Genomic DNA, 56,607 nt, shown 5'->3' on the forward strand with positions numbered 1-56,607 from the left:
CACGGCCGAGCTGGGCGATACGGATCAGCTTGGTGACCATGGCGTCGCGTCGCTTCTCGTCGTCGCGGCTCGCGGCGAGGAAGAGTTCGGCGACCTCGTCGACGACGACCACGACCGGCACCGGCCGCACTGAGTCCGGCAGCCCCCACACGTCCGAGGTGAGCACGGCGTCCGGGCCCGCAGCGGACGAGAGACCGATGAGACGGAACCGTGCCTCCATCTCTTTCAGCAGGACGTCGAGGAGTTCGTTCGCCCGGTCCGGGGTGTCGGCGAGCGCGGACAACCGGGGTGCGAAGGGGGCGAGTTCGACGCCCCATTTGCAGTCGACTCCGACGAGGACGACCCGTTGACGGGCCAGGCCGCACACCAGGTTCCGCAGGTACACGGACTTGCCGGACTGCGTTGCGCCGAGGATGAGTTCATGCGGCACGGCGCGGAAGTCCCGTACGTGCCACCGTCCGTCATCCCGAAGCGCCAGCGGAAGGGTGAGCGGCCCGCGCTGCTTCCACCGCCGTGCTGGCTGCACGTCGGAGAGCACGTCCCAGCCGATCAGGCGCAATTCGAGCCAGCCCGGCTTGGTCGGACGGATGTGCACGGCGTGCGCGGCCCAGGCGTGGCGCAGCCGGTCAGCCGAGGCCAAGAAGTCCTCGGGTGCCTGCCCGGTCGCCATGCGCAGCCGCATCACGAGCCCGGACCCGGTCGGCCACGGCAGCGACCGCCGAGGCGGGACGGGGGCAGCTTCCCGCCCAATCATCCGGGCCGTGGCCCGACGGACGGCCGAGGCCGGGACTGTCAGGCCACACGCGTCCATCGTGGCCCGGTAGGTGGTGAGCACGCGCAGCGCCGCGAACGGATAGCCGACCAGCCACCAGAACGCGACCGGTGCACGGCGACGCAGGACCAGCAGGGCGACGAGTGCCAGCAGGCACAGGGTCAGCGTCCAGACGGTGTCGGTCATGGCGTTCAGCCCTGCGCCGGAGCCGGCGCGTTGACCATGACCGCGTCCGCGCGGTAGGCGATGCCGTGACGCATCCGCCCGCCGAACTCGCTCTCCCACGGCCGGGCGATGAGGCCGGGCAGGATGACGGGAGCTCCCATCACCAGGCCTTCACCGATGCCCTTCTCGGGAACGGTGACCTTGATCATGTCCGAACCGCCCGCTGCGATGAACACCAGCTCCAGCACCATGAGCCGGTCGTTGGTCACCGGGTCGATGGCGATCTCACCGGTCTGACGGTCCTTCACCTTGACTTCGGGCAGCTTGGTGACGAGGAGCGTCGCGGACGAGACGTCTACGGGGATGACACGCATTTCGTGAACCTCACCTGGTTGGCGACGCCTTGTCAGCGTCGCATCGAATTGAGTACCCCCCTAGACAGTGCAGGGAGTGGCCCACCTCAGCCGTCTAGAGGGGTTGACGGAGACGATAGCCCGACGGAGTGTCAACTGTCTAGGGGGGTATACGTGCGAGTCTCGATACCCGAGGACCCCTCGGGACGGCGTTTCGGTCGCGCGCCACCCCAGGAGAGCCAGGTCCGCTATTGGGACCAACCGCCCGCGCCGATGCGCCGAAATGCTCTCGGCTTTCCCCAGGATGAACCTATGCAGCCGCCAGGTGGTGACCAGGAATCTTCCCCGCTCGACGACGTCCAGGCCAGAGTCGGCAAGCGCCTCGACGATGTCGCCAAGATCCTTGCTGGCGCCCTGGTCACCGTGGCCGGCGTCATGACTGCACTGGGGTTGACGAGCGATGTCGTGTTCGTCGCGCTCAACAACGAGTGGTGGCCCATCTACGTGGCCGCTCTCAGTGCCATTGTCGCCATCGTCTGCAGCATCGTCGTTCAACTCTCCTGACAGCGAGAGGCAGACAGGGGCCGGGCTTGAGACGTCGTTTCCTTTCGCCTCCTCAACTCCCGTTCAGTAACTGGTGGTCGAACGCTGCCGCGCCCTGCCCGACAACCGCTGGTTCGCGGCAGCCGCCCTCGCACTCATCCTCCCCAAAAGCCCCCCGTCACCTCCCATCCCCTTCCGGTAACCTGCTGATCCGCGCCGGGGTTCCGTACATCCACCGATGAGACAGCCGCCCGGTGGCGCGGACGGCGGCCGTCAGAGGTATGTAGTGCGTAGCACAACGGGGAAGATTCTCACGCTGGCCACCATGGCGGCACTGGCGCTCGGCGTCAGCGTCTCGCCGGCCTCCGCGGCGACGACGGACAAGACGATCCGCAAGGTCAACGGCGTCTACGGGACGAGCGGCGAGTACTGGTACACCAACGGCAAGTCCTGGCGTGCCCTGAACTCGGTCGGCGCCCACAAGTCCGACATCACGGGCACGAGGAAGCCGACGCTGTACGCCCGCTTCCTCTACAAGAAGCCCGGCGGCACGTACAAGGCCGCCAGTGGCTGGAAGAAGGCCAACGTCTACAAGATCCGCGGCAAATGGGAGGCCCACGCCGGCTGGGGCAAGAACGGCTCCCACACGGGCGCGAAGTACCCCAAGAACACGCTGATCTGCACCCAGTTCAAGGGCAGCACCGTGAAGACCTGCGCCCCCCTGAAGTAACGACTCACCAGTGACCGGCCGGAGGCGGCACACCGCACCGCCTCCGGCACGGCCTCTCCGTAGGCGGAACACCTCTCGCTGGGAGCCGCTCTGAAGTCGGCTCCCAGGTGGCTCCCAAAGCCCGGCACGGAGATGTCGACGTCCCTGCTCCGTGTGACAGGTCGTCCACCAGGAGGTCGAGCGTCACCTCTTCATGGAGCGCGACGCCGAGGGCGGTCATGGCGTGGGCGCTCGCAGCCAGACTGAGGGCATCCCTCAACTGGCGCTCGACGGCCTGCTGGTCAACGCGCGGGGCGACTGAACAAGTCAGCTCACCGTGTGCTCTCAGACCTTAATAAGACGCCAAGGGCGGTTACGGCAGCACCCAATGCAGAGCGGTCGCGTCGTCGTGCGACTTGCCCCTTGGCCAACGCCGCCCCTCAGGGTCGCCGGCCTCGAGCTCTCGAACGCGGCGGAGCAGCTCGCTCGGGCCGGACGAGGTGAGTACATCCAACGTCTCTTGCCACGTGTCGACTCCGAAGCAGTCGACGGGCCGCGTTGCGCCGTCGCTCATCAGCGTCACGGACGTCAGCGGCTCCAGTGGCACGGACCCGGTGAGGGCGTGTTCAGCAGCTTGTGGGTCGGGGCCGGCGATCCAGAAGCCGCCCGGCCGGTTACGCAGCTTCGTCAGGGCGTCGCGGTAATCGGCCAGGGCGGAAGCGTGCTCGGGTGTGCCGGTGGGAAGTGCGTCGAGCGGGCCGCGAAGTCGCTTGCCGACGTCGTCCAGGCGCCGATCGGTGAGGGCAGCCGTCTTGCTGTCCCGGTCAGCGAGGAGAAGGGTCGAGTCACCCAGTACGAGGTATTCCAATGCCCCCGCGTCAGCCCGGATGGCGACGACCGTACTGGTAGGGCTGGCCGGATACGACAGGTCGCAACTGTCCTCGTGCAGTGACCGGACAACGCGGAGCGAATCGGCCAGGCACTCGGCGAGCGGTCGGGCGGGGTGCGCGGTGACCGCGCTCAGCAGCAGCCCGCCCAACGTCGAGGAGAACCAGGCGATTCCGTGCGTGCATCCGGTCTCGGCCCCGGCGACGCCGGCCCCGTCCAGGAGAACGGCCGCCCTGACAGCGGCGGCCGCGAAGTCCTCGTTCGCCTGGCCGGGTTCGGCAGGCAGTGAGGCGAGGGCGACATTCACGCCGTCGACTCCTCGTCGTGCCGGTAGAGCGGGGTGAGTAGTTCTACGGACTGCGGTTCGTCCGTCTCAGGGTCGTACTCGACGCTCACGAGCGTGGAGAAGTGGTGCTCTCCCACCTGGCCCCAGAGCGTGTTCAGATCGGAGGCGAGCAGCTGGACGACGCCGAGGGAGCCCGCGGTATGGATACCAGCGATCGCGAGTACGGAGCCGTTTCCGTCCGGGCGGGGCAGCCGGCCGAGGTATCCGACGTCATGCGGACGGTGCGGGTCGGTGTCCGCTCCCGCGCGGTAGGCCGTTCCGGTACGTCGGTCCAGCAGCGCCCACGGCTCGTCTTCGGGGTGTTCCCAGCTGAGTACGGGATCCTGCGCGTAGAGGTCGCTCATGGTCTGGGACATCCCCGGCCCGCAGACGACGACCAGGCCGTCACGGTTGAGGTCAACCTCGCCGCTCACCAGCACATGGCCGGAGCTGACGTCGAGCCCGTACGACTTGGCCAGCTCTTCCAGCCGCCTGCCGGAGTTCACGTCCGCCATGGCCACGACCGGGCGCTTCTTCTCGTCGTCCCACCGCAGCGGCGTCACGACCGTGACGGCGCCCGCACCGAGGAACGCACCCTCGGGAGCCGGGCCCGTGTGACGGATCTGGTGAATACGCCCGCGGCTCAGGCCGGCCTTCTCGGCGATCTGCGCGTAGGACAACCCCTGCGAGTGGAGGTCCTGAACGACACGACGGCGGAGCCGGGCGAGTTCGGTCACCTCCTGCTGCGCGTCGGCCAACCGCGTCGTGACCTCACGCAGGAGCAGGTACGGATCATCCATCGCCATGATCCGCTGCAACTCGTCCGACATGACCACACCTCCTAGAAGTAACCAGGAGTCTAGGGCCCTAGACGGAATGGGCGGGAGTCGCCTGCCCGAATGAGCTCCGATCACGTAGAAGCCGGCCCGACGCCCAGGCACTCCCCGAGGGCTCACCCCCCACTGCCCGGAAGGCCACCGCACATCACCGCCGGAAAGCCGCCCATCACGAGCCGGTCCGCACCAGCTCGGCCCAGACGCAGCGCGCACCCGAGGGCCGGTCCTTCACACCCCAGTTCTTGGCGCAGGCCGCAATCAGCATCAGCCCGCGTCCGTCCTCTTCCACGTGCCTGGTCACGCTGCGAACCATGGGTTCCTCGTCGCCGCCCTGGTCGACGACCTCGATGCGGACCAGGTCATCCGTGAAGTGGACGAGCACGAGGAACCATCCTCGGTACCAGCCGCTCCGTGTGTGCTTGACGGCGTTGGCCGCCAGCTCGCCGACGACCAGGACGGCGTCGTCGACCAGCAGTGCGGTCTCGTCCTCCAGCAACGCGGCGACGAAGTGACGGGCCTGGGCAACCTGCCAGGTCAGGCCGGGGAACATCCGGCACCAGCTTTTGGGCATGAGAAACACTCCTCCTCGTCTAGGGGGCTAGACGACACGGTGAGCAGAGTATTCCCATGCATGACCAGCAGGCCAGGCATCCTGAGGAATTATTCCTCTATCGGGTGGTGGAGTCCTCCAACTCCTGAAACTCCCGCATCACACGAACCAGGAGCTCGCGCGCCTCGCGGCCGAAGATCGCCGCCTCTTCGAAGCGCCGGAAGGTCTCCTCGTACGCGGCAACTTCGTCGGAGTCGTCGACGACCCTCTCACCGCGGAAGGCTTCCACCACGACCGCCCTCTGGTCGCACAAGGTGAACCCGTGTCTGGGCATGACGGGCACCGCACGACGCCACGGGATCAACCCAAGGCGCACAGTGCTCAGACTCTCGACAGCCAGCAGCCGGTCGAACTGGGCGAGCATGAGCGAGGGATCCCCCGGCCAGGTACGCAACACCGCTTCGGTCAGCACGAACACCGATTCCCGGCCCGGCTCGTACAAGAGGCTCTGCCGCTCGACACGAGCAGCGACAGCGCGACCGACGGCTTCCGGCGTCGAGTTCGGCGCACTCGCGAAGACATGCCTGGCGTACTCGGCGCTCTGGAGCATGGCCGGCAGAACGACGCACTGGAACGAACGGACCAGCCGGGCAGACCGCACCGCGTCGTCGAGGACAGTCCCAGCGGGAACCTCCTCGTTGGTCTCGACCGTGCCAGGCGCAGCTTCCACGGCTACCAAGAGCTCGCGCACTTCGCGAGTCGCCGACTCATCGAGATCGAGAGCGAGCAACAACCGCCCCAGGACGTCGAGGCTGGGGACCATGCGTCCGTTCTCCACCTTGGACACGGTCGGTTGCCCCACGCCCGCACGCTGCGCCAGAACAGCACCCGTCAGACCGGCCTCTGTGCGAAGCCCTCGAAGACGTGCCCCAAGCGCCTTCATCAGCTCCCGTCGCTCACTCCCCATACCGAGGGTTCTACACCACGGGACGACGAGAGCCGGATCCGCAAGCGATGACGGTCACGACCAAGCGCCCGGGTCATGATTCAAAGTTTCTCTACTGGTTCAAGGGCCCGCGCAAGCGCGGGCCGCGCGCCGCCTCTGCGGCGCGGCCTGCCTCCTGTCTGCGCCCCGGCTGGCCGCGCCCGGCGGCGCGCTGCGTGCATGCGGGCAAGAGTGGGAGATCATCCGCGGGCACAAGATGGTGCCTCCGGCGGGGGATCGGCCGGCACCGGGATGGAGGGAGCGCCGTCGCGGACTGCGGGCCTGTAGTGGCGTGCGTGGGGCTCCCATCCCGTCCGCCGTCGACCCAGCCAGAGCCGAGCAGACGCGGCCCATGGCGTCCAGGTCGTTCGTGCAGTGGCGCGCTCCACCTGGACGCCATGAACCACGCCTGCTCCACGGTGTGTGGGTCGACGGCGGACGGGATGGGAGCTGGGGAGGGCTGAGGTAGTCAGAAGCCACCAAACTTCCGGATTTCCGAGCTTACCCACCACTACAATCACCGCTATGCAGCTACTGACAAGAATGCGCGTGACTACCGCTCGCCTTTCAAAGCCCTTCAAAGCTAGGCGAACGCGAGACGCAGGGCGACACGCACCGAAAATGCCGAGCTTCCCGCTAACCCTTTTCTTGACTTTCGCCGCTGCCACAATAACCGCCTGGTTCATATTTGTGGGGCTAGCAGAGCTAACGGGTTCGCACATTGGAGTCATTCCCAACTCAAACTCCAAACTTCCGAAGGAAAGGCTTTTCGACCTCACAAGGAGTACCGTTACGGCAGCTGGTCTGCTGGCAGGAGTTTTTGCGATTGTTTACGCTTACAGGAAACAGCGAATAGAAGAAGCAGCCAGTGTTCGCGCAGATTCAGAGACCCTAGGCGGTCGGTATCAGACGGCTGCCGAGCAACTGGGCCACGAGAGAGCGGCAGTTAGACTGGCCGGAGTTTACGCCCTCTCAAGGTTGGCGGATGACGATAGCTCCCAGCGAGAGACCATCTGTCGTCTACTCTGCGCCTACTTGCGAATCCCGTACGATCCCAGCAAGCCACAGCCTGGAGAGCGAGAAGTAAGACTGACCGTCGTGAAGGTGATATCTGAGCACCTTCAAGATCCATCGCATGTGGAGACCTGGTGCGGCTTCGATCTTGACTTCAGTGGCGCAAAGTTCGATGGTGGATCTTTTGCGGGCGCTCACTTCACGTCCGGTGTCGTGAACTTCTCCGCCTGTGAATTCGCCAGCGGAACCTTCTCTTTCGACGGTGCAAAATTTTCAGGAGCCGACGTTAACTTCGGGAGCGGAGAGGATGTTCCAGCGATTTTCACAGGAGCACAGGTACTCTTCACCGGCGCCCATTTTCAGGGCGGCATCATTTCATTCATTTTCTCTGAATTTAGGGCCGGTGAAATCGCTTTCGGGGCGGCCTTCTTCGGTGGAAGTAGAGTCTCCTTCGGTAGCTGCGTTCTTGGGGACGCGGACCTCTCCTTCGGTGGGCCCATATGGCTTGGATCAAAGTTCGCCGGAGGTAGCGTGACCTTCTCTGGGGCCGAGCTCCAAGCTGGAATATTGAGCTTCATGGGGGCGGACTTCTGTGGTTCCGAAATCAGATTTGATGTGACATTGACGGGTTCCCTCGTACTGTTCGACGAGGCAGATTTCATTTCCGGCTCAATTCTCATGGATGAGGCGGAGATAAAAGGCGGATCATTCTCTTTCGAGGGAAGTCACTCTCCGGAAAAGTTGATTAACCCTTGGCCTATTCCAAAGGCGACGAAAACCCCAAAGACGAAGAAGGTGGTTAGGAAGAAAACGTCGTCTCGAAGGGCGAATGTCAAGAAGAAGGCAACAGAGTCGGGCAAGGTACCCGCTAGTGGCGACGCTGGTGAATAGCCCCCGGCTGTCAACCGGGGCACCTCCCGCCGAACCCAGCTGCTCTGTCGTCTGACATCCATAGTCAACATCAACGGGAACGAACGATAGTGGCGTCGGCCGGCCTCGGGCGCCCGTACAGCCGTCGAAGCGGCTTGGCACTTAACGTCATAGATCGAACTCTCAAGCGGTGCTCACACACGAGCCTCCTCCCGGGCCGTCCCTGGTCGGGTTCACCGCCGCCGGCACACCGAGCTGCTGCCGCTTCCGAGCCTGTCCCGAGCCCTGCGGCACGAGCACCACATCGTCCGCCTGGCCGTCGTCCACGGCCGTCCGCTCCACCGGCAACAACCGGGCCGGGACCACGGGCAGAGGAGCAGCAGGGGCGAAAGCGGCCGGACCGGAACCGAGCAAGCGACGTGCAGTCATGAGGCAGAGTCTCCCGCCATCTGAACACCCCTCCGCACGCCCTGCGGTTGGGGTACGGCGATGTCGGCTGTTGTTCGGAAAACCGAGGCGGTCCACCAGCCCGCGCTGCCATGATCAGCGCATGCTCATATCACCCCGTCCGGGCGCAGATCGGCTCAACATTCGCAAGGTCCTCGGCGGCGTGCACGCCACGGCGCAGAACCTCCAAGGGCACTACGACAACGCCTTCGAGGGGCTGATGGCGTACCTGGAGTGGGCCACCGATTCAGCCCGGCTGCTGCGCTCCCAGGTCAGTGACAGGGACCTCGAACAGCTCGTGTTCACCCCCCGGTACAAGGTGCTGCTGGCCAGCTGCGGCACGCTCGCCGGCCCCGCCCAGACCCGTCTGGTGAACGGACTGGTGCAACTTGAAGTGGTCGAACGCATCGAAGCCTTCGCGGCGGCTGTGGACGCGCTGGACATGCAGATCAGCCGGTGGAACATGCGGGAGGCCTTCGTCGTTGCCGACTCCAGCTTCTACATCCAGAACGACGTGAAGCTGGCCGACGTCGACCTGCACGCGATCCTCGACGTACAGCCCTGGGAGTTCGTCCGCCTGCTGTTCCCGATCGTGGTGGTCGACGAACTGGACGACCTCAAGGACACCAGCAAGCAGCGGGGCCGCTGGCGTGCAGCCCACACGCTCGGTCGCCTCGACGAGGTCCTCGACGGCCACACGCACGGGTTCCTGCACGAGGGCGTGTACACCCCCAAGGACGGCGAGACCCGCGGCAGGGTCAACGTAGAGATCGTCCTCGATCCCCCCGGCCACGTGCGCCTAGACCGTAACGATGACGAGATCATCGACCGAACCGTGGCCATTCAAGGCCTGGCCGGCCGCGACGTCCGCTTCCTGACGTGCGACACGAGCCAGCACACCCGGGCCCGAACCGCCGGACTGAAGGTCATCAAGGTGGCGACGAAGGACCCCGGGCCCGAACCGGACTGGTCGGCCCAGGACAAGCCCGGCACCGGCACGCGCGCGCAGCGGCGCGCCCGACAGGCCGAAGGCGAGCCTCCAACGACCGGCTGAGGCCTGGACAGGCGAGGGGCCCAGCAACGCCTCACGGCGGGCCGGGCCCCACATGTTCTCGCCGACAGCGACCCGGTGCGCTGGATCGGCGACGGCCGGCTGCGGATCGACCGGGCTGACATCAACGCTGACGGACGGGGGCAGACAGTGACCGTCCCCTGCGGCTAGGGTCGCAGGCCGGTGACCCTGCTCACCTGCGTGTCCTTCACCGTTATGAGAATGGGCCGATGTCATCGAATCGGCCCCTGAGACGTAGCACTGACATCCCCAACTCTGGCGGGCCCGCAGCGGTGCCGCCGCACCACAAGCGCACCAGATCGAGCGGGGAACAGCGGGGAACCTCGGTGAAAGCAGCCCAGCCGAACAAGGCCACGGTCCACCCGTTTACCCAGGTCAGCGCCTGCACGAGCCGTGAATGATCGCAGCTTCCCAAGCTGAGAGCGCGAGTTCGATTCTCGTCACCCGCTCCATGATGAAACCCCAGGTCAGTGACCTGGGGTTTGTTTGTTGTCTAGTCCAATGTGGGGGTTGTGTGCCCTCTGCGTGCCCCAAGTCGGGGTCGAGCGGCCATCCCCAGGGCCTCCGGGCATCACTGTGCGCCACTCGGCCCTCGCTCGTCTCAAATGGCGAGACGCATTTCATGTGACCCGCGCCGCAAGGAGAGCTGGGGGACGGTGAGCAGGAGACGCTATGTGGCCAGAGGGGTGCCGGGCGGCTACCGCATCTGGGACAACCGAGGCCGTCGATGGTGGGGCGATCTCTACGAGTTGTGCCCCGACGACCTCTTGGCCGAGCTCAATGGTCAGGCGGACCCAGCTCGGATCACCGCGCTGATGAAGCGCTACCGGGCACAGAAGCGATAGGCACCACCTGCGAAGTCGCTTACGCAAAGCAGCAGTTCATGATGGACTGACGAACAGGTAGCGGCTGTCAAGCACGGGGCTGCACGCCGAGGTCGCCGAGCAGGCCGCGGATGCGGTGCTCGATCTCGTCGCGGATGGGGCGTACGGCGTCGACACCCTGCCCTGCGGGGTCGTCCAACTTCCAGTCCAGGTACGTCTTGCCGGGGAAGACGGGACACGTGTCGCCGCAGCCCATGGTGATCACGACGTCCGACGCCTGCACCGCCTCGACGGTCAGGATCTTCGGAGTCTCGGCGGAGATGTCGATGCCGGCCTCGCTCATCGCCTCGACGACAGCCGGGTTGACCGTGTCGGCAGGGGCCGAGCCGGCCGAGCGGACCTCCACCGCGTCGCCGGCGAGGTGCGTGAGGAAAGCCGCGGCCATCTGGGAGCGGCCGGCGTTGTGGACGCAGACGAAGAGAACCGAGGGCCGGTCGGCGGCGGGAGTGCTGTTCATGGTGGCGTCTTCCTGGGCGGCGGGTCAGGGAAGGGTGGGGGCGGCGAGTTCGGGCTCGGCGTGCATGGCGGGGGTATCGGCCTGTGCGGGAGCCGGACGCCCGAAGACCACCGTCACGAGCGCCAGTCCGAGTACGGCACCGATCACCTGGGCCGCCACGAAGGGGGCGACCGATCCAGGTGCGATGCCGGCGAATGTGTCCGTGAAGGCACGGCCGATCGTCACCGCCGGGTTCGCGAACGACGTTGAGGACGTGAACCAGTACGCCGCCCCGATGTACGACGCCACGGCGACCGGGGCGAAATGGGCACGGCCGACGCGGGCCAGCCCGAAGATCAGGAGGACGAGGCCGGCAGTGGCCACGATCTCGCCCAGCAGGAGGTGGCCGGCCGAGCGGTCGTGCGCCGACCACCGCACCAGCGGCTTGCCGAACATCGCGTCGGCCAGGACCGCACCCACTGTCGCTCCCGTGATCTGAGCCGGGACGTACGCGGCCACGTCCCGGGCCGTGAGCCCTTCACCATCGCGGCGGCCGGTGAACCAGGCCGCAAGGGTGACGACAGGGTTGAAGTGAGCCCCGGAGACAGGCCCGAGCAGCACGATGAGCACGCCCAGGCCGAACACGGTGGCCAGCGAGTTGGCGAGCAATTGGACGCCGACGTCCCGGGACAGTTCGGTGGCCTGGATACCGGAGCCGACCACCACCGCGACCAGTGCTGCCGAGCCCACGGACTCGGCCAGGGCACGGCGTCCCAGCGAGGCGCTCACGCGAGCGCCTCGGCCGCGGTCGGGGCCTTCAGGAACACGGCGAGCCGGTCGAGAGCCGCCGGCAGCACCCAGTAGTACACCCACGTGCCACGGCGCTCGCAGTCGATGAGACCGGCCTGGCGCAGGAGCTTGAGGTGGTGGGAGATCGTCGGCTGGGACAGGTCGAAGGCGGGGGTCAGCTCGCAGACGCAGACCTCGCCGCCCTCGCCGCGTGAGGCGATCATCGACAACAGGCGCAGCCGGACCGGGTCACCCAGAGCCTTGAACGCCTTCGCCAGCTCGGCCGCCTGGTCCTCGTCCAGCGGCGCGGATGCCAGCCCCGGGCAGCAGGCGGCGTCCTGGCCGATCACCTCAAGCACTTGTTTCGACATGCCTCTATGTTGACGTTTTTCGATCCAAGGCGCAAGGTTGCATCAATAAACTTCAATACAGGCCGTTCCGGGCACCGCCATGCCCAGTCACCCAGGAGTGAAGTGATGAACGAGCAGTCCACCGACCTGCGCGAAACCGTCCGCCAGCGCTACGCCGCCGCGGCCGTGAAGGTCAGTGAGGGCAACGCCGCCTGTTGCGGGCCCGAGCCGGTCGAGGTCGACGAGAACTTCGGCTCAACCCTGTACGCCGCCGACGAGCGCAACGTCCTGCCTGCCGAAGCGGTCGCCGCCTCCCTCGGCTGCGGCAACCCGACCGCCGTAGCAGAACTGCGCGAGGGCGAGCGCGTCCTCGACCTCGGCTCCGGTGGCGGCATCGACGTCCTGCTCTCCGCCCGCCGCGTCGGCCCGACCGGCAAGGCATACGGGCTCGACATGACCGACGAGATGCTCGCCCTGGCCCTGGCCAACACCGAGAAGGCGGGAGCCACCAATGTCGAGTTCCTCAAGGGCACCATCGAGGCCATCCCCCTCCCCGTCGACACGATCGACGTCGTCATCTCCAACTGCGTGATCAACCTGTCCGTCGACAAGCCCGCCGTCTTCGCCGAGACCTTCCGCGTCCTCAAGCCCGGCGGCCGTATCGGCGTCTCCGACGTCGTATCCGACGACACCCTCACCCCGGAACAGCGGGCCGAGCGCGGGGACCACGTCGGCTGCATCGCCGGTGCCCTGTCATTCGCGGAGTACCGCACCGGCCTGGAAGCCGCCGGATTCACCGGCATCGAGATCACCCCGACGCACGCGGTCGCGGACGGCATGCACTCCGCCGTCGTCCGCGCGGTCAAGCCTGCGAGCGCCCATGAGCCGGGGAACTCCGCTGCCACGGCCGACGCCTGCTGCGGAGTCACCGCTTGCTCCAGCCCGCAGGAACATGCAGCCAACCCGTCGACCACCGTGGCGGAGGCCAAGGCCGCTTCGGGGTGCGGCTGCCAGAGCTGATCCGCATGGCTCCCGGGCGCCCTCGGATCAGGCTGGGGTGGCCGGCCGCCGTCCTCGATCGATGGGTGGTGGCGGCCTGCCGACCGGCCCGATCATGAAGGGTCCACCGACGTCATACCTATGGCAGCCCCATCGGCTACGGCTGGGCAGCGAACTCCCTTCGGACCAGCACAAGAGCAACCCAACCCACCAGCATCGCGAGGGTGCCCACCGCGGACCGCTGGCCACCGATCAGAACGCCGAATGCTGCCAAGGAAACACCGAGCATGGCTATGGCAGCAGCGGCCGACTCTGCTCGGAGACGGCGAGTTGAACGCTTGCTCGTCGAGGGCCTGACGAGGAGACGGCCTAGGAGGATCTGGAGAGCGTTGATTGCGGCCAGGAGGGCCGCGCGAACACCGAGGATGCCGAGAACGGTGGGCATGGCGTGAAGTTACACATGCAGAAGTCGACGGAGGGTGTCGGGGCAATCCCTCACGGGTTCGCATCTCGCCCAGGCACGATGTCGAAGGGCCCACCGCAAGCCATGGGCCCTTCGACATCGTGCAGCTCGGTAGCCGACTCACCTGCTCTTGGGGGGCACCTGCGGGGACGCGGGCTCGGTGGCGAGCGTGGTGTCTGTCCGCCCTGCGGGGAGTACGGCTCGATGCTTCGAGCCGAGCACGCCGGGCCTGCCTTGCGCAGGTACCGTTCCGGCTCCTACCGCTTGTCCAGGTGCCGCATGCCGTCCATCCGTCCGCCGCATCGCGCGTCGGCAGAGGTGGGGCAGGTAGGCGTAAAAGCGGTCGGGCAGGAACGCGGCGTCCGCGACGATCATCGCGCCGGAGAACAGAGGCAGCCCCATGAGTGCGGCGATGCCGATGTGCATGCCCAGCAGCATCGCGAGAACGGGGTACTTGAGCCTGCCGAAGAGGACGAACGGGAAGGCCACTTGCAAGAGCACGGTCATGTAGCCGGCGATGGCGACCATGAGCGTGTGCTCGTCCACGAAGTGGGAGAGCGCGGGCCATGGCCGGAAGAGTTCGAGGTTGAGGACGTAGTGGAGTGCGGTGCCGCTGCTCCAGGAAGGTCCCTGAACCTTGTACAGACCGGCTGATCCGTAGAGGAAGCAGACCTGTGCCGCGATGAGGAACAGACCGCAGTTGTGCACCACTGTGATCAAGGTGGTTCGGGTGTCGCGGAGTTGCCGCGCGAAGGGACTTCTCGCCGATTCCGTCGCGGTCCCCGCGCGAACCGTCTTCAGTCGGTTTCTGCGCGCGTCCAGGGACCAGCGCCGGCCGCAGGCCGTGAGGACGAGGTAGAGGGCCATCAGCAGAATCAGGTTGTCGCCCCCGTCCGTCATGAAGATCGCCCGCGCATGGAACGAGGTCACCATGACGGCGAAGAGGACGGACAGGACGCGGGTCCGCCAGCCCAGCATGAACAGCGCGGATGTGACGAGGGCCAGCACATAGCAGAGCTCGAAGTAGGTACGGCTGTCGGACAGGGTCAGGATGCTGAACCAGCCCGTCTGCTCGAAAAGCTGGCGTGCCAAGGCGGGCGTCCATGCGGAACCGGGACCCCAGATCTCGGCACGGTGCGGGAACTCGCGCAGCAGAAAGAGCAGGTAGAGCAGTCCGTAGCCCATGCGCAGCACCGATGCGGCGTACAGGGAGACCGGGCGGCCGGTCAGGAGGTCCCATGCGGCTTTGATCCGGGCGGCGAGCCACCCGTCGGCGCCGGCGGGCGTGGTCCTCTGCGCCTCATTTTCCATGGCGGGTCACCTTCCACCAGGGCAGGAGCCGGTTGTCGACCGGCGTCGGCGGGCGCTTGCCGGCGGCGGGGCCGGGCGCGTCGATGGACAGTGTGACAACGCGGAGCTGAATGAAGTCGAAGGCGCCGCTGTTGTGTGCGGCGACGCGGTCCGCGGCGATGTTGGTCAGGTACTTCTGCATCATCAGGGCGCGTTCCGTGCGCGCCTTGTCGTCTCCTCCGTGCGTGTCCACGTAGCCGGTCCAGGCACGGCGCAGCATGTTCTGCGCTGTGTGGCTGGGGAACGGCTGGTGTTCAACTGCGGAACTGTCCACGGCCGTCAGGTCGAACCAAGGGCCTACCTGAACCGATCCGTCGGAGCCGGTGTGTGCGGTTCTCGCCAGAATCTGCCGGTTGATGGATTCGGGATCCGGCGCGAAGAGCCGCCAGTTCTGTTCGAAAAAGGGATACACCCATGCATTGATCAGCGGACTGTAACGCTTGGAGACGGTGTTCTCCGGTGCTACTTGAAGGAACACGAAAATCACGTGGACGACACTCGCCGCCAAGCACAGGACCACGGTGGCGCGCAGTCCGGATTTCAGCGCCCGGGCACCCCTCGGCGACTTGTACGGCGCGTCCAGGGCGTCAGTACATTCCTGCGCGGCCGGATTGGAGTCGGACTGCTGGATTTCCTCCACGTCCGCTGAGTCAATTCCGCTCGACACCGCCTACCTGTCTTTCTCTATCAGCTGCTCGCGGGGCTTATTCACTGACTGCCACCGACGGCGCGCGGCGGATTCGGTGAGAATCCGCCGCGCGCCGTCATCCGGTGAGCGGACTGACCGCAGTATGCGGTCTAGCCCTCGTAGCTCTTGGAGTGGTCGTCGTCCTCGTGACCCTTGGGCATCTCGTCGTAACCGTAGTTCTCGTCTGGCGCGCCGTACTCGTACTTGCCGTGGTCGGGCTTGCCGTGCTGCGGGAAGTCGTTGCCGCCGTGGTCGGGCTTGCCGTGCTGCGGGAAGTCGTTGCCGCCGTGGTCGGGCTTTCCGTGCTGGCCGCCGTGGTCGGGCTTTCCGTGCTGGCCGCCGTGGTCGGGCTTTCCGTGCTGGCCGTGGTTCGGTCGGCCCGGCCCGTGATCGTGCCCGCCGCCATTACCGCCAGAGGTGTTCCCGGCCGTGTTGCCCATGGTGCTCCCGGAAGTGGTGTTCCCGGCGGTGTTGCCCGCGCTGTTCCCGGAGGTGTTACCAGCGGTGTTCCCCGAGGTCGCGCCGGGCGAGAGGATGGGGCCGCCCAGGAGGCCGCCGCTGACGAGGCCGCCGCTGACGAGGCCGCCGCCGAGGAGTCCCCCAGTGGTGGTGCCGGTCGTGGTGCCGGTCGTCGTCCCACTGGTCGTCCCAGTGGTGGTGCCGGTGGTGGTGCCGGTCGTGGTGGTGCCGGTCCCGCAAGTCGGCCGGGTGATCGTGTTGGTAATCATCGACACGATTCCGGACTCGGCCACAGCGCCAGCCAGCACCCGGCCCTCGACCACCGCCCTGTTCTCCATGGTGATCGAGGTGTGGGCCATGAAGGTGCCCACGGAGAAGGAGTCGCTGCCGAAACTGGCGGAGCTCCCGATCTGCCAGAAGACATTGCATGCCGTAGCGCCGCCGGTGAATTCCATTCGGCTGCCGGATGCCAGCGTCAGTCCGGAGGGGACCTGGAACACCCAGACGGCGTCGGGGCCGCCGTTCAGCGTGAGAACACCCGAGTTCGTGACCACACCAGGCACGAAGTTGTACAAGCCCGGACCCAGCCCCGTCGGGCCGCCTGCGCCACTGAGCTCCGAGTTGAGGGTGCCATCAACGGGACCCCGGGCTGCGGCGACCAGGTACGCATTCTGCAGTGCGGCATGCGCAGAGTTGGCCGGCCCGTCCGTCACGTGGACGGTCCCGTTGATCACATTGGCACATGGCGGAGATGCGGGGATCCCCGGCGGCGGCGGGTTACAGAATCCAGTGATCGAAGTTCCTGGTGACACCCCGACGTCTCCGCTGATCAGGGAAGAACCGGTGTTGGTGACCGCCTCGCCGCCCAGCACCGCGAAGCTGCTGGCAGCACCAAGGGGAACGGGCGTTGTAATGGCACTTGCCTGCGTCGGCACCATTACCACTGCGGTAGCAGCGATCAACGCCGTGATGACCGACGCGATCCAGGCGGGCATTGCGCGCCGTTGATACGCACCAGAGATGTTCTGCGTCATCGAGGGGACTGCTCCTCTAGAGGAATGTGGTGAATGTTCTTTGCTGCCCTTGTCGAGTTGCCGCGAGCCGTGACCTCTTGTCGCCGACAAGCGCCACGGGATTTCAATGGCCTGCTCGGCGATGCCTGGGAACGAGGTTTGATTCAGATTAACTGGCGAGGAACCGCAGAGAGCGTTAATACGCGATGCATTTGGGTGACTTCATCGGACGGTCAGACTCGAATCGGAATATCACATAAGGCTATGGGTATAGCGCGGCCCATCCACACAGCTAGAGGTCGCAGGTCGTGAACGCGTGGGAGGGCGAGCGCCCTGCGGACGGCAAAGCGGCGTTGCTGCCCGTCATGATCAGTGGTCTCGTGCCAGATTCGTGGCAGGTACTTGATCGTCGGGCTCGGTAGTCCCCTCTTCCGGCATGGCCGCAGCTTCCTGGCGTGCCTTGTGGGTGGCTGGGGTCCGAAGCCTGTGCCTCTCGCGTGCCCGATCGATGGCGGGGTGGTGGCCACGCGGGCGGCGCTTTCCGCGTCCAAGCAGAAAAAAGTTCTGTGGATCTTCGCGGCAACCTTTTCGGCCTCTCTGGCCACTCAGTGGGTGTCCGGCCAAGTGGTGCGGTCACATGCAACAGTTGAAAGAGAGCACAGGCATGTCCCTGGAACGAGAGCGCAGACATGTCCCCGGTCCACCCACGCCATCGGTGGCGTCCCGCGTCGACGGGCACCGCGCCGGCGACGGCGTGCGCGGTGGTCGTCCGAAGCATCGTGGTCGTCGGTTGCTCGCGCGTCGGGGTCTGTGGGCGGGTCTCGCCATGGTGGTCGTGGCCGGCTCGGCTGTCGTGGTCAGCCAGGCTTCGGCGGAGCAGAAGACCCTGGATCTGAAGAAGTGGTACGTGCTGGTCAACCGCAACAGCGGCAAGGTGCTGGACGACCGCGGCTCCGCCAAGAACGACGGCGCGGCGGTGGTGCAGTGGGCGCGCCACGGTGGGGCCAACCAGCAGTGGCAGTTCATCGACGCGGGTGACGGGTACTACCGGCTGAAGAACCGGACCTCGGGCAAGGTGCTGGACGACCTCGGCTGGTCGAAGACCGCCGGCTCCGCCGTCGTGCAGTGGAAAGACGTGAACGGCACCAACCAGCAGTTCAAACTGGCCAAGTCGTCCAACGGCTACGTGCGTCTGGTCAATCGCTTCAGTGGCATGGCTGTCGGTGTCCGCAGCGCCGCCAAGGCCGACGGGGGCGGCGTCGTCCAGAACCGCGACCGGGGCGGCGCCGATCAGCAGTGGCAACTCGTCCCGGCCGGGAGTGTCGGCGGCGGCGCCGGTACGCCCACTGCGCCGGCCGGCGGCGTTCCCGCAAGCCCGACTCCGAGCGACACGCGACCGTCGCCTTCGTCTTCGTCTTCGTCGCCCGCGGCTGGTGGCAGCAGCTCGGCGAAGCGGTTCATGGGCAGTGACACGGTGCTCATCGGCGGCTCGATGTCCGACGCCTCGGCGGCCGCCGCGCCGTTCGACGGGCGCTACGCCTATGTGCACAGCCAGCCCGCGCCCTCGTCGGACTACTACACGGCAGCGAAATGCCAGGACGGGTGGTCGGGCTGGTGGGGCTGCTGGAACGGCAGCACCACGGCGCCCGGCACTTACGTGACCTGGCGGGACGACGTGGCGGCCCACGCGACGTACAAGGGCAGCTCGCGTCCGCAGAAGATGCTCTGGACCTGGTACTCGTTGCGTGACCTCGGGGATGCGGCAGGCCAGGGCGACGGTCCGGGCGAGGTCAAGGCCATCAACCGGCTCGACCTGCTCACCCGGTACCTGAACGACTACCGTTTCTTCCTCCAGAAGATCGGCACGTCGCACGACGCGATCGATCTCGAGCCCGACTTCTGGGGCTACGTCCGGTCGCTCGGCGATCCGCACCAGGTTCCCGCACAGGTCTCGGGCGCGAATCCGAAGGATTGCGGTTCGCAGGAGAACAGCGCCACCGGACTCGCCCAGTGCCTGATCTCGATGGCGCACAAGTACGCGCCGAACACCGCCGTGGGGATGCACCTTTCCTGCTTCGACTGGGAGACCGACACACAGGCTTGCGTCAAGGACTACGCGAGCCTCGGGGCGAAGAACGCCGACTTCCTGGCCACCGATGTGTCGGACCGCGACGCAGGCTGGTACGCGCAGCCGGCCCACGGCGGCAGTGACCACTTCTGGACCGGCCAGAAGGCTTCCGCCACGCTGAAGTTCTACAAGACGATGGCCGAGTCCGTGGGCAAGCCGGTGGTCCTGTGGCAGATCCCCGTGGGCAACATGGCGCAGAACAACACCCTCAACCATTACAAGGACGACAAGGTGGACTGGTTCTTCGCCCACATGGACCAGGTCGCGAACGCCCACGTCGCCGGCCTGTTCTTCGGTCCGGGGCAGCAGGAACAGACCACGGTCGAGTCCGACGGCGGAAACCTGATCAACAAGACGATCGCCTATCACAACTCGGGCGGCACAGCGCTCAAGTAGCGGTGCAGCACTCCAGTAGGTGAAAGATGACGAAAGGCGCCCCCATCTCTCCGGTGGGGGCGCCTTTCGTCATCTTCGTCGGGCTGGGGGCTTCTCCAGGAGGCGGGTCAGCGCTTCACGGTGAGGATGCCGGGGCGGTACGGCAGGTTGTCGTAGGAGGTGTTCGGCAGGGCGTTGGGGGACTTGCCCTGGTAGAGCAACTGTAGGTTGCAGGGGTCGATGGTCATGGTCTGGTCGGGGTTGTTGCGGACCAGGTCGCCGTGGCTGATGTCGTTGGTCCAGGTGGCACCGCTGTTGGCCTTGCCCGCGAAGGGGTTGGACTCGGTGGCGGCCTGCGGGGTCCACGAACCGTTCAGGCTGGTGGCGGTGAAGGAGCGGAAGTAGCGCTGCTCGCTCGCACCGCGAGCCTCGACGATCATCAGGTACTGGTTCTGGCCCTGGACCTTGTAGACCTGCGCGCCATCGAGCCGTAGGCCGATCCCGAGTAGTTCGACCCGTAGACCAGGTGCTTGCCGGCGTTCACCGGGTCGGGACGAACCCTCCCCGGACCGACGCGGAGCCGCCCGGACCCTGTGCGTCGACGCGGTAGCCGTCGCCCGCAGCACTGCGCACGCCGGCGCCGTTGTTGAACTGCACGGCGAACTCATGGTTCCCGGTCGGCACGGTCAGGCCCGGCTTGAGGACCCAGCGGTAGACCAGCGCGCCGCCGGCCTCCTGGACGGTGACGGTGAAGTCACCACTCGGCAGGGTCTGCCAGGTGCCGGTGTTCTTCGCCCCGCCGGTCTGCACGATCCGGATCTCGACCGTGAGCGAGGTGAGCGGCTGGGTCGTCCTGAGGACGAGGTTGCTCTGCGTCCAGTAGACGGTGCTCTTCGGATCCAGCGAGCCGGCCGACCACAGCGGCCCGTCCTGGTTCTCGTCGGCGGTCGGCGAAGGACTGGTGGCAGACGGAGTCGGGCGCGAGCTGCCCGGGGTGGTGACCGGGGCCGGCGCGACAGGGGTGGGGCGGGCCGGTGTCGGGTGCGGGGAGCTGACGGTCGGGGACGGGGTGGCCGGCGTGGTCACGGTGGGCGGCGGCGACGGGGTCGCGACGATGGCGGCGACGGCGAGGCCGCCGGTCGTCAGGATGCCGCCGGCGGCGAGCCCGGCGAGGGCGACCCTGGTCCCGGACCTCGCGAACGGCCGCGCGCGGTGACGGACGGCGGGGCCGGCCATGCCGCGTTCCACCCGGGCCAGCATGCGCGCGCGGTCGGGCCGGTGGGCCTCGGCGGCCTCGCGCAGCCGACGGTCGATTTGCTCGTTCACCGGTTCCTCCTCCCTGGCACCAGGTCCCCGGCCGCTCGTGCGCCCAGTATCCTTTCCAGCTCGGCCATTCCCTTCGAGGTCTGGCTTTTCACTGTTCCGACCGATATGCCCAGCGCTGCCGCCGTGTCCTTCTCCGACAGGTCGAGGCCGTGTCGCAGCACCACGCAGGCACGCTTGCGGAACGGCAGCCGGGCGAGCGCCGCGCGGACGTCCAGCACGGCCGCCATGTCCGGCCCCTCCACCTTCTCGGGGCTGCGGGACCAGAACAGCGTGATCCGACGTCGTTCCCGCACCGTGCTGCGGATCCGCCCCCGCGCCATGTTGGTCACCACACCGCGGGCGTAGGCGAGGGGGTGGTCGGCCTGCCGCAACCGGTCCCAGCGCTGCCACAGGGCGACCAGGGCATCCGCCGCGAGGTCGTCCGCCGCATCGGTCTCGCCGGTCAGGAGGTGTGCCAGACGGGCGAGCTCGGCATAGTGGCGTTCGAAGAATTCGTGGAACTCCGCGGACGCGTCATCGAGGACCATCCCCCGGTCGCCCTCTCCTTGCCATGATGCGCGATTTGGTTGCGCGTTTAACAACAACGGGGGGCGCAGCCTAACAGCGCTTGGCCCGGGATTCGAACGGCTGTCGTGCATGGTTGCGGGGCGGTAAAGGCTGACCGGCGGGCGGGTCAATGCCGGGCGAACCGGACGCCGGTCGGCTGCGCGACGTCCGGCTGCACGGCGGCGCCGTGACCGGTCCGCGCCTGCGCCACGGTTGCGGCGCGGCGTGCTTCGTTGCCCTCATGCCCGTCCATCCGGCTGGTTCGACTCGGCCTTCCGGCTCCCAGTTGCCGCGGAGGACGAGAAGGTTGCCGCCCCGGCGCTGTTGTCTCGGCGACCGGTGCACGGTACGAAAGGCTGCTTGTTCACGTGCCAGCCCGGCTCGCAGAGCGGCACGCCGGTCCTTGGCTTCACGGCGCTGAGTCCAGGCCGTCGACCAGGGTGTGACCGGTGGGACGAAGGTCGTAGAAGCGGAAGCTCTCCGGCAACCCCACCGCTTGGCGAGCCGACGGTGACGGCGACAATCCCGGCGTCGTCGAGGTGAAAGAGTTCCCGGCTCGCGGCAACCCTTTGCGGGGCCTGTGACCACAAGGGATCGGATCCGGCCAGTTTCGGTGCCTGGATCCGGGCCTCGGTGAACGGCATGCAAGGAGAACGTCTTCCCCATGAACAACCCCACGAACGGCGGGCGCCGCGGGCGTCACCGCCGTCGCTGGACCGCCACTGCTCTGCTGCTCGGCGTACCCCTCGCCGTCGTGCCGTATCTCCTGTTCGCCCAGGAGGATTCGCAGGCCGCGACGGTCGACGGTGATGCCTACTACAGACTGGTCTCCGTGCGCAGCGGCAAGGTGATGGACGTCAACGGCTTCTCCACCGCCGACGGCACCCGTATCCAGCAGTGGACCGACCAGAACACCGCCAACCAGCAGTGGAAGCTGAAGCCCGCCGGGGACGGCTACTACGAACTGGTGAACCGCAACAGCGGCAAGGTGCTCGGCATAGCGGGCGGTTCGACCGCCCGGGCGGCCGCCGCCGAGCAGCAGACCGACAGCTCCTCCACCTCCCAGGAGTGGCGGATCGACGATGTGAGCGGTTCCGACGCCGTCACCTTCACCTCCCGCAGGAGCGGCCAGGTCCTGGACGTCTCCGGAGGCTCCACGGCCCAGGGCGCGCCGATCATCCAATATCCCGGCAGAGGCAGCACCAACCAGCAGTGGAAGCTGGTGAAGACGGCCGAGACCCAGGCGACCGGGACCGGCGGTGCGCAGACCACGGCCGCGGCCGGACCGTATGTGTGGAAGAACGCCCAGGTGGTGGGCGGCGGTTACGTCACCGGGCTGGTGTTCAACCAGAAGGAGAAGGGCCTGCTGTACGCGCGCACCGACATGGGCGGCGCCTACCGCTGGGACACCGCGGCCGAGCAGTGGATCCCGCTGACCGACTGGCTCGGTGAGAAGGACTGGAACCTGCTGGGCATCGACGCGCTGGCCACCGACCCCGTCGCCCCCGACCGGCTCTACCTCGCGACGGGCACCTACACCAACGAGTGGGCCGGCAACGGGGCGATCCTGCGCTCCACCGACCGGGGCCGCACCTTCCAGCGCACCGATCTGCCGTTCAAGCTGGGCGGCAACGAACCCGGCCGCGGGGCGGGCGAACGGCTCGTGATCGACCCCTCGGACCACGGCACCCTGCTGCTGGGCACCCGCAAGAACGGCCTGTGGCGCAGCACCGACTCCGGCGCGACATGGACGCAGGTCTCCTCGTTCCCCGTCAAGGACGGGGCGAGCAGCGGCGCGGGCATCTCCTTCGTGACGTACGGCCCGGCCGGCAGCAACACGGTCTACGTCGGCGTCAACGACAAGGACACCTCCCTGTACCGCTCCACCGACGGCGGCAGCAGCTGGCAGGCCGTTTCCGGGCGGCCCACCGGCCAGATGCCGCAGCACGGTGTCGTCTCCGGTGACGGTTCGCTGTACCTGACGTACAGCAACGACATCGGCCCCAACGACGCGACGGCGGGCTCGGTGTGGAAGTACACGCCGTCCGGCGGCACGTGGAAGAACATCTCCCCGTCCCAGGGCAGTTACGGGTTCTCCGGTCTGGCCGTCGACCCGCAGAAGCCGTCCACGGTGATGGTCACCACCCTCGACCGCTGGTGGCCCGAGGACGAGGTCTACCGGACCACCGACGGCGGCGCGACCTGGAAGGCACTGGCCGACAAGTCGCAGCGCGACGCCTCCGCCGCTCCATACATCGGTACCGGCATCGGGCACTGGATGACCGCGCTGGCCATCGATCCCTTCGACTCCGGGCACGTGCTGTACGGCACCGGCAACGGCATCTGGCGCAGCAAGGACGCGGGCGCCTCCGACAGCGGCGGTACCAGCCACTGGACCGCCGGGGCCCGGGGGCTGGAGGAGACCTCGCTGGCGGACGCGATCGCCCCTCCCGGCGGCGCCACCGTCATCACCTCCATGGGCGACCAGGGCGGCTTCCGCCACGACTCCCTGACCGAGGTGCCCGCCGGACGGCTGAAGAACCCGCTGATGAGCAGCAGCACCGACATCGATTTCGCCCAGTCGGCCCCCGCGGTGATGGTCCGCGTCGGCACCGGCGGCGCGCAGGACGGCGCCTACTCCACCGACGGCGGCAGCAGCTGGAACGGCTTCACGGCAGAGCCGGTGGGCAGCGCGAACAGCGGCCATGTCGCGCTCGCGGCGGACGGCTCCACCATCGTGTGGACCGAGGACGGCCAGGCCCCGTACCGCTCGACCGACAAGGGAGCGAGCTGGTCGAAGGTCGGCGGCCTGGGCACCGACGCCGTGGTCGTCGCCGACCGCTCCTCGGCCAACACCTTCTACTCACTCACGGGCGGCACGCTCCACGCCAGCACCGACGGCGGCGCGACCTTCACCCCCCGCGCCACCAGCCTGCCCTCCGGCAGGCTCACCGCCGTCCCCGGCATCAACGGGGACCTGTGGATCGCCGGCGGCGGCAACGGGCTGCTGCACTCCACCGACGGCGGCCGCACCTTCACCACCCTCACCACGGTGAAGTCCGCCTCCGCCCTCGGCTTCGGCAAGGCCGCACCCGGCACCAACTACCAGGCCCTGTACCTGATCGGCACCGTCAACGACGTCACCGGAGTCTTCCGCTCCACCGACAAGGGCGCCACCTGGCTCCGCGTCAACGACAGCGCCCACCAGTGGGGCGCCATCGGCAGCCTCGGCATCATCACCGGCGACCCCGACACCTACGGCCGCGTCTACATCGGCACCAACGGACGCGGCCTCCAGTACGGCGACCCGTCCTGACCCAGGCGCCCGAGCGGGGCCGCAGCCACAACGGCCTGCGGCCCCGCGGTGGCTGAAGGAGCCCGCTTTGTCCTGTACGAGCTCCTGACGCCGGGCTGTCCGGACGGCCCCCGCACAGCACGGCGTCCGACTCGCGGCCGACATGGTCCCAGCGAGTGGGACGCCCGGTCCGCCTTCTTCTGTGATAGCTATGCGACTTGCCTCTGAGGCCATGAACACAGCCTTCATCGCCGCCATTGCCGGCGTGGCTGGCGCCCTGGTGGGAGGGGTGGCCACCGTTACCGCCGCTCGTTCCGCCAGCCGGGAATCCGTGGGTGCTGCCGCCAAATCAGGAGCTGATGCCTACGGCATGTCCGTTCGCCAGACGCGGATGGACTCGTACCAGGAGTTCACCAAGGCTGCTCGCCTGTCGGGCGATGTCCTGGAGCCGGTCGCCGGCCGCGCTCACCGGGCCGCCCGTGTGCCGGTGCCGTAGGTGTGCGGGTCGACGGGCCGCTCGGCCCTGGGCAGGTGGGCGACGACCAGCAGATAGGAGTCCGTGACGAGCTCCTCGACCAGCTTTACGCCGACGCCTTCCCCGCCCTCCAGCGTGATCCAGTGCTTCTTGTTCATGTGATAGCCCGGGGTGATGTGGCTGTACTGCTCCCGCAGGGCGTGGGCCTCGCCGGGGTCCGCCTTGAGGATCACGACGGGACGCCCCGGAACCTCGGTCATCAGCATGAACACCTTGCCGCGCACCTTGAAGACCTCCCAGTCGGGGCCGAAGGGATGCTCCAGCCGGGCTCCGGGGAGCTCCTCCGCGCAGTCGGCGGCGGTCTTGTGCAGGGCCGATCCGTTCATGGGTGATGAGCCTTCCCAGGTGGTGACGGACTGTGGCGTCGAAGGACGCGGAGGGCGCGCCGCGCGGACGCGGTGGCACGTCCCATCCTTTCGTCGAAGCCGACCGGAAGACCGGTAGGCTGCGGACATGTGATGGTCGACAAGCGACACTCCGGGCCGAGCAGGAGCAGGCAGGCCGGACCGGCCGCGGTTCCGCTGTACGGTTTCCAGCCCCCGGTCGGCACTCCCTATGGCCTCGAGGTGAGTACCGTCGAGGACTTCTTCGCCCAGCACGACAGCTGGCCGTGGAACCCGCCCCGTCCGGGCCGTGCCACCTTCCACTACCTCATCGCGGTCACCGAGGGTGAGCTGCGGCACGACGTCGACCACGTCACGCGGACCGTCGCCTCCGGCCAGTGGCTGTGGGTGCGTCCCGGGCACGCGCAGTGCTGGCATCCGCCCGGCGCGGCCCGCGGCCCGTTCATCCTGTTCGAGCCGGACGTGCTGCGGCCCGACCTCGCCCGTCTCCTCGCCCCGCTCACCGCGCACGAGGCCCCTGCGGTGCTGAGCCCGCACCCCGACGACGCCGACTGGCTCCAGCAGACGGCACTCCAGCTCCTGGACGAACACCGCGCACTGGGGCGCCGCCCCCTCGACGTCCACCACGCCCTGCGGCGCAGCCTGCTCGAATCGCTGCTGCTGCGCCTGGCCAACTCCCCCGGCATCCACCCCGTCGGCACGGCAACGGCCGCGGCCGGCACCGACCGTGGCCGTGCCGACAGGTACGGACGCTTCCTGGACGCCCTGGAGCTGCACTTTCGGGAACTGCACCAAGCCGCGGACTACGCCGAGCTGCTCGGCTGCTCGGTCCGCACCCTCAGCCGCGCCGCCCGGGACGCCACGGGCAAGGGGGTGCGTGAACTCATCGACGAGCGGCGCCTCCTCGAAGCCCGGCGCCTTCTGGGAGGGGCCCGGTGGGACGCCCGTGCTGTGGCCGTCCACCTCGGCTTCACCGACCCCGCGAACTTCGGCCGCTTCTTCCGCGACCGCACCGGTCTCACCCCGGCCGCCTTCGCGGCCCGCGAAGCAAGGACCGGCGCTTGACGGAAACGCGGCGGAGACCCTTTGCCCGTCGGGAGGGCCGCGGTTGTCGCCGACGCTCCACCGCTCGTTGAAGGACTTCTCCCACTCCAGGAGAGTCCTGCTGATCTCCGCGGCGCGCACCGGGGGTGGTCGGTCGTCGTTTCCCGGTCGCCCGGGTCTCGGCCGTCCGGGTCTCAGTCGTCCCGGGTCTCTGCCGTCCCGGGTCTCTGCCGCCCGGGTCTCGGCCGTCCGGGTCTCAGTCGTCCAGGACGACAACGTGCTTGCCCGGCGTGGTGCCGGACTCGACGTCGGCCTGGGCGTCTCGGACCTGTTCCAGGCCGTGATGGACCTTCGCGACCGGGACGCTGAGGCGTCCTGCGGCGATGGCCCGGAGCTGGTGGGCGAAGACGTCGGCCGGCAGGTCGGCGGCCTGACCGCCGTAGGAGGTCAGCCGCACCCCGTTGGGGATGGTGAACGGGCTGAAGTCGGGGATCGTCCACTGGCCCGCCAGGGCTCCGGTGAAGCAGACCGTGCCGTGCCGGCGGACGGTGCGGAGGGTGTCGGCGAGAACCGAGCAGCCCACCAGTTCCAGTACCGCGTCGACGCCCTCCGGCATCAGCTCGCGCACCTGGCCGGTGATCGTGCCGCTGTCGACGAGGGGATGGTCGACGCCTGAGGCCCGCAGTCCCCCGGCCCTCTCCGGGCTGCGGGTGGTGGACAGCACGGTGGCTCCGAGGTCCTTCGCGATGGTGGCCGCGCTCAGCCCGACCGTGGAGGTGCCGCCGCGGATCAGCAGTGTCTGCCCGGCCCTGAGGTCCAGGCCGGTGGCCAGCGATCCGTAGGCGGTCTGGAACATCTCCGGAAGCGCGCCGAGGACCTCCCACGGCAGGCCGGTCTCGAACGGGATGACCTGCGCCGCGGGGACGGTCACGTACTCGGCGTACGCGCCGTCGTACGAGCGGCCCATGCCGCCCATCATCGTGGCCACCCGCTGTCCCGGTCGCAGCGAACTGTTCTCGTCGGCGTCATCGACCACGCCGACGCCCTCGATGCCGGGCACACGCGGGTAGGTGACCACCGCGTCCGACTCGCCCTTGCGGGTGGTGACCTCGGACTCGTTGACGCCGAACGCCTTGACCTTGATCCGCACCCAGCCGGGCTTGCGTACGGGCACCGGCACATCCTTGATCTCCAGTGCGTCGAGGCCGCCGGGCCGGGTGACGACGACGGCCCGCATCGTCGCCGGTGCGGCGTCGCCGGCTGCTGTCCATCGGCTCATGTCGAGTTCCTCACTCTGTTCGCCCCCTGGTGCGCTGTTCCGTACCGCCCGACGGCTCAGGGGCGGGCGATGTTCTCGAACAGGTCGAGGACCGTCCGGTAGTGGGCGCTGGGTTCGTTGGGAGGGTTGCCGACGCTTCCCGAGGCGGGCCGGTCCGTGACGGCGGGCCACAGGCGGGTCTGCTCGCCGGTGACGAAGTCGAGGACGATGTCGCGGATACGCGTGTCACGGTCGGCCTGTTCAGCGCTGCGGCCTGGCTGTTCCTGGCCGACCAGGGCGTACATCTCGGTGCCGTGCACGGCGGGCGCACCCTCGGCGGGCCCGATCATGAGGAGATGGGCGTTGCCGCCGACGGCGGCGTGGGCCAGGGCACCGCGAGCGGCGGGGAGCGTGAAAATGTAGTCCGTCAGGGATGCGGCGCGGACCTCGGCAGGGGTGCGGCCGCCCTGGTCGTAGGTACTGACGATCTTCTTGGCGCGGGAGCGGGGAATGCGCCATCCCGCGAATTCGTCGGTGACGCGGTCGACGGCGTGCGGGTCGAACCGGTCGAGGTCGTTCGCCACCCACCAGCCCATCTCGTCACTGGCCGTGCTCAGGAGGACGTCGATGTCCCGGTGCGAGCCCGAGGCCAGGACGTCCAGGGGGTGGGCGTGCAGCACCGATCCGGGCTGTTCGGCGTCCAGGACGACGCCGAGGCTCTGGTTGTCCATCCCGCCACGGACTCCGAGGTCCGTCGGACCGACCTTGCGCAGGGCGGCCACCAGGGAGGCCGCGTCGAGATCGATCAGCTTGTCGGGGTTGCCCGCGACTCCGAGTTCGGTGACGAACCGCTCCGCGAGCTCCTCGGCCCACCAGGCCGGGATGAGACGCGAGGGCGCGCCGGAGAACCCGGCCAGCCGCCGGTACAGGCCGTCCGCGGAGGAGGCCCCGAGCAGCCCGAGGGTGGAGTAGGCGCCGGCGCTGTGGCCGAAGACGGTGACGTCGTCGGGGTCGCCGCCGAAGCGGGCGATGTTCTGCCTGACCCAGGTGAGGGCGGCGATGACGTCTTGCAGGCCCAGGTTGCTGGCCTCGGCGAGCCGCCCGCCGTACTGCGAGAGCGAGAGCGCGCCCAGGGCGCCGAGCCGGTAGTTGATCGACACGCCCACCACGCGCCCTGTCGCCGCGAGACCGGAGGCGTTCGAGGTGATCTGCGTGTTCGCGCCGTACTCGAATCCGCCGCCGTGGATGTACACGGCCACCGGCAGCGCCTTGTCGGCCTGCTGCTCGGGGGCCCACACATTCAGGTTCAGGCAGTCCTCGCCCATCCCGCTGTCCGCTTCGAGCCAGTCGCCGGTGTCGGGCTGGACGGAGACGACGCCCTTGCGGTCGTAGGGGCGGTCCGGATCGAAGTCCGCGACCACGGGGCGGCGGTACCGCTCGGCGGTGGCGTACGGGATTCCCCACCAGGACCGCACCCCTGGTGCGGTCGGGGCCTTGGGTGCGGTGGCGGTCATGCCGTGTCCTTCCGGCGCGGTCGGGGTATTTCGCGCGGTGTGTCGGTTACCGGTTGCCGGTTGCCCGGGTGACGCTCACCGATCATTTCCTGTGACCCCGCACCTCGCCCGGCAGACAGCGGTCACCTGGTGGTCACCAGGTGACACTTGTCTGCTCCTTCTCCTCTTCTTCTCGTGGCCCGTCGCGGCCGGCAGGCGGGAGCGATGTGAGGCCCTGCCGTCAGCGGGTCCCCTGACGACCGACGGATCCCTGCTCACCTGCGACGAGCCGATCGTCACGTGCGATGACGAGACCCAGCGGTCCCCCGTACGCCCCGGTCGACGCCCGTCTCGGCCAGGACCGGCCCTCGGTCCCCCGCCGGTCGGATGCGGAGCAGGCCCGAGCGTGAGGCTCTCCAGTTGCTGACAGCGGGCGGGACGGTCTCTAGGCGATGTGGTCGAACTTGGCGCCCTCGCCCGCGTAGAGGTCGGTCGTCAGCCGGCTGAACGGGGCCGCCGTCGAGCCGGTGGAGCGGTAGACGTACGTGCCGTTCGGGCCGTAGGCGATCAGGTCGGGGCTGCCGTCGGCGGTGACGTCGCCCGCTCCGACGAGGTGGGAGAAGGCGTTCCAGCCGGCGCCGATCCTGACACGGGCGGTGAAGTTGCCCGTGCCGTTGCCCTGGTACAGCCACAGGACGCCCGAGGTGTCGCGCGCGACGAGGTCGCCGGCCGCGGTGCCCGCGATGTCGCCGCCGGCGGTGATCTCGTTGTAGATCTGCCAGCCGCCGCCGAGCCGGACGCGGGCGGCGAAGGGGGCGGACGAGCTGCCGGTGCCCTGGTAGAGCCACAGGACCCCTGCGGCGTCGGTGGCGAGGAGGTCGGATCGCCCGTCTCCGGTGAGATCGCTTCCGGCGGTCGTCTTCTTGTAGATCTGCCAGCCGGTGCCGACCTTGACGCGGGGCGCGAAGGTGCCGTCGCCCCTGCCCTGGTACATCCACAGGGCGCCCGAGGTGTCGCGGGCGACGAGGTCGCCCGTCGGGGTGCCGGCGAGGTTCCCCGCGGCCTCGATCTGGTTGTAGACCTGCCAACCGGTGCCGATCCTCGTGCGCCCGGCCGTGGTCACCTGGTTGCCCGACGGCCAGTCGAAGAGGTCGTCCCGCCACAGCACACCCGAGGCGTCCCGCGCGAGGACGTCCGTCGAGCCGTTGCCGGTGAAGTCGTGCGGGTTGGCCTGGCGCGAGACCTGGAAGCTCCCCCGGGTGGTCACCGGGCCGCCGACGCCGTCGGTCGGGGCGGCGGTGATCTGCCAGGTGTAGGCGCCGTCCGGGGCGCTGGCGCCGTCCAGGACGCCGTCCCAGACGAAGGCGAAGCGGCTGTCGGCGACCGGCTGGGACAGGCGCTCGGTGAGCGTCCTGCCGGTGGCCGTGTGCGTGAGCGTGAGGTCGACGGTGGCGTTCGAGCGGGACAGGGTCCACTCCATCGGGACCGTGGCGCCCGGCTTCTCCAGGCTCACCGCGGTGGGGATCTTCGACTCGGTCACCCTGAGGGCCGTGACCCGGCCCGTGCCCGCCACCAGCGTGGCGCTCGGGAGGCCGTCGTTCCCCTCCCGGATCCGGAACAGCCCGTCGGTGCCGGCCCTGGTGCCGCGGACCAGCAGGCCGCCGTCCGGCGCGTGGGCCGCGCTGGAGAAGTGCTCCAGGAGGGTGTACGGCGCGGCGGTGGCATCGGTGACGCTGCGGGCGTACAGCGGGCTCGGCGTCTCTCCTGCCACGTCGCCCGGCACCCCGTAGAGCAGCGTGTCCCTGGTGACGCCGACGATGACGGCGCCGCTCATGGAGCTGTCCATGGCGAACCGCCGGTGGACGGACGTCCCGTCCACGACGAGTTCGGTGACCCCGGACCGGTACTCGACCCACGCCTCGTAGTCGGCGGTGAAGGCGCCCGTGGAGGTCTGGGTCCACGGGGCGATGTTCTCCCTGCTGCCCGACTCGATGACCGCGTCGCCGTCGACGGTCGTGCGCGTCTTCCAGTACTCGGTCCGGAAGGTCGACGAGCTCGGGAAGACCCGGTTGCTGCTCAGGACGATGAGGACGTCGCTGGTGGAGGCGACGACCTTGAAGTCCAGGCTGAAGGAGTTGGAGGAGCGCTTCGTCTTCTTGACGACCCCGTCGGCCCCGGCGAGCTGCCACAGCTCCTGGTAGCCCCCGCTGCTCGGGACCTTCACGAAGAGGTTGTCGCCGACCACGCCGACGAGCTTCGCGCCGGGCTTGAACTCGGCCGCGAGATCGTAGGACGCGGACCGGTCGGCGCCTTCCCTCATGTCCCGCAGGAAGACCGTGCTGCCGCCGTCGCCGGTCACCACGATGTCGGAGTCGCTGTCGTAGCCCACGGTGCCCGTGCTGATCGGCAGTACCGAGCCGTCGGCGTACTTGTGCCACTCCAGGACCTTGTTGCCGGAGTCGTCCGTCCGGGACGTGAGGTATCCGGTGTCGCCGGTGCTGACGATGTCGGCACCGACGGGCAGAGCCGCCTGGCCGCTGGTGACCGTGGTGGCCCCGGCCGTGGCGGCGGGAGCTGCCACGGCCCCCGGCGAAGTCAGGACACCGGCACCGACCGTCACGACGAGAACGGTGGCGACGGCGGCGCCGAGACGGCGTCGGGTGGTGCGTATGGACGACAAGGAAGCCCTTCCTCATGAGCCGAGCGGCACGCACGTGCATGCCGCTCGATCAGACCCGTGAAGAGGGAGGGTGGTTGTACGAGCTGCTGTCGTTTCTCCGCGACGGCGAGCGGACCGGAAGCGGGCGGGGCGTGCCCGACCTGCGCGGTTCTCGGATCAGCGGGAGGTGGACGGCGCCGGGTGGTCGCGGCCGACAGCGAGCCGGGGCGGGTTGTAGGGGACGTATGCCGCCCCGTCGAGGCCGAGCGCCGTGGCGGACCGCTGGAGGGCGGCCGGGGTGGCCACGTCGTCCCAGCGGCCGGTGCTGACGCGGTGTTCGAGGGCGTGCAGGGCCGCCACGGTCTCGGCGGTGGTGAACGTGCAGTGACCCTGGCGCTCTGTGTACGCCTGCCGCAGCAGCGCGCCGTCGCCGGAGGCTCGCACACGGGCGGCGAAGCGGTTCTCCTGCTCCACCGGGACCAGGTTGTCGGCGGTGGTGTGGATGTCGAGCAGGGGCACCTCGAGTCCCTGGCCCGCGGAGGACGTCCGTCGCGCGGTGCGGACGGCTGCCGGGTCGGCGGTGATCGTGGCGCCCTCGGTCAGCGTGCGCAGGTCGGCGCGCAGGTCGAGCCCCGCTGCCCGGTACAGGGCGCGGACCTGCGGCGCGTGTGCGGAACCGGCGAGCAGGTCGGCGTAGTCGACGCCCTGGTTCCAGGAGTTGTTGCCGCCCGCGGACTGCTCGACGGCGTACCGGCCGCCCTCGACGAACGACAGGATGCCCTGCGCGAACCACGCGTACTGCTGTTCCTGCTGACCCGTCCAGTCGGTCGCGGCGGGCCGGTCCTTCCCCGGCGCCCAGGCGGGCAGGTTGAGATACGCGGCGGCCAGCGCGATCCGGGCGCGGCCCTGCGCGGTGCCCTGGGCGGCGACGACGGCTTTGGTGAGCAGGTCGGCGGTGGCGGACGCCTCGGCCGAAGTCCCGAACCGCACGAGTTTCACGTCCTGCCCGGGCAGGAGCAGACGGGCGATGGTGTACTCGGCGCCCAGCTGGTAGTTGTCCAGGTCGGTGCCGCCCGCGACCAGGCCGCACTGGCCGAGCGCTCCGTCGATGCGCCCGCCGCCGTCGCGGGCCAGCTGGGCGTTGACGAGCCCGCCCATCGAATTGCCGATGGCCAGCGTGCGCCGTGGGGTGCCGATCTGCGCGGTGACGGCGTCGATCGTGGCGAACTGGTCGCGTTCGGCGCTGTTCAGGGCCCACATCGAGCCGTGAGGGTCGTACGACGACCCGGCCATCGCATAGCCCTCGGCCAGCAACTCGGTGCGTACGGCGTCGGTGGGGGCGTTCCTGGCGGCCAGGGCGCCGAAGCCGTGGCTGAACAGCAGCAGGGTGCCGTTCCAGTCGTCGGGGACGTCGGCGATCCAGGTGGCGCCGTCGGAGAGGGTGCCGGTGAGGTGGCCGCTGACCGGCGGGGCGGCCTGGGCGGCAGGTGAGGGGAGGGTGGTGAGCGTCGCGGACGCCAGCGTGACGAGGGCGACCAGGGCGATCCGCAGACGGGTGCGGGGAGCGCGGGGGGTACGGGGGGACATGAGGTCACGGGACTCGCCGGGATCGCGGGGATCGTCGGCGTTACGGGGATCGCGGGCTCCGGTGTTCGCAGACATGACGGCGGCTCCTTGTGGGGGGAGTTGGGGAAGTGGGGGGAGCGGGTGGGGGAAGGGGCGGCTGGGAGCGGATTCTCAGTGCGCTGAACGAAGGCGTCCCGGAATGTAGGGCGATTTTCTTACGACCGTCAAGCGAGTGCACAACATCGATGGCCGGAATGATGCGGAGCCGCCCGCCGCGGGGGCATCCGGTCGGCCGACGCTCAAGCAGCCCCAGGCGCAGCCCGGTTCAGGGGGATGTCCGCTGTGTCCGTACCGTCGGCTTTCCGGCCGGACCGAGGGCCGTCGCCCGAAAGCCGGCTGACGTACCGGTGGCCGGGGAGCCCGGCCGTCACTCGCTCCGTTCGCACCACCACCGGTCTGGAAACCGACGACGATGACGTCGACGACGTCGATGATGTCGAGGTCGTCGTGGCCGCGGCCACCGGCATGGGCCCGCCGCCGCGCCGCGTCGGCACGCCACCGCACGGTCGGGGTGGGCCCCGGCGCCTGCCGCCGGGCCCGGCGCTCACACCCCCGCGTCGGCCTCGGCTGCCGACAGGGGGACGCGCAGGTCGCGGTGGAGCCGGGCGGACGTCTCGATGTCGAGGCCGAGACCCGCATGGCGCAGCGATCCGCCGTGCCGGGCGATGAGGGCGAGATCCCGGAGCTGACGGTGCAACTCGGCGGCCAGAACCTCGTCCGGGGCGCCGGAGTGACCGTCGTCCCCGGTCGAGCGCTCGTCCACGGCCTCGACGGCGCGGCCGCTGACCACGGTGGCCGGCTCGCCCGCTCCGAACAGATAGGCGGCCGCCGTGCAGAGCACCGCGGCGGCCGCCGGCTCGTCCGCTTCGGCGGGACCGTCCTGGCCGTCGTTGTGGCAGTAGTCGCTCAGGAGGTACTCGCCCATCCCGTGCTTGATCTCCCCGAACGCCGACGGATTGCCCAGCGCGGCTTCCCAGAGCGCGTTCAGCATCGGCCGCAGGCCAAGGGTGAACTCCGCCTGCTCGTCCTCCGGCAGCGCCTCGTGGGCCCGCATCAGACGCTCCGCCACCCCCACGGCGAACACCACACGCTCGTCCGGGGACGCCTCGGCCAGGCGGCCCGCCAGCTCGGCTTCCGACTCCCGCCAGGTCGCCACCCGTACCCACCCCCGGTCAAGACGCTGATCACCTGGCGACGACCTTAGCCGCACCGCCGCCTTCGGCCGCAACGCGAAGTCGCACCGGGGCAGTTCACATGGGGGACGTGCGCAGTGCCCGGCGGGTGGGGAGTTCGATGGTGAGGAACGCCGTGACGATGACCGTGAGCGCCAGGCCGGGCAGGAGCCACACGGGGCCCGCCGGCCAGGGCCGGCCCAGGAAGCCCAGGCCCAGGAGGGCGAGAGGCGGCGCGGAGAGCAGCAGGGCGGTGACGAGCGCGGTGGCGGCGGTCACCGCTGCCTCGCGGCGCATCATCGCCCGGATCTGCCGGGGTGTGGTGCCGTTGAGGCGGAGGGCCCCCAACTCGACCCGGCGCTGGGCGGTGGCCGCGACGAGCTTGTTGGCGATGCTGAGCAGGAGGTAGACGAGCAGGACCACGATGGTGGCCAGGTTGATCCACACCTCGGGCGGGGCGTCCTTCAGACCGCCGACGGACGACGGGGCCGCGGTCTCCAGTGCCAGGCCCGGGTGGGCGGCCGCGAGAGCCGTGAGGTTCCGCAGGGCCGTCGGGGTGCCGTCCGTGCGGATCAGCAGGGACTGGTCGAGTGCCGTCGTGGTGTGCCCTGCGGCCAGGTCGTGCGACAGCACCACCGAGCCGAAGCCGAGGCCGCGTCGGTACACGGCGACGACCGTCGCCTCGGCCGGGGTGCCGTCGCCGAGGACCAGGCGGATCCGGTGGCCCGGCGTCGCGGAACGGGTGCGGGCGATCTCGCTGCTGACGGCCACGGTGCCCCCGCTGAGCCGGGCCAGGTCGCCCTCGCGGACGTCGAGGTCGAGGACGTCCGAGGCGTCCGGGGTGAGGATCGTCGCCGCCTCCGAATCGGTGACCGTGTCGCCGAGTTCCTGGTACTGCCAGACCACGGTCGTCGTGCCGACCGGGGCCGCGGCTCGTACACCGGCCGTGTTGCGTACGGCGGCGAGGGTGCCGGTGGGCAGGCCGCCCAGACCGGGCGCGCTCAGACGCTGCTGGGCGAGGGTGCCGGCACGGGTGTCCTGGGCCGTGGCGGCCAGCACGGTGGTCTGGGTGAACGTGTACGTCAGCACGAACACGACCGCCATGGCGAGAGTGCTGACGATCCCCGCGTTGCGCAGGGCGTAGGCGCGGAAGTTGGCCATCGCCAGCCAGGTCGGGGCGGAGGAGCCCCGCGTCGCACGGGCCGCCCCGGCCCCGATGCCCCGGACCAGCGCCGGTCCGGCCAGCGCCAGGCCGATCGCCCCGAAGATGCCCGCGATGGACGTGGCCGCCGCCCCGATGACGGTGCGGGAGAAAAGCGGCAGGGCCGACATGGCGGTCGCGGCGACGATCACGAGCAGGCCGGCGCGGGTCCGGGCCCGTGACGGGTCGCGCGGCTCACTGCGCGACTCCGCGACGGCCTCGGTGGCCGGCAACCGCGAGGTGCGCCAGGCCGAGCACCGGGCCGACACCTGGACGGCCAGGGCCAGCAGAAGGACCGCCGCGAGCGCAGGCAACGGACTCACGGTGAGCGGGAGTTCGGGCGGCACGACCCCGCGGTCCGCGAGCAGCCGCCGGAACTGCCCGGCGAGCAGATAACCGAGCGCCACGCCCGGCGGCACGGCCAGGGCGGCGACGGCGGACGACTGGGCGGCGGCCAGCCGGCGGATCTGCTTCGGCGTCGCGCCGACGGCCCGCATCAGGGCCAGGTCATGGCGCTGCCCGGCGATCGACACGGCCAGCGCGCTCGCCATCACGAACCCGGTGATCAGCAGGATGATCCCGGAGAGCGAACCGGCGAGGAGGACCAGCAGCGAACGGGAGGCGCCGGCGCCGGGTGCGGCGGTGTCGCCCCGTCCGGGTCCGGTGACGGCCAGCAGCCCGGTGCCCCGCAGCTTCGTACGGACCTCCGCGGCGACGCGCTCCTCGGCGCCGGGCTCGGTGCGCAGACCCACCAGGTCCACGGTCCCGGCGCGCGTCCCGCCGACCGTGCCCTCGGCCTTGCCACCCGCGCCCCCGCTGCCGTCGCTGTCGCGGCCCGACAGCCGTAGGGCCGTCGGGTCGGCGAAGTAGACGCCGGCGATTTTGGCGGCCTCCGTGCCCGGCGTGCCGACCACCGCCGAGACGCGGTAGTCGGCGGCCGGGCGGCCGTTGACGACGACCCGGACCGTGTCCCCCGTCCCGACCCCCGCCGCGGCGGCGGTGGCGCCGTCCACGGCGACCTCGCCGGGACGGGCCGGCGCGCTGCCGTCGACCTTCGTGCCCGCCGACGGCTTCGCCAGCCCGGTCGAGGACCAGCCGTGCCCCGCCACCCGCGGGTCCGCGGTCGGTACGACCCGGCCGTGCGCGTCGACGAGCGCGGCGGGGAAGCTGATGTCGCCGACCGCCGCTGTGACGCCCGGCAGTTCGGCCAGCTCGCCGACCAGCCGGGACGGGACGGGACGACGTTCCGGGAGGGCCAGCGACGGTTCGCCGCCCGGTCGGAACTCCTGGTCGGCCGCGACCACGACAGCCGCGCCGTCGAGCCGGCCGGCCGGCAGATGGGAGCGCAGGCCGGACTCGGCCAGAACACCGGTGGCGGTGATCAGCGCGGCACCGCCGAGGACCGCGCAGGCCACGGCGATCAGCGCGGTGATGCGGTGCCCGGCCATCCGTATCGCGAGACGGAACATGACTCAGACCTCTCCCAACGCAACGAGACGGCTTGCCAGTTCGGGGGCTGTCGGCGCCTTGAGCGCCTCGACCACCCGGCCGTCGGCCATCACCAGCACCTGGTGCGCGCGGGCCGCGGCCGCCGGGTCGTGGGTGACCATGACCACCGTCTGGTGCAGGTCGGCGACGAGGTCGCGCAGCAGGTCGAGGACCTCGTGGGCGCTGCGCAGATCGAGCGCGCCGGTCGGCTCGTCGGCGAACACCACGGCGGGCCTGGTGATCAACGCCCGTACGACGGCCGCCCGTTGCTGCTGGCCGCCGGACAGCTCGGCCGGGCGGCGGGCCAGCCGTCCGGTCAGCCCGACCCGCTCCACCAGCGTCCGCAGCCAGTCGCGGTCCGCGGTGCGTCCCGCCAGCCGCAGCGGCAGCGTGATGTTGTCCTCGATGCTGAGCGAGGGGATCAGGTTGTACGCCTGGAACACGAAGCCGACGCGTTCCCGGCGCAGTTCGGTGCGCCGGGTCTCGTTCAGCCCGGCGATCTCGTGGCCGTCGATACGGACGCTGCCCGACGTCGGCGAGTCCAGCCCGGCGGCACAGTGCATCAGCGTGCTCTTGCCGGAGCCCGACGGCCCCATCACGGCGAGGAACGTGCCGCGTTCCACGGTCAACGACACGTCGTCGAGGGCCTGTACGCCCCCCGGATACGCCTTGCTGACGCCGGTCAGGGCGATGGCGGCGTTCATCGACGGCCCCGCAGGTTGCGCACGACGAGGGTGCCCGCGCACAGCACGGTGACCACGCCGCAGACCAGGTGCACCCAGGTGTCGGCACCGCCGTAGGAGGCCGCCATGTTGGCGACCGCGCTGAACACCACCACGGCCCAGAGCAGTGTGCGGGCGATCTCCCCGCGGGTCAGGTGGTCCGGGTCGGCGGTCGTCGTCTTCGTCATGGGGTTGCTCCGGTGGTCTCGTGCCCGTGGGCCTGTGCCGTTCGCGCTGTCGTCACCGACGCTAGGGATCGGCACCCCTCCCGGCCGATCCCGCAGACCGCCGTATGCGAGGTACAGCAGGCTGTACTCCTGCGGCCCGTGCCTGACGTGCAACAGGAGTCCGGCATAGGGTCGTTGGCGTGCGGCGGCCAGACAGGCGGCCGAGCCGGCCGACGGCAGAGGCAGAGGCAGGGGCAGAGGCAGGCGGATGGGAGGCGGAATGAAGATCCGGGAGGACGCGGCGGCCGGAACGGCGGTCACCACGTCAGTCACCACGGCGGTCGGCACGGCGGCGGCCGTCACCGCGGGCGACGGCCGGCGCGAGAGCCTCATGGACGTCGTCGTACGGACCCTGGGAGCCGCCCGCACCGCGATCGTTCAGCTCACCTCCGGGCTCCGTACCGCCTTCCTCGCCCTGCTCGTGCTGCTGTGGCTGGCCGTCACCGCCGTGACGAGCGTGGTCGGGGTGGGGCTGCTCCTGGCGCCGGTGTCGCTGCGCGTCCTGCATGCCCTGAGCGGCCGCGAACGGGACCGGCTCGCCCGCTGGGGCCCCGAGATCGTCGCCCCGCAGCCACCGCCCACACGGTTGCGGCCGGCCCTGGTCGACCCCACCGTCCGCCGCGAGCTGCGCTGGCTGGTCCGGCACGCCACCCTGGGGTTCGGGCTCGGCCTGCTCGGCGTCCTCCTGCCGGTCTTCGCCGTGCGCGACAGCACGTTCCCGCTGTACTGGACGTTCCTGCCCGAGGACGCGACCGCCACCTCCCTCGCCGCCGGCAGCGCGCACTCCTGGCCGGACGCCCTCGCCGTGACACTGCTCGGGGTGGGCTGGATCGCCATCATCCTGGGGCTGACTCCGGGCATGGCCCGCGCGCAGGCCCGTCCCGGACGTGTCCTTCTGGCGGCAGGGCCGGAGACGGATCTGTCTCTGCGGATCGCCGAACTCACCGCCACCCGTGCAGCCGCCCTCGACGCCCACGCCACCGAACTGCGCCGCATCGAGCGCTCCCTGCACGACGGCACCCAGAACCGGCTCGTCTCCGTCACCGTGCTGGTGGGGGCGGCCCGCCGCATGGTGGCCCGGGACCCGGCGGGCGCCGGCGAACTCCTCGAACGCGCCCAGTCCGCCGCCGAACAGGCGCTGGCCGAGCTGCGTACGGTCGCGCGCGGCATCCTGCCACCGGTGCTGGCCGACCGGGGGCTCGCGGGCGCGCTCTCGGGCCTCGCCGCGAACTGCGCGGTGCCCTGCCGGATCGACGTGGACGTGCCCGAACGCTGTGCCGCCTCCGTCGAGGCGACCGCCTACTTCGTCCTCGCCGAAGCCCTGACCAACATCGCCAAGCACAGCGGCGCCGGACGCGCCACCGTGACCGCGCGGGCCGCCGGCGGCCGCCTCCTGCTGTCCGTCGAGGACGACGGCCGGGGCGGTGCCGGAGAGGACGGCGGCACCGGGCTGACCGGCATGCGCCGCCGGGTCGCCGCGCACGACGGCAGCCTCTCCCTGACCAGCCCTCCCGGCGGCCCGACCGTCCTGGAAGTGGAACTCCCCTGTGGATCGTGAGCTGGAGCGTGACATGCGGATCGTGATCGCCGAGGACGACCTTCTGCTGCGCGAGGGGCTCGCCCTGCTGCTGCGGGCCGAGGGCCTCGACGTGGTGGCCACCGCGAGCAACCCCGACGAGGCCCTGGACGCCGTCGACGCCCACAAGCCGGACGTCGCCATCTTCGACGTGCGGATGCCGCCGACCCATACGGACGAGGGGATCGTCGCCGCGGTCGAGGCCCGGCGCCGACGGCCCGACCTGGCCGTGCTCGTGCTGTCCGCGTACGTCGAGCAGAGTTTCGCGACCGAACTCCTCGGCGGCGGTGTCAGCGGTCTCGGCTATCTGCTCAAGGAGCGGGTGGGCCGGGTGGAGGAGTTCCTCGACGCGCTGCGGCGGGTGGCGGCGGGAGGTACGGCGATCGACCCGGAGGTCGTCGCGCAGTTGTTCACCCGCTCGCGCCAGGACACCCCGCTGGAACGGCTCAGCCCTCGTGAACGGGACGTGCTCGCGCTGATGGCCGAGGGGCTGGGCAACTCCGCCATCGCCGAACGGCTCGTCGTCACCGACGGCGCCGTGCACAAGCACATCCGCAGCATCTTCGCCAAGCTCGACCTGTCGCCGACGGACCGGGTGGACCGGCGGGTGGCGGCCGTCCTGCGGTACCTGGAGGACCTGCGGCGCCTCACCTGAGGCCGCGTGGACGCGCCGGTCCGCCGGACGGCCCCCACGCGGGCGCGCCCGGACCTCCGAGAGGGCCGGGCGCGCAGCGTGGAGCGGGTGGGTCAGTGACGGTCGCCGTGGCGGTCGTCGTCGTGACGGTTGCCGTGACGGTTGTCGTCGTAGCGGCCGCCGTCGTGACGGTTGCCGTGACGGTTGTCGTCGTAGCGGTTGCCGTGACGGTTGTCGTCGTAGCGGTTGCCGCCGTGGTGACGGTTGCGGTTCCAGGACTCGTCGTCGACGAAACGACCGCGGTCGTTGCGCAGGGTGGCGGTGTCGGAGCGGTTGTCCCAGACCTCCCTGTTGCGGTCCTGGTACACGTCGGTGCGGGTGTCGCGGCCCTCACCGGTGTGGACGCGGACCGTGGCGCGGGCCTCGAGGCGGTAGTGGTGGAAGGTGTAGGTGCGGCCTTCCGTGTTACGCAGGGTCCAGCCGTCGAGGTTGACGTCGTGGCGCGTGGTGTTGGTGAGCTCCACCCACTCCTTGTTCAGCGAGTGCCGGGAGCGGTCGTCACGTCCCGGAGCGTCGTACTGGACGGCGCTGATCTTCACCTCGGGGCGGTAGTGCGGACGGTGGTCGGTCGCGGACGCCGGCAGCGCAACCGCCCCGACCAGGGCGCCTGCCGCGATGACGGCGGCGGACACGCGGCGAGCGGTGACAGAAGCAGAAGTGGACAAAGAATTCCCCTGGCATGTACGGGCACCCTCCCCCGGCGGCCTTCATGGACGCCGGCGGCGTTGGTGCGATGTGCGGTGCGGTCGACTGGCCGCACACACACTCTGTCCACGGGGTGCGGAAGATGCGTGGGAAACGTGGCGTGTGTTACCTGTTGTCCATATCTCTGTGACTCTCGGCTGTAACGTCCATTCAAGTCGGCTGTGTCCGAAGTTGACGCCTTAACAGACAGCAACTCCTCGTGAGCGTTGGGTGTTGGCTTCCTGACGCCATGCCGCATCCCCCCGCCGCGAATCGACCCGTCACCCGAAAGTGGGTAACGAAGGACCGGCTCACGCAGATGCCGGGACCGGCCGTGCGGGCCCGCGGGACGGCTACAGATAGTCCTCGAGGCGGGCGATCGTGAAGCCCTGCTCCTGCACATGGCGCAGCAGATTCGCCGTCATCTCGGTCATCGTCGTGCCCTTGAGCTCCGACGGCCCGCGGAAGTGCGCCAGGATGATGTCGCCCGGGTGGAGCTTCTTGTCGCCGCGCTGGTACTGCATGTTCTTGATCTGCATGGACTCGCGCCACAGGACGATCGCCTCGACACCGCAGGAAGCCGCGGCGGCCCGGGTGTCCTCGTTCCAGTTGCCGTACGGCGGACGGAACAGCCGGGGGGCGGCGCCGTAGTGGTCCTTCAGCTTGGTCTGTTGGGCGCAGATCTCCTGCTTCTGGGCGGCCGCGCCCAGGGTGCGCAGGTTCGGGTGGGTCAGCGTGTGGTTCTGGACGCCGTCGCCGAAGGCCTGGAGTTTCTTGAAGTAGCCGTAGTCGGAGCTGATGGCGGCGTCCGTCAGGAACATCGTGAACGGGATCTTCAACTCCCGCATCATCGTCACGAACTGCGGGTCCTTCTCGGCCCCGTCGTCGAACGTGAGGAAGACGATCTTCTGCTGGGTGGGTATCTCGCTGATGACCGGTATCCGGCCGCCGGCGGCGGCGAGCCGGACCGGCTTGGCGGCGGGCGCGGCGGGCGCGGCGGCGAGCGGCTCGATGCCCCACTTGCGGTAGGCGGCCGCGAGAGCCTCCTGCGCACCCGCCTGTCCGGCAGCCGCGTCGCGGGGCTGTTTCGTCGGCGATCCCGAGCGGGAGGGCGTGGAGGAGGTACGGGACTCCGCCGAGGAGGACGTGCAGCCCGTCACCAGACCCGTCGCAAGCAGGACACAGGCCAGCGCCGCCCCCCTGATCCGCCTGTCCATCGCGTCCCCACCCCATGTCGTCCGTACGCCCGCCCTGTCACCTGGTTGATGTCGAACGGGCGTCCGAGGTTCCGCTCCGGATTGGACCATGTGTGCGTATCCGGCCGGTGGCCGGGGCGCGATGATGGCGGTATGCGCATCCGCATCGACGCAGTCGACCTGCCCGGCCTCACCCGACCGGCCTCCGCCGACGGCAAGGTCCCCGCGTACGGCAACCTGCACGTCGCCGTGCAACGCCGGGACCGCCCGGCCGAACTCCTGGAGCCGCAGCCCGGCGACGCGCCGTCCGCGACCTGGACGCTGGAGTGCACCACGAGCGCCTCGCCGGACGGCACCCACGTCACGGGGCCCTACGTCCAGGACCGGCTGGGGCGGCGGTTCGTCTACCTGTCGTGGGGCACGGTCGACGGGGCGGGCGTCTTCACGATGTTCCGCCGCGCCAAGCTGATGCTCGACGTCGTCCCCGAAGAGGTGCTCGCCGCCGCCGCACGCGACGGTCTGCTGGTCGGACGCCTCGGCCTGACCGACGCGCACGGCGGACCCCTCTGCGCACGGGTCGAACCCCCGCACATCACCTGGACCGCCGAACGCGCCGGCTAGTGCCGTGGCCGGAAGGGTCTGCCGGGAAGCTCCGGCGTCCGGTGCGGTGCATCGCATGGCGGACCAGCACAAGGCGGAGCATCGCCCGCGCACCGGATGTACTCGGGTGAGGCGACAACGCGGCGTGGGGGCACCCCCGGCCGAAGGCTGGGGGAGTGCCGTGCCGGGTGTCGCGAGCCGGTGAACCCGTCCGGTCACGGCACCGGGTCGGGGCGCGAGGCCCGGGCCGGACGGGATGGCCGCCGCTTGGCTACGCTTGGCGTCAAGTGCCCATTCCGGGGCAATGGCGGACAAAAGTCCAAGTGTCCTAAGGAACCGAAGATGGGTCTCGGTACCGGCCCTCCGGCCGTGAAGCGCAGGTCCCTCACCCGTGCGTCCCTGGCGGTCGCGGTCGCCGCCGGCCTGGCCCTGACCGCGGCCTGCGGCGGCGGCGACGGAGGGGACGGCGACGGCAGTCTCACCGTCGGCGTGCTGCTCCCGGGCGGCGGGGCCTCGCGGTTCGGGCAGTTCGACAAGCCGCTGATCGAGAAGCAGCTCGAGCGGCTGTGCCCGGACTGCCCGGCGCCGACCTTCGCCGCCACGCCCGACCCGGCCGTCCAGCGCCAGCAGCTCGAAGCCATGATCACCAGACAGGTGGACGTCCTCGTCCTCGCCGCCGTCGACCCCCAGCTGCTGCGCCCGTCGGTCGAGGCCGCGCACCGGGCCGGCATCCCGGTCGTCGCCTACGACCGGCTCGCGCAGGGCCCGATCTCCGGTTACGTCACCTTCGACGGCGCGACGGTCGGCAGGCTCCAGGGCGAGGCGCTGCTGAAGGCGATGGGTTCGAAGGGGGGCGGCGACCAGATCGTCATGATGAACGGCGCGACGACCGACCCCAACGCAGGCTGGTTCAAGCGCGGAGCGCTCTCCGTCCTCGGCGGGAAGGTGAAGATCGGCAAGTCGTACGACACCGTCGGATGGCGGCCGGAGAACGCCTTCGTCAACATGACCGGCGCCATCGCCGCCCTGGGTGCGGGCCGCATCGACGGGGTCCTCGCCGCCAACGACAGCCTCGCCGGCGCCGTGGTCGCGGCCCTCAACGCCGCCGAGGTCAGGCCGCTGCCTCCGATCACCGGCCAGGACGCCGACCTCGCGGGCGTACGGCGCATCGTCCGGGGCGACCAGCACATGACCGTCTACAAGCCCTTCGAGCCCGCGGCCACCGCCGCCGCCGAGATGGCCGTCGCCCTCGGGCGTGGCAAGGCGGTCGGGTCCATCGCCACCGGCACCGTCGACAACACCACCACCAAGGACATTCCGGCGGTTCTGCTCCCGTCGGTCCCGGTCACCGTCGGCAACATCAAGGACACTCTGGTGAAGGACGGTATGTACACCGTCGACCAGATCTGTACCCCTGCGCTCAGGTCTGCCTGCGACGAGGCCGGACTCACCCGATGAGCTTCTCCCGAACGCGGAAGGAGGTGGGCCTGTGCCGGCTCAGCCCCTGCTGGCGCTGCGCGGCGTGTCCAAGCGGTTCGCCGCCGTGCAGGCGCTGGCGGACATCGACCTGGAGATCAGGGCCGGGGAGGTGGTCGCCCTGATGGGCGACAACGCCGCCGGCAAGTCCACCCTCGTCAAGGTGATCTCGGGGGTCGGCCCCGCGGACAAGGGCGTCATCGAGTGGCAGGGCAGCCCCGTCCAGATCAGGCGTCCCCAGGACGCCCAGGCGCTGGGCATCTCGACCGTCTACCAGGACCTGGCCATGTGCGGCAATCTCGATGTCGTCGGCAATCTCTTCCTCGGCCGCGAGATCCACCGGTTCGGTTTCCTCGACGAGGTGGAGATGGAGCGCCGCACCCGCGAGCTGCTGAAGACCCTGTCCATCCGCATCCCCGACGTGCGGGTGCCGCTCGCCACGCTGTCCGGCGGGCAGCGGCAGGTCGTCGCGATCACCCGCTCGTTCCTCGGCGCGCCCCGGCTCGTCCTGCTCGACGAACCCACCGCCTCCCTGGGCATCGAGCAGACCAGTCAGCTCCTCGACCTCGTCGAGGAACTGCGTGACCAGGGCCTCGGGGTGCTGCTCATCAGCCACAACATGGGGGACATCAAGGCCGTCGCCGACCGGATCGCCGTCCTTCGCCTCGGCCGCAACAACGGCGTCTTCGACGTCACCACCACCTCCCAGGAACAGATCATCTCCTCCATCACCGGCGCGGCGGACAACGCCGTGGCGCAGCGCACGACCCGCCCGGAGGAAGCATGGCCCTGAGGGGGAGGAGGCGCCGGGCCCGCACCCCCGGCGCCGCGCAAGCCGACGATCCCGCACCCGCCGACGATCCCGCGGCCGCTGCCGGTTCCGGTCCCGCTGCCGGAACCGGGCCCGGCAGCGGTTCCGCACCGGCCGTCGAGGGGGACGGTGACGGGCACCGCCGGCACGCCGGACGGCTCAAGGCGGCTGCCGGGCGGCTCGCAGGCCCCGGCGGGCGGCTCGGGGTGTACGCCGCCGCGACGCGCCGCAGACTGCACGAGGGCGGGCTCGGTCCCGCCCCGGTCCTGCTCGCCCTCGCCGTGACCTGGACGATCTTCCAGGCCCTCAACGAGAACTTCCTCTCGCCGCGGAACCTGTCCGTCCTCAGCGTGGACATCGTCGGCACCGGCATGATCGCCGTCGGCATCGTCTTCGTCCTGCTGATCGGCGAGATCGACCTGTCGGTGGGCTCGCTCGCCGGCCTGGCGGGCGCCGTGTTCGCGGCGCTGAACGTGAACCTCGGCATGCCGGAATGGCTCGCCGCGATCATCGCGGTGCTGGGCGGGGCGGCCGTCGGGGCCGTCCAGGGGTTCTCCTTCGCCCGGATCGGCGTGCCCGCGTTCGTCGTCACCCTCGCGGGTCTGCTGGTGTGGAACGGTGTGATGCTCTACCTGCTGGGAGCGGACAGTTCCCTCAACTTCAGTGAGGACGGGCTGGTCGCCACGCTGACCAGCCGCTACTTCGGGTCCGCGGTGGCCGTCTACGGTCTGGTGGCGCTCTGCGCGGCCGCCTACCTCCTCCTCTCCCAGCACGACCGCAGGCGCCGCGCCGCCGCGGGGATGCCGTGCCGGTCGAGCGGCGAGATCTGGGCGCGTACCGCTCTGCTCGCGGTGGTCGCGTTCGCGGCCGGCCATGTGCTGAGCCGGTTCGAGGGGCTGCCGCTGGCGCTGCTGATCTTCCTCGCCGTCGTCGTGGTCTCGGACCTCGTCCTGCGCCGCACGCCCTACGGACGGCGGGTCTTCGCGCTGGGCGGCGGCGCGGAGGCGGCCCGGAGGTCCGGCGTCGACGTGGTGCGCGTGCGGATCTCCGTGTTCATCGTCTCCGGCACCCTGGCCTCGGTCGGCGGTCTGTTCATCGCCTCGCGGCTCACCTCGGCGAGCCAGGTCTCGGGCACCGGGGTGCTGCTCATCAACGCCATCGCCGCGGCCGTCGTCGGCGGCACCAGTCTGTTCGGCGGACGCGGCTCGGCCTGGTCCGCGCTGCTGGGGGTGCTGATCATCCAGTCGATCGGCTCGGGCATGGCGCTGCTGGGGGTCGAGCCCCCGGCCCAGTTCATGATCACCGGCGGGGTGCTGTTCGCCGCGGTGGTCCTCGACTCCCTCGCGCGGCGCTCCGCGGAGTCGCACGGCCGGATCTGAGCATCGCGCCCCGGCCGGCCCATGAGTATCTGTTGTCGCGGAGTGAGAATTAGGCGGGACGTCCGATGAGTATTTCTCGGTCGACAGACGGAGCGTAATTATCGGTCACGCACAGTCGATCTCGGCATGCTACTGTCTTTCTCAGTTGCAGTTGTGGTTGCCAGAAGGTTCTTTCCGACGGGGTGATCATCACGGCGACCGGACTTCGCGCAGTGCGGATTCCGAACACCGTTCCCGAAGGAGATTCACATGGCTGCCGGTACCGTGAAGTGGTTCAACTCGGAAAAGGGCTTCGGCTTCATCGAGCAGGACGGCGGCGGCCCCGACGTCTTCGCCCACTACTCGAACATCGCCGCCCAGGGCTTCCGCGAGCTCCAGGAAGGCCAGAAGGTGTCGTTCGACATCGCGCAGGGCCAGAAGGGCCCGACGGCCGAGAACATCGTTCCCGCCTGACACCCGAGCAGACGCGGACACAATAATTTCGCAGCTGGGGCCCGCACCTTGGGGTGCGGGCCCCAGCTCGCTGCTTTCCCCCGGATAAATCCCGTGGCGCATTCAGTCGTCGACCCGATTCGACGCCGTCGCCTTTGGCCCGTTCTCGCTATTCTCTGCGCCGCACACCTGCCGCGGGAATTCCTTGATACGCGCCGACGCATCAAGGAAGGTTCGGTATGAACCACGCACGCACGCATACCCGCAGGAACGACCGCTTCGCCGACCACCGCTCCCGAGCCGACCGTTCCGGCGCTCCCCGCCGCGGCAACGACGGCCCCCGCCGGCGGATCGCCCCGCAGGGCGAGTTCGCGCTGCCGAAGACGATCACGCCCGCATTGCCCGCCGTGGAGTCGTTCGCCGACCTGGAGATGCCGGCGCGGCTGCTGGCCGCGCTGGGTCACGAGGGCGTGACCGTACCGTTCCCGATCCAGGCGGCGACCCTGCCGAACTCGCTCGCGGGTCGCGACGTACTCGGCCGCGGCCGCACCGGTTCGGGCAAGACCCTCGCCTTCGGCCTCCCGGTGCTGGCCAGGACGGCCGGCCGGCGCGCCGAGCCGCGACAGCCGCTCGCGCTGGTCCTCGTCCCCACCCGTGAACTCGCCCAGCAGGTCACCGACGCGCTCACTCCCTACGCCCGTGGGGTGGGACTGCGGCTGGCGACCGTGGTCGGCGGCATGTCGATCGGCAGGCAGGCTGGCGCGCTACGCAACGGGGCGGAGGTCGTCGTGGCCACGCCGGGGCGGCTCAAGGACCTGATCGACCGGGGCGCCTGCCGGCTGGACGCCGTCGACATCACGGTCCTCGACGAGGCCGACCAGATGGCCGACATGGGGTTCATGCCCCAGGTGACCGCCCTGCTCGACCAGGTGCGGACCGACGGCCAGCGGATGCTCTTCTCGGCCACCCTGGACCGCAACGTGGACCTGCTGGTCCGCCGCTACCTGTCCGACCCGGTGGTGCACTCCGTCGACCCGGTCGCGGGCGCGGTCACCACGATGGAACACCACGTGCTCCATGTGCACGGCGCCGACAAGCAGCGGGCGACCACCGAGATCGCGGCACGGGACGGCCGGGTGATCATGTTCCTGGACACCAAGCACGCCGTCGACCAGCTGACCAGGCACCTGTTGCACAACGGCGTCCGCGCCGCCGCCCTGCACGGTGGCAGGTCCCAGCCGCAGCGCACCCGGACCCTGGCCCAGTTCAAGGACGGCCATGTGACGGTGCTGGTGGCGACCAACGTCGCGGCTCGCGGCATCCACGTCGACAACCTCGACCTGGTGGTCAACGTGGACCCGCCGAGCGACCCCAAGGACTACCTGCACCGCGGCGGCCGTACCGCCCGGGCCGGCGAGTCCGGCAGCGTCGTGACCCTGGTCACCCCCGAGCAGCGGCGCGGCATGAGCCGGCTGATGACCTCGGCCGGCATCACCCCGCAGGTCACCCAGGTGCGGTCGGGCGAGGCGGAGCTGAGCCGTGTCACAGGCGCGCGGACGCCCTCCGGCGTCCCGGTCGTCATCACCGTGCCGGTCACGGCCGCCCCGCGCCGCCGTGGACCGTCGTCGTCCTCCTCCTCCTCCGCGGCCCCGTCGTCCCGCTCCCGCGGCCGCCGCGGGCGTCCGGACCGGGCTCGGCCCGCCTCCGGTCCGGCGGCGGCCTGAACCGGCACGGTCCGCACGGACGGAAGGCTCCCCCCCGCAGGAGGCACAAGTGACATCGGTCCAGCCGCACAGAGTCCGCCCCCGGCAGCCGCATCACGACGATTCCGGGCCGCGGGTCCGTGACGACATGACCGTCGAGGTGGCCCTGTCCGTCATGGCCGGCGCCGACGTGGAGTTCCTGCTCCTGTGCGACGCCGACGACCAGTGCACGGGCTGGGTCACCCGGCCCCAGCTCTCCGCCTCCCGCGCCGGCGCCGCCTACACTGACCGGCTCCGGCTGCGGGACGTCCTCGCCGTACCGCTCCGGCCCTCGTCAGACCCCTGCCCGTTCTCTTTGTGAGGCATCATGCGCTGTGTCATCGCCCGGTACCCGTTCGACCTCACCAAGGACGGCGTCATGGGCTCGATGAAGGGCATCACGCCCGAGCAGATCACCGGTGAGGCCGTGACCATCGGCCGGCGCCGCTACCCCGTCAAGCAGGTGGGCGAGATCGTCACCCGGCAGGACCGCCGCGACTTCACCAGCGGCGAGATCGTCCGGGCCATGACCCGGCTCGGCTTCACCTGTCACGAGCACCCCGACGCCACACCCGTGCCGGTCCTGACACCGCTCGAGAACGCCTCGGCGCTGCTCGGCGCCCCCGGAGCCCTGGAGGCCTGACGTCCGGCCGGGCGCGGCGGGCCCGGCGGCCTTCCCCCAGCGGGACCAGCGCGGCCGGAACGACGCAGCCAGCAAGGCACAGCAGCACCGTGAGGGCCCTGTCGATACACATCGGCAGGGCCCTCACGCATGGCCGGGCGAGTACCTGGACCCCGAAGGGCTGAAATCTATGCTCGCCACGGTAGACATTGGCTCGCAGCCTGGATAGTGTTTCTCGCGTACGCACGACCAGCAAAGTGGTCGGTTCAGAGGAAGGACGGAAACCGAGACGCCATCAGGATCGCCCGGCCCGAGGAGTTTCCGGGTCCGGGTACCGCAAGGCCATGGATTGGAAGGTGGTCCCCGGTCACGCAGCCGCGATCCACGCGCCCCCGCCCGCTCGCCGGGTCCGGGTAGCGAAACAGAAGGTCGGCGCCGCAACAGGACCGACCGATGGTGTTGAATTTCCCTTCGGGGCCCTGGTGCCGTTCGGCACCGGGGCCCCTCGACGCGTTGCACAACGAGGTGAGATGACAGCAGATACCCCGCTCGGCGGTCGTCTGGACGACGACGACTATCCCGCGTACACGATGGGCCGCGCCGCAGAAATGCTCGGCGCCACTCCGGGCTTCCTCCGTGCCATCGGCGAGGCCAAGCTGATCACGCCGCTCCGCTCGGAGGGCGGGCACCGCCGGTACTCGCGCTACCAGCTCCGGATCGCCGCCCGTGCCCGCGAGCTCGTCGACAAGGGCACCCCGATCGAGGCCGCCTGCCGGATCGTCATCCTCGAGGACCAGCTCGAGGAGGCCCAGCGCATCAACGCCGAGTTCCGCCGCGCGGCCGACGGCCCCGGCACGGACTCCTCCGGCTCCGGCGGTTCGGGCGCCGACTCCAGCTCCGGCTGAGCTTCCGGGGCGGAACGACGTCACCGCGCCCGGAAAGTTTTCTCCTCACGTGTAAGAAACCGCGGCTCTCGACCATTGCCAGGTGAGAGAGCCGAGATGAGGAGAGGGTGCGTGACAGACGTCCAACGCTTCCGTGACTTGTACGAGGAGTACCGGCCGCGGGTGCTCGCCTATGCCTCGAGCCTGGTGGGCCGACAGGTCGGTGAGGACATCACCAGCGAGACCTTCATGGTCGCCTGGCGGAGGATCCGGGACGTTCCCGCCCCGCCGCTGCCCTGGCTGCTGCGGGTGGCCCGCAATCTGACCCACGAGCTGCGTCGCCGCGACGGCAGACAGTACGCGCTGGCCGTCGACGAGGCACAGCGCATCATCACCTCGGGTGCCCAGGTCGACGACGTGGCCTCGGACGTGGCCGAGCGCGCGGCAGCGCTCCAGGCGCTGGCCGGGCTGTCCGCCGCCGATCGGGAGCTGCTGACCCTGGTGGCCTGGAACGGGCTCGGCCCGAAGCAGGCCGCACATGTCCTCGGCTGTTCCACCGCCACCTTCTCGGTCCGGCTGCACCGGGCCAGACGGCGGCTGGAGCGTGCCGTCGACGGGGCGGCGGCCGGGCTCTCTCGCGAACCTCACCCGACAGTGACTGTGAAGGAGCACTGACATGGCACGCAAGCGGCCCGATGTCATGAAGACCCTGGCCGAGGCGCGGCCCGTGGAGCTGGACCCGGCCCGACTGGGTTCCGAACGCGCCCGGAACGACCTGATCACCATCATGGCCGGACCTCGGGAGGCCCGCGAGGTGCAGGCTCCGGCGCGGCCGTTCAGCCTGCGCTGGGCGCTGCCCGTCGCGGCGACGGCGGTGGCGGCGGCGGCTGTCGTCGGCACGCTGGCCAACGGCACCGCGGGATCCGAAGGGACCCGGACGAGCGCAGGCGCCCCCTCGGCGGACGGCTCCGGACAGGCCCCGGCGAACGGGCGCCTCGCCCTGCTGAACGTCGCCGCCCGGCTGGACCGGCCGGCGAGCGAGGGAACCTACTGGCAGGTGACGACGCGTTCGGCCTCGGTCGGCGTGATCGCCGAGCCGGTGGCGGGCCTCTCGGTCGTCTCCTCCGAGACACAGCGGTGGTCCTACGGAGTGAAGCCCGGCACGCGGAGCGTGTGGGTGTCCGGCATCGACGAGTCCACCCAGCCCCGCACCGCACGTGACCAGCAGCGCTGGCAGGCCGCCGGGTCCCCGCGGGACCTGACGCTCGCCGGGGGCGGCGAGTCGGGCGGCACGCTCGGTCTGCGCATCGAGTCCACGGACGAGAACCGGCCGACGACGACCACGATCAACAGCGGCGACCGGATCGCCGCCCTCGGTGCGCGCAATGTGACCTACGCGGACCTGCGGAAACTCCCGGGTGACACGGCGAAGCTGAAGCAGGTCCTGGCGGATCTGTACCGGGAGGACCGCGGAGCCGAGGTCTCCGACCGCACCGAGTGGACCTGGCAGCAGGCCGCGGGCCTGATCAACCTGCCGGTCAGGGACGAGGTCCGGGCCGCCGCCTACCGCGTCATCGCGGACCTCCCGGGCATCGTCTCGCTCGGCAGGGTCACCGACCCGACGGGCCACGAGGGCGTCGGCTTCGCCCTGCCCGCCACGGACACGCCCGAGTACGGCGCCGTACGGTCGGAGCTGATCGTCGACCCCGGCACCGGCGCGCTGCTGGCCGAGCGGCGCACGGTGACGAAGCCGTCCGCGCGGGCCGCGGCCGCGGGCATCACGGCCGGCACGCTGGTGGACTACACCGTCACCGTCGAGGCGGAGTGGACCGACCGGCAGCCGACCGGCCGGAAGTAGCCGGTCGGCGCGGCCCCGGGGACCCGGCCCAGGTGGGGAGCCGGAGCCCTGGCGCCGGGCCCAGGGCGTCACCGGCTCACCGGGGTGGCGGACCGGAACTCGACCGGCCGCCCGGGCCGCCACTCGGACCGGCCGCCCAGGCCGCCGGCGCTCGGACCGGCCGGGCGGGTCAGCCCGCCTGTGACGGTGTCTGCTTGATGCCGTCGACGATCGCCCGGTTCAGGATGGCGTTGGTGAAGGTGACCGTGCCGGGCTTGATCAGGGCGTCCGTCCCGGTGAGCTGCTTCACCTGGACCGAGCGCTCACCGAGGAAGACATGGGTCTTCTTGTCGAAGATCCACTCTTCGCGCTGGCCGCTGGTCTCGTCCAGCCGGGCCACCGCCACCCCGTGCCGGCCGATCGCGTCCACCGCGTCGTTCACGACCACCACACCGGGGATCTTCGCGGCGGCCTTGAACAGCGCCGAGTAGAGCTGCGCCGGCGGGTAGCTCTCGGTGAGCAGATCGCCGATGGTGGTGAAGGCCTGCTGGTCCGGGGTGTTCCCCTGGCCCACGGTCTCCTTGTAGATCTTGGCGAGCAGCTGGTCGGGGTCGGTGGTCAGCTTGGCCAGGTAGTCGTACGACGGGGCGCCCAGGTGCGCCTTCGGGGTGTTGCCCTGCTCGTCGGGAAGGCTCAGCGTCTCGCCCTCCGGGCCGTCGTTGACGGCGGGGTCGATCAGCCAGCCCCGGGTGCCGTCCGGGGAGTCCCACAGCTGACGGGTGTGCAGCTCGTGACTGGCCAGGGTGGTCTTGTCGCCGACGGTCTTCAGGAAACTGTCGGCCGACTTGGACTCGATGTAGATGTACTGGCCGGGCTTGACGGCCGGGTGGGTCACCTCACCCGCCGCGAGGGAGATCTGGTCGAGCAGCTGAGGCACGCCGGTGGTGGTGGCGACGCCGACAGTGGTGGTCAGGGCCGGTCCGGTGGCGACGCCGCCGTCCCTGACCCCCCCACCCCCGGACGACGCCACTCCGACGACGACCACCCCGGCGAGCGCGGCGGCCAGCGCGGGCAGGGTGATCCCCGGGCGGGGCAGCCGCAGCCGCTTGCTCTTGACGGGGGCGGCCGTCGCCGTGCGCTCGTCCTGTCGGGCTTCGTGGATCTGGGCCATCAGACGCTCCTTGTGGAACTGGTGACGGCCCGTCGGCAGGTCGCGCGCCGTCCGGGCGAAGAGCTCGTCGCTCTCCTCCCGCTCGGCCTGACTCTGCCGGGGCGTGTTCGCGTTCATCGGTTTCCTCCCTGCGCGGGCCGGACCACGTTTGCGTGATCGCCTCTTACCTGTCGGCCGGTGCGGCCGCCTTCCCGGTTTCCGCGGACTTTCTTTTCGCGGACTTCCTCGGGCGTCCGGTCGGCGGTCGGCCGGCGGGCCGGTTCGTCCGCGGCGAGCGCGCGCAGTTTCCTGCGGGCCCGGGAGAGGCGGGAGGCGACGGTGCCGACCGGGATCCCGAGAGCTTCGGCGGCGGCCTCGTACTCCAGTCCCTCCCCCAGGCAGAGCGCCACGACCTCTCTCTCGGGTCTGCGCAGTGCGGCGAGGGCGGTGAGGGCGGTCGCGAGGCGCCGCCGGTCGTCGATCCGGTCGGCGACCTCGTCGGCGTGGTCGGGCACGGACAGCTCGGCCGCCGCGGCAGCGCCCGCCGCCGCCCGGTACCGGCGGTTGCTGCGGTGCTGGTTGCGGGCGGTGTTGGTGGCGATGCCCAGCAGCCAGGGCCGCAGCGAGCCGCCCTCGGGGTCGACCCGGTCGCGCAGCCGCCACGCCTCCATGAAGGTCGTGGCCATCACGTCCTCGGCCGTGGACCAGTCGGCCGTCAGCCGGAAGGCGTGGTTGTAGACGGCGCGGGCGTAGTCGTCGAACAGCTCAGCGAACGCGCTCGATTCCCCGGCCCGTACCCGGGTACGCATATGTGTGCTCACGTCCATGAGCTGTCCGGCACCCGGCACCGACTTCCCGTGACCTGCGCCACACTCTCCCCCGCCGACGTCTCCCGCGATCCGGTGATCGGGCGTTCAGGCGTAGAGGGTCGCACGTGGGTGCCGCTCGCCTTCGGCCGTCACGCGGCCGGGGCGGACGCGAGCCGGCGGCCAGCCGGGTAGGTCGCGCGCGCCGACCTGTCCGGGCGGGTACCACCCGGGCTGCCCGGGCGGCGGCCCGGCCTGCCCCGGCCGGGGCGGGCGAGGTCGGTCACGGGTGGAGGACGACCTTGCCCGCGACCGTTCCGGACTCGGCGAGGCGGACGGCTTCGGCTATCTCCGTCAGCGGGAGCCGGGCCGCGATCCGGGGTGTCACCTCACCGCGCTGAAGGGCTGCGAAGACCTGGGCGAGGTCGGCCCGCAGACGGGACCGGAAGCGGTTCCTGGCCAGCGCACGGCCCGCCCAGACGTTGAAGAAGTAGGCGCGGCGGCGGTTGGGCAGCGCGTTCCACAGCCACAGCCGCCCCAGCAGCTTCAGTACGGGCCACTGCTTGGACCCCTCGTCGTCCCGCGTGGAGGCGCTGCCGTAGGAGACGAGGGTGCCGCCGGGGGCGAGGAGACGCCAGGAGTCGACGATGCCCCGTCCGCCGACGTGGTCGAAGACGGCGTCCACGCCGCCGGGGGCGAGCTCGCGGATCCGCGCGGCCAGGTCGCCGGTGCGGTAGTCGACCGGGGTGACCCCCTGTTGCCGCAGGGCGTCGTGGTGGCGGGCGGAGGCCGTGCCGATCACCCGCATGCCGTGCGCCCGCGCCAACTGGACCAGGACCGTTCCGACGCCTCCGTTGGCGCCGTGCACCACGATCGTCCCGCCCGCACGGATCCGGGCCTTGCGGTGCAGCATCTGCCAGGCGGTGATGCCGTTGACCACCAGCGTCTCCGCCTCCGCCGCCTCGACACCGGCGGGCACCGGTACGACGTCGGCGGCGTCGACGAGCACATGGGTGGCCCAGCCGCCGACCTTGACCAGGGCGGCCACCCGGACGCCGGTCAGGTCGGACGGGACGCCCGCGCCGGTCGTGAGCACGGTGCCGACCAGGTCGTAGCCGGGCACGAAGGGGAACGGCGGCTGGTCGTAGTACCGGCCGCGGCGCATCTGCTGCTCGGCGAAGGACACCCCGGTCGCCTCCATCCGGATCAGCACCTGCCCGGGGCCCGGGGCGGGGACGGCTCCGTGCCGGATCCGCAGCCCGTCGGGCTCGACCTTGCCCGGCAGCACGACCTCCACGAGTCCTGCGTCGGTGCTCGCCATGATGACCTCCAGTAAGAGTGACCCCTGCTTGCGTTCGTTAGAAGTTGTAACGCAGATCGAAAGGGAGTGTCAATAGCGTTGGTGATAGCCTCTAACTGAATCGTGAGGCCGTAGGCACGAGCACGGAGAGGCGGCGGCAGCCCATGGCGGACCCGGGGACGACGACCCCGCGCGAGCGCTATCGCACCCAGGTGCGCGCGGAGATCAAGGAACGCGCCTGGGAGCAGCTCGCCACGGCGGGGGCGTCCGCACTGTCACTGAACGCGATCGCCAAACAGATGGGGATGAGCGGGCCCGCGCTGTACCGGTACTTCTCCGGCCGCGACGAGCTGATCACCGAGCTCGTCCGGGACGCGTACCGAAGCGTCGCCGACGCCTTCCGCACGGCCTCGGCCGCCGGCGCCGGTCTGACCGGGCTGGCGCATGCGCTGCGCGGCTGGGCCCTGGACGATCCCCAGCGGTACTTCCTCGTCTACGGCACGCCCGTACCCGGTTACCACGCGCCCGACGACGTCACCGTGATCGCCTCCGAGATCATGACGGTGCTGTTGGACGCCTGCGCCGATCTGCCCTCCGACGGTCCGGCGACCCCGCTGGCCGCGCACCTCGAAGGTCTCGGCGACCAGTGGACGGACGGCCGGTTCGCGCCCCCCGCCGCGCTCCACCGGGCCCTGACCTTCTGGACCCGGCTGCACGGCGTCCTGTCCCTGGAACTCGCCGGCCACTTCACCGGAATGGGCTTCGATCCCGCCCAGCTCTACGCCGCGGAACTGGACCACCTGACCGGCCCGTCGGCGAACTGAGCGGCCCGCCCGGCGGCGACTCGCCGACGCGGCGGGTCCGCGTGTGCGGCGCTGCGTGAAATACCCGTCGGCCAGGTGGAGTTGACCGAGTCATGACTCAAGGTCCAGCGCCTCGCACACTGTCCGACGAAGCCCTGTCCGATCTGCTCGGCCGAGCGCGGTTCGGCACTCTCGCGACCGTCAGACGCACCGGCC

54 protein-coding genes and 1 pseudogene (2 of these 55 only partly in view) are annotated in these 56,607 nt (G+C 70.0%); 25 read left to right on the forward strand and 30 right to left on the reverse strand.

The genetic code is table 11. From position 1 onward, the window contains the following. Positions 1-958, reverse strand: the 5' portion of a protein-coding gene (locus tag OHS71_RS20010; protein ID WP_328480743.1) for an FtsK/SpoIIIE domain-containing protein. 407 nt of this gene lie to the left of the window's left edge; 958 of the gene's 1,365 nt are visible here — the first part of the coding sequence; it begins with the start codon at positions 956-958; the stop codon falls past the left edge of the window. A gap of 5 nt (positions 959-963) precedes the next feature. Beyond that, entirely contained in the window at positions 964-1,311 is a 348-nt protein-coding gene (locus tag OHS71_RS20015; protein ID WP_328480744.1) for an SCO3933 family regulatory protein, read from the reverse strand. A gap of 291 nt (positions 1,312-1,602) precedes the next feature. Between OHS71_RS20015 and OHS71_RS20020 the strand changes: the two genes are divergently transcribed. Then, complete coding sequence (locus OHS71_RS20020; RefSeq protein ID WP_328480745.1) at positions 1,603-1,854, forward strand: hypothetical protein; 252 nt, start codon at positions 1,603-1,605, stop codon at positions 1,852-1,854. A gap of 304 nt (positions 1,855-2,158) precedes the next feature. After that, positions 2,159-2,563, forward strand: a complete 405-nt coding sequence (locus OHS71_RS20025; RefSeq protein ID WP_328480746.1) for a hypothetical protein — start codon at positions 2,159-2,161, stop codon at positions 2,561-2,563. 352 nt (positions 2,564-2,915) lie between these two features. On the opposite strand, the gene OHS71_RS20030 is transcribed toward OHS71_RS20025, so the two are convergent. The 4 genes from OHS71_RS20030 to OHS71_RS20045 form a co-directional block, all read right to left on the reverse strand. After that, positions 2,916-3,737, reverse strand: coding sequence for an integrase (locus tag OHS71_RS20030; protein WP_328480747.1), 822 nt, complete (start codon positions 3,735-3,737; stop codon positions 2,916-2,918). Next, positions 3,734-4,585, reverse strand: a complete 852-nt coding sequence (locus OHS71_RS20035; protein ID WP_328480748.1) for a sigma factor-like helix-turn-helix DNA-binding protein — start codon at positions 4,583-4,585, stop codon at positions 3,734-3,736. The genes OHS71_RS20030 and OHS71_RS20035 overlap by 4 nt, the downstream gene beginning before the upstream one ends. A 175-nt stretch (positions 4,586-4,760) precedes the next feature. Then, positions 4,761-5,162 carry an ATP-binding protein gene (locus OHS71_RS20040; protein WP_328480749.1) on the reverse strand — a complete coding sequence of 134 codons (402 nt, stop codon included), beginning with the start codon at positions 5,160-5,162 and terminating at the stop codon, positions 4,761-4,763. 97 nt (positions 5,163-5,259) lie between these two features. Next, positions 5,260-6,108, reverse strand: a complete 849-nt coding sequence (locus tag OHS71_RS20045) for a helix-turn-helix domain-containing protein (RefSeq protein ID WP_328480750.1) — start codon at positions 6,106-6,108, stop codon at positions 5,260-5,262. 639 nt (positions 6,109-6,747) lie between these two features. Here OHS71_RS20045 and OHS71_RS20050 point away from each other — a divergent pair. Further along, a complete protein-coding gene (locus tag OHS71_RS20050) occupies positions 6,748-8,031 on the forward strand; it encodes a pentapeptide repeat-containing protein (RefSeq protein WP_328480751.1) in 1,284 nt (427 codons plus the stop codon). 162 nt (positions 8,032-8,193) lie between these two features. On the opposite strand, the gene OHS71_RS20055 is transcribed toward OHS71_RS20050, so the two are convergent. Beyond that, entirely contained in the window at positions 8,194-8,439 is a 246-nt protein-coding gene (locus tag OHS71_RS20055) for a hypothetical protein (protein WP_328480752.1), read from the reverse strand. A gap of 121 nt (positions 8,440-8,560) precedes the next feature. Between OHS71_RS20055 and OHS71_RS20060 the strand changes: the two genes are divergently transcribed. Both OHS71_RS20060 and OHS71_RS20065 read left to right on the forward strand, forming a co-directional pair. After that, entirely contained in the window at positions 8,561-9,511 is a 951-nt protein-coding gene (locus tag OHS71_RS20060; protein WP_328480753.1) for a PIN domain-containing protein, read from the forward strand. 674 nt (positions 9,512-10,185) lie between these two features. Next, positions 10,186-10,374: a hypothetical protein gene (locus OHS71_RS20065; RefSeq protein WP_328360327.1), complete on the forward strand. Its 189-nt coding sequence runs from the start codon at positions 10,186-10,188 to the stop codon at positions 10,372-10,374. A gap of 67 nt (positions 10,375-10,441) precedes the next feature. On the opposite strand, the gene OHS71_RS20070 is transcribed toward OHS71_RS20065, so the two are convergent. From OHS71_RS20070 to OHS71_RS20080, 3 genes are read right to left on the reverse strand one after another with little or no spacing between them, the layout of a single operon-like run. Further along, positions 10,442-10,870, reverse strand: a complete 429-nt coding sequence (locus OHS71_RS20070) for an arsenate reductase ArsC (protein ID WP_328480754.1) — start codon at positions 10,868-10,870, stop codon at positions 10,442-10,444. Positions 10,871-10,894: 24 nt separating this feature from the next. Next, a complete protein-coding gene (locus OHS71_RS20075) occupies positions 10,895-11,638 on the reverse strand; it encodes an MIP/aquaporin family protein (protein WP_328480755.1) in 744 nt (247 codons plus the stop codon). Beyond that, positions 11,635-12,009 (reverse strand): ArsR/SmtB family transcription factor, encoded by a 375-nt coding sequence (locus OHS71_RS20080; protein ID WP_328480756.1) that lies wholly within the window; start codon positions 12,007-12,009, stop codon positions 11,635-11,637. The genes OHS71_RS20075 and OHS71_RS20080 overlap by 4 nt, the downstream gene beginning before the upstream one ends. Positions 12,010-12,114: 105 nt before the next feature. On the opposite strand from OHS71_RS20080, the gene arsM reads away from it, so the two are divergent. Beyond that, on the forward strand, positions 12,115-13,008 hold the full coding sequence (gene arsM / locus OHS71_RS20085) for an arsenite methyltransferase (protein ID WP_328480757.1): 894 nt from the start codon (positions 12,115-12,117) through the stop codon (positions 13,006-13,008). A gap of 562 nt (positions 13,009-13,570) precedes the next feature. Here arsM and OHS71_RS20090 read toward each other — a convergent pair. The 3 genes from OHS71_RS20090 to OHS71_RS20100 all read right to left on the reverse strand — a co-directional run bounded on the left by OHS71_RS20090 (position 13,571) and on the right by OHS71_RS20100 (position 16,981). Then, positions 13,571-14,761, reverse strand: coding sequence for an HTTM domain-containing protein (locus OHS71_RS20090; RefSeq protein ID WP_328480758.1), 1,191 nt, complete (start codon positions 14,759-14,761; stop codon positions 13,571-13,573). After that, positions 14,751-15,440, reverse strand: coding sequence for a DUF5819 family protein (locus tag OHS71_RS20095; RefSeq protein ID WP_328480759.1), 690 nt, complete (start codon positions 15,438-15,440; stop codon positions 14,751-14,753). The genes OHS71_RS20090 and OHS71_RS20095 overlap by 11 nt, the downstream gene beginning before the upstream one ends. 158 nt (positions 15,441-15,598) lie before the next feature. Then, positions 15,599-16,981 (reverse strand): ice-binding family protein, encoded by a 1,383-nt coding sequence (locus tag OHS71_RS20100; RefSeq protein WP_328480760.1) that lies wholly within the window; start codon positions 16,979-16,981, stop codon positions 15,599-15,601. 769 nt (positions 16,982-17,750) lie between these two features. On the opposite strand from OHS71_RS20100, the gene OHS71_RS20105 reads away from it, so the two are divergent. Then, on the forward strand, positions 17,751-19,484 hold the full coding sequence (locus OHS71_RS20105; RefSeq protein ID WP_328480761.1) for an RICIN domain-containing protein: 1,734 nt from the start codon (positions 17,751-17,753) through the stop codon (positions 19,482-19,484). A 107-nt stretch (positions 19,485-19,591) separates the two neighbouring features. Here OHS71_RS20105 and OHS71_RS20110 read toward each other — a convergent pair. The 3 genes and pseudogenes from OHS71_RS20110 to OHS71_RS20120 form a co-directional block, all read right to left on the reverse strand. Next, positions 19,592-19,948 (reverse strand): annotated as a pseudogene (locus tag OHS71_RS20110) (non-reducing end alpha-L-arabinofuranosidase family hydrolase); the annotation flags it as partial. 55 nt (positions 19,949-20,003) lie between these two features. Then, positions 20,004-20,789: a hypothetical protein gene (locus OHS71_RS20115; protein ID WP_328480762.1), complete on the reverse strand. Its 786-nt coding sequence runs from the start codon at positions 20,787-20,789 to the stop codon at positions 20,004-20,006. After that, positions 20,786-21,316, reverse strand: coding sequence for a SigE family RNA polymerase sigma factor (locus OHS71_RS20120; protein WP_328480763.1), 531 nt, complete (start codon positions 21,314-21,316; stop codon positions 20,786-20,788). The genes OHS71_RS20115 and OHS71_RS20120 overlap by 4 nt, the downstream gene beginning before the upstream one ends. Before the next feature lie 683 nt (positions 21,317-21,999). Here OHS71_RS20120 and OHS71_RS20125 point away from each other — a divergent pair. Both OHS71_RS20125 and OHS71_RS20130 read left to right on the forward strand, forming a co-directional pair. Continuing rightward, positions 22,000-24,651 (forward strand): RICIN domain-containing protein, encoded by a 2,652-nt coding sequence (locus tag OHS71_RS20125; protein WP_328480764.1) that lies wholly within the window; start codon positions 22,000-22,002, stop codon positions 24,649-24,651. A 211-nt stretch (positions 24,652-24,862) separates the two neighbouring features. After that, positions 24,863-25,126 carry a hypothetical protein gene (locus OHS71_RS20130; RefSeq protein WP_328480765.1) on the forward strand — a complete coding sequence of 88 codons (264 nt, stop codon included), beginning with the start codon at positions 24,863-24,865 and terminating at the stop codon, positions 25,124-25,126. Here the strand turns inward: OHS71_RS20130 and OHS71_RS20135 are convergent. After that, entirely contained in the window at positions 25,096-25,491 is a 396-nt protein-coding gene (locus OHS71_RS20135; protein WP_328480766.1) for an MmcQ/YjbR family DNA-binding protein, read from the reverse strand. The genes OHS71_RS20130 and OHS71_RS20135 overlap by 31 nt on opposite strands. Positions 25,492-25,731: 240 nt before the next feature. Here OHS71_RS20135 and OHS71_RS20140 point away from each other — a divergent pair, with 240 nt between their 5' ends. Beyond that, positions 25,732-26,574, forward strand: a complete 843-nt coding sequence (locus OHS71_RS20140; RefSeq protein ID WP_328480767.1) for a helix-turn-helix domain-containing protein — start codon at positions 25,732-25,734, stop codon at positions 26,572-26,574. 235 nt (positions 26,575-26,809) lie between these two features. Here the strand turns inward: OHS71_RS20140 and OHS71_RS20145 are convergent, their stop codons facing one another. From OHS71_RS20145 to OHS71_RS20180, 8 genes are all read right to left on the reverse strand, one after another. Continuing rightward, entirely contained in the window at positions 26,810-27,832 is a 1,023-nt protein-coding gene (locus OHS71_RS20145) for an alcohol dehydrogenase catalytic domain-containing protein (protein WP_328480768.1), read from the reverse strand. 56 nt (positions 27,833-27,888) lie between these two features. Further along, positions 27,889-29,325: a carboxylesterase family protein gene (locus tag OHS71_RS20150; protein WP_328480769.1), complete on the reverse strand. Its 1,437-nt coding sequence runs from the start codon at positions 29,323-29,325 to the stop codon at positions 27,889-27,891. Positions 29,326-29,749: 424 nt separating this feature from the next. After that, positions 29,750-31,984, reverse strand: coding sequence for an FG-GAP repeat domain-containing protein (locus tag OHS71_RS20155; RefSeq protein WP_328480770.1), 2,235 nt, complete (start codon positions 31,982-31,984; stop codon positions 29,750-29,752). 156 nt (positions 31,985-32,140) lie between these two features. Beyond that, complete coding sequence (locus OHS71_RS20160) at positions 32,141-33,550, reverse strand: alpha/beta hydrolase (protein WP_328484571.1); 1,410 nt, start codon at positions 33,548-33,550, stop codon at positions 32,141-32,143. Positions 33,551-34,133: 583 nt separating this feature from the next. Further along, the gene (locus OHS71_RS20165; RefSeq protein WP_328480771.1) at positions 34,134-34,745 is read right to left on the reverse strand and encodes a hypothetical protein; all 612 of its coding nucleotides are present in this window, start codon (positions 34,743-34,745) and stop codon (positions 34,134-34,136) included. A gap of 94 nt (positions 34,746-34,839) precedes the next feature. Further along, positions 34,840-37,431: an FtsX-like permease family protein gene (locus OHS71_RS20170; protein WP_328480772.1), complete on the reverse strand. Its 2,592-nt coding sequence runs from the start codon at positions 37,429-37,431 to the stop codon at positions 34,840-34,842. Between the two features lie 3 nt (positions 37,432-37,434). Further along, on the reverse strand, positions 37,435-38,154 hold the full coding sequence (locus OHS71_RS20175) for an ABC transporter ATP-binding protein (protein ID WP_328480773.1): 720 nt from the start codon (positions 38,152-38,154) through the stop codon (positions 37,435-37,437). Then, positions 38,151-38,360: a hypothetical protein gene (locus tag OHS71_RS20180; protein ID WP_328480774.1), complete on the reverse strand. Its 210-nt coding sequence runs from the start codon at positions 38,358-38,360 to the stop codon at positions 38,151-38,153. The genes OHS71_RS20175 and OHS71_RS20180 overlap by 4 nt, the downstream gene beginning before the upstream one ends. Before the next feature lie 370 nt (positions 38,361-38,730). Between OHS71_RS20180 and OHS71_RS20185 the strand changes: the two genes are divergently transcribed. Next, on the forward strand, positions 38,731-39,957 hold the full coding sequence (locus OHS71_RS20185) for a sensor histidine kinase (RefSeq protein ID WP_328484572.1): 1,227 nt from the start codon (positions 38,731-38,733) through the stop codon (positions 39,955-39,957). Between the two features lie 13 nt (positions 39,958-39,970). Next, positions 39,971-40,630: a response regulator transcription factor gene (locus OHS71_RS20190; protein ID WP_328484573.1), complete on the forward strand. Its 660-nt coding sequence runs from the start codon at positions 39,971-39,973 to the stop codon at positions 40,628-40,630. Positions 40,631-40,722: 92 nt separating this feature from the next. Here the strand turns inward: OHS71_RS20190 and OHS71_RS20195 are convergent, their stop codons facing one another. Beyond that, complete coding sequence (locus tag OHS71_RS20195) at positions 40,723-41,301, reverse strand: lamin tail domain-containing protein (protein WP_443046986.1); 579 nt, start codon at positions 41,299-41,301, stop codon at positions 40,723-40,725. 405 nt (positions 41,302-41,706) lie between these two features. After that, positions 41,707-42,570, reverse strand: a complete 864-nt coding sequence (locus tag OHS71_RS20200) for a polysaccharide deacetylase family protein (RefSeq protein ID WP_328480776.1) — start codon at positions 42,568-42,570, stop codon at positions 41,707-41,709. A gap of 132 nt (positions 42,571-42,702) precedes the next feature. Between OHS71_RS20200 and OHS71_RS20205 the strand changes: the two genes are divergently transcribed. From OHS71_RS20205 to OHS71_RS20255, 11 genes are all read left to right on the forward strand, one after another. Then, entirely contained in the window at positions 42,703-43,170 is a 468-nt protein-coding gene (locus tag OHS71_RS20205; RefSeq protein WP_328480777.1) for a DUF5990 family protein, read from the forward strand. A gap of 321 nt (positions 43,171-43,491) precedes the next feature. Beyond that, complete coding sequence (locus OHS71_RS20210; protein WP_328480778.1) at positions 43,492-44,607, forward strand: sugar ABC transporter substrate-binding protein; 1,116 nt, start codon at positions 43,492-43,494, stop codon at positions 44,605-44,607. A 31-nt stretch (positions 44,608-44,638) separates the two neighbouring features. Continuing rightward, complete coding sequence (locus OHS71_RS20215) at positions 44,639-45,418, forward strand: ATP-binding cassette domain-containing protein (RefSeq protein WP_328480779.1); 780 nt, start codon at positions 44,639-44,641, stop codon at positions 45,416-45,418. Further along, on the forward strand, positions 45,409-46,815 hold the full coding sequence (locus tag OHS71_RS20220; protein WP_328480780.1) for a sugar ABC transporter permease: 1,407 nt from the start codon (positions 45,409-45,411) through the stop codon (positions 46,813-46,815). Before OHS71_RS20215 ends, OHS71_RS20220 begins: the two co-directional genes overlap by 10 nt. 249 nt (positions 46,816-47,064) lie before the next feature. Beyond that, entirely contained in the window at positions 47,065-47,268 is a 204-nt protein-coding gene (locus OHS71_RS20225; protein ID WP_328480781.1) for a cold-shock protein, read from the forward strand. 218 nt (positions 47,269-47,486) lie between these two features. Further along, positions 47,487-48,971, forward strand: coding sequence for a DEAD/DEAH box helicase (locus OHS71_RS20230; RefSeq protein ID WP_328480782.1), 1,485 nt, complete (start codon positions 47,487-47,489; stop codon positions 48,969-48,971). Positions 48,972-49,098: 127 nt separating this feature from the next. After that, positions 49,099-49,311, forward strand: a complete 213-nt coding sequence (locus OHS71_RS20235; RefSeq protein ID WP_328480783.1) for a CBS domain-containing protein — start codon at positions 49,099-49,101, stop codon at positions 49,309-49,311. A 6-nt stretch (positions 49,312-49,317) separates the two neighbouring features. Further along, entirely contained in the window at positions 49,318-49,632 is a 315-nt protein-coding gene (locus tag OHS71_RS20240; RefSeq protein WP_328480784.1) for an SCO5918 family protein, read from the forward strand. A gap of 509 nt (positions 49,633-50,141) precedes the next feature. Continuing rightward, positions 50,142-50,516, forward strand: coding sequence for a MerR family transcriptional regulator (locus OHS71_RS20245; protein ID WP_328480785.1), 375 nt, complete (start codon positions 50,142-50,144; stop codon positions 50,514-50,516). A gap of 111 nt (positions 50,517-50,627) precedes the next feature. Continuing rightward, entirely contained in the window at positions 50,628-51,170 is a 543-nt protein-coding gene (locus OHS71_RS20250; protein WP_328480786.1) for an RNA polymerase sigma factor, read from the forward strand. A 1-nt stretch (position 51,171) separates the two neighbouring features. After that, positions 51,172-52,353: a CU044_5270 family protein gene (locus OHS71_RS20255; protein ID WP_328480787.1), complete on the forward strand. Its 1,182-nt coding sequence runs from the start codon at positions 51,172-51,174 to the stop codon at positions 52,351-52,353. Between the two features lie 169 nt (positions 52,354-52,522). Here OHS71_RS20255 and OHS71_RS20260 read toward each other — a convergent pair whose 3' ends face one another. The 3 genes from OHS71_RS20260 to OHS71_RS20270 form a co-directional block, all read right to left on the reverse strand. Further along, the gene (locus OHS71_RS20260; protein ID WP_328480788.1) at positions 52,523-53,620 is read right to left on the reverse strand and encodes a CU044_5270 family protein; all 1,098 of its coding nucleotides are present in this window, start codon (positions 53,618-53,620) and stop codon (positions 52,523-52,525) included. After that, on the reverse strand, positions 53,617-54,291 hold the full coding sequence (locus tag OHS71_RS20265; RefSeq protein ID WP_328484574.1) for an RNA polymerase sigma factor: 675 nt from the start codon (positions 54,289-54,291) through the stop codon (positions 53,617-53,619). Before OHS71_RS20265 ends, OHS71_RS20260 begins: the two co-directional genes overlap by 4 nt. 280 nt (positions 54,292-54,571) lie before the next feature. Further along, positions 54,572-55,609, reverse strand: a complete 1,038-nt coding sequence (locus OHS71_RS20270) for a medium chain dehydrogenase/reductase family protein (RefSeq protein ID WP_328480789.1) — start codon at positions 55,607-55,609, stop codon at positions 54,572-54,574. Between the two features lie 143 nt (positions 55,610-55,752). On the opposite strand from OHS71_RS20270, the gene OHS71_RS20275 reads away from it, so the two are divergent. Both OHS71_RS20275 and OHS71_RS20280 read left to right on the forward strand, forming a co-directional pair. After that, on the forward strand, positions 55,753-56,412 hold the full coding sequence (locus OHS71_RS20275; RefSeq protein WP_328480790.1) for a TetR/AcrR family transcriptional regulator: 660 nt from the start codon (positions 55,753-55,755) through the stop codon (positions 56,410-56,412). Positions 56,413-56,504: 92 nt separating this feature from the next. Beyond that, a protein-coding gene (locus OHS71_RS20280; RefSeq protein ID WP_328480791.1) for a TIGR03618 family F420-dependent PPOX class oxidoreductase crosses the window boundary here: on the forward strand, positions 56,505-56,607 show its beginning. Its footprint extends 356 nt past the window's final position; 103 of the gene's 459 nt are visible here — the first part of the coding sequence; its start codon is at positions 56,505-56,507; its stop codon lies beyond the right edge, outside the window.

The organism is Streptomyces sp. NBC_00377, from assembly GCF_036075115.1.
Taxonomy (GTDB): Bacteria; Actinomycetota; Actinomycetes; order Streptomycetales; family Streptomycetaceae; genus Streptomyces.

Bases quoted from the DNA above. Each gene is read 5' to 3' on its own strand.
- OHS71_RS20015 (WP_328480744.1), bottom strand. From the start codon at position 1,311: ATGCGTGTCATCCCCGTAGACGTCTCGTCCGCGACGCTCCTCGTCACC.
- OHS71_RS20020 (WP_328480745.1), top strand. From the start codon at position 1,603: ATGCAGCCGCCAGGTGGTGACCAGGAATCTTCCCCGCTCGACGACGTC.
- OHS71_RS20025 (WP_328480746.1), top strand. From the start codon at position 2,159: ATGGCGGCACTGGCGCTCGGCGTCAGCGTCTCGCCGGCCTCCGCGGCG.
- OHS71_RS20035 (WP_328480748.1), bottom strand. From the start codon at position 4,585: ATGTCGGACGAGTTGCAGCGGATCATGGCGATGGATGATCCGTACCTG.
- OHS71_RS20040 (WP_328480749.1), bottom strand. From the start codon at position 5,162: ATGCCCAAAAGCTGGTGCCGGATGTTCCCCGGCCTGACCTGGCAGGTT.
- OHS71_RS20045 (WP_328480750.1), bottom strand. From the start codon at position 6,108: ATGGGGAGTGAGCGACGGGAGCTGATGAAGGCGCTTGGGGCACGTCTT.
- OHS71_RS20050 (WP_328480751.1), top strand. From the start codon at position 6,748: ATGCCGAGCTTCCCGCTAACCCTTTTCTTGACTTTCGCCGCTGCCACA.
- OHS71_RS20055 (WP_328480752.1), bottom strand. From the start codon at position 8,439: ATGACTGCACGTCGCTTGCTCGGTTCCGGTCCGGCCGCTTTCGCCCCT.
- OHS71_RS20060 (WP_328480753.1), top strand. From the start codon at position 8,561: ATGCTCATATCACCCCGTCCGGGCGCAGATCGGCTCAACATTCGCAAG.
- OHS71_RS20070 (WP_328480754.1), bottom strand. From the start codon at position 10,870: ATGAACAGCACTCCCGCCGCCGACCGGCCCTCGGTTCTCTTCGTCTGC.
- OHS71_RS20080 (WP_328480756.1), bottom strand. From the start codon at position 12,009: ATGTCGAAACAAGTGCTTGAGGTGATCGGCCAGGACGCCGCCTGCTGC.
- arsM (WP_328480757.1), top strand. From the start codon at position 12,115: ATGAACGAGCAGTCCACCGACCTGCGCGAAACCGTCCGCCAGCGCTAC.
- OHS71_RS20090 (WP_328480758.1), bottom strand. From the start codon at position 14,761: ATGGAAAATGAGGCGCAGAGGACCACGCCCGCCGGCGCCGACGGGTGG.
- OHS71_RS20100 (WP_328480760.1), bottom strand. From the start codon at position 16,981: ATGACGCAGAACATCTCTGGTGCGTATCAACGGCGCGCAATGCCCGCC.
- OHS71_RS20120 (WP_328480763.1), bottom strand. From the start codon at position 21,316: ATGGTCCTCGATGACGCGTCCGCGGAGTTCCACGAATTCTTCGAACGC.
- OHS71_RS20125 (WP_328480764.1), top strand. From the start codon at position 22,000: ATGAACAACCCCACGAACGGCGGGCGCCGCGGGCGTCACCGCCGTCGC.
- OHS71_RS20130 (WP_328480765.1), top strand. From the start codon at position 24,863: ATGAACACAGCCTTCATCGCCGCCATTGCCGGCGTGGCTGGCGCCCTG.
- OHS71_RS20135 (WP_328480766.1), bottom strand. From the start codon at position 25,491: ATGAACGGATCGGCCCTGCACAAGACCGCCGCCGACTGCGCGGAGGAG.
- OHS71_RS20145 (WP_328480768.1), bottom strand. From the start codon at position 27,832: ATGAGCCGATGGACAGCAGCCGGCGACGCCGCACCGGCGACGATGCGG.
- OHS71_RS20150 (WP_328480769.1), bottom strand. From the start codon at position 29,325: ATGACCGCCACCGCACCCAAGGCCCCGACCGCACCAGGGGTGCGGTCC.
- OHS71_RS20160 (WP_328484571.1), bottom strand. From the start codon at position 33,550: ATGTCCCCCCGTACCCCCCGCGCTCCCCGCACCCGTCTGCGGATCGCC.
- OHS71_RS20170 (WP_328480772.1), bottom strand. From the start codon at position 37,431: ATGTTCCGTCTCGCGATACGGATGGCCGGGCACCGCATCACCGCGCTG.
- OHS71_RS20175 (WP_328480773.1), bottom strand. From the start codon at position 38,154: ATGAACGCCGCCATCGCCCTGACCGGCGTCAGCAAGGCGTATCCGGGG.
- OHS71_RS20180 (WP_328480774.1), bottom strand. From the start codon at position 38,360: ATGACGAAGACGACGACCGCCGACCCGGACCACCTGACCCGCGGGGAG.
- OHS71_RS20185 (WP_328484572.1), top strand. From the start codon at position 38,731: ATGGACGTCGTCGTACGGACCCTGGGAGCCGCCCGCACCGCGATCGTT.
- OHS71_RS20190 (WP_328484573.1), top strand. From the start codon at position 39,971: ATGCGGATCGTGATCGCCGAGGACGACCTTCTGCTGCGCGAGGGGCTC.
- OHS71_RS20200 (WP_328480776.1), bottom strand. From the start codon at position 42,570: ATGGACAGGCGGATCAGGGGGGCGGCGCTGGCCTGTGTCCTGCTTGCG.
- OHS71_RS20205 (WP_328480777.1), top strand. From the start codon at position 42,703: ATGCGCATCCGCATCGACGCAGTCGACCTGCCCGGCCTCACCCGACCG.
- OHS71_RS20210 (WP_328480778.1), top strand. From the start codon at position 43,492: ATGGGTCTCGGTACCGGCCCTCCGGCCGTGAAGCGCAGGTCCCTCACC.
- OHS71_RS20220 (WP_328480780.1), top strand. From the start codon at position 45,409: ATGGCCCTGAGGGGGAGGAGGCGCCGGGCCCGCACCCCCGGCGCCGCG.
- OHS71_RS20225 (WP_328480781.1), top strand. From the start codon at position 47,065: ATGGCTGCCGGTACCGTGAAGTGGTTCAACTCGGAAAAGGGCTTCGGC.
- OHS71_RS20230 (WP_328480782.1), top strand. From the start codon at position 47,487: ATGAACCACGCACGCACGCATACCCGCAGGAACGACCGCTTCGCCGAC.
- OHS71_RS20235 (WP_328480783.1), top strand. From the start codon at position 49,099: ATGACCGTCGAGGTGGCCCTGTCCGTCATGGCCGGCGCCGACGTGGAG.
- OHS71_RS20240 (WP_328480784.1), top strand. From the start codon at position 49,318: ATGCGCTGTGTCATCGCCCGGTACCCGTTCGACCTCACCAAGGACGGC.
- OHS71_RS20245 (WP_328480785.1), top strand. From the start codon at position 50,142: ATGACAGCAGATACCCCGCTCGGCGGTCGTCTGGACGACGACGACTAT.
- OHS71_RS20255 (WP_328480787.1), top strand. From the start codon at position 51,172: ATGGCACGCAAGCGGCCCGATGTCATGAAGACCCTGGCCGAGGCGCGG.
- OHS71_RS20260 (WP_328480788.1), bottom strand. From the start codon at position 53,620: ATGAACGCGAACACGCCCCGGCAGAGTCAGGCCGAGCGGGAGGAGAGC.
- OHS71_RS20265 (WP_328484574.1), bottom strand. From the start codon at position 54,291: ATGCGTACCCGGGTACGGGCCGGGGAATCGAGCGCGTTCGCTGAGCTG.
- OHS71_RS20270 (WP_328480789.1), bottom strand. From the start codon at position 55,609: ATGGCGAGCACCGACGCAGGACTCGTGGAGGTCGTGCTGCCGGGCAAG.
- OHS71_RS20275 (WP_328480790.1), top strand. From the start codon at position 55,753: ATGGCGGACCCGGGGACGACGACCCCGCGCGAGCGCTATCGCACCCAG.